General features: G+C 38.2%; 52 protein-coding genes and 2 pseudogenes (1 of these 54 running past the window's edge). 28 read left to right on the forward strand and 26 right to left on the reverse strand.

What is annotated here, in order from left to right; genetic code table 11:
- A pseudogene (locus EJF25_RS26665) lies at positions 1 to 470 on the forward strand (Crp/Fnr family transcriptional regulator); the annotation flags it as partial.
- Positions 471 to 1,382: 912 nt separating this feature from the next.
- Positions 1,383 to 2,666: an alpha-amylase family protein gene (locus tag EJF25_RS19470; RefSeq protein WP_125042339.1), complete on the forward strand. Its 1,284-nt coding sequence runs from the start codon at positions 1,383 to 1,385 to the stop codon at positions 2,664 to 2,666.
- A 150-nt stretch (positions 2,667 to 2,816) separates the two neighbouring features.
- On the opposite strand, the gene EJF25_RS24960 is transcribed toward EJF25_RS19470, so the two are convergent.
- The 9 genes from EJF25_RS24960 to EJF25_RS19505 all read right to left on the reverse strand — a co-directional run bounded on the left by EJF25_RS24960 (position 2,817) and on the right by EJF25_RS19505 (position 11,311).
- Positions 2,817 to 2,969, reverse strand: coding sequence for a hypothetical protein (locus EJF25_RS24960; RefSeq protein WP_160119430.1), 153 nt, complete (start codon positions 2,967 to 2,969; stop codon positions 2,817 to 2,819).
- 10 nt (positions 2,970 to 2,979) lie between these two features.
- Positions 2,980 to 4,191: a TIGR04150 pseudo-rSAM protein gene (locus EJF25_RS19475; protein ID WP_125042340.1), complete on the reverse strand. Its 1,212-nt coding sequence runs from the start codon at positions 4,189 to 4,191 to the stop codon at positions 2,980 to 2,982.
- Positions 4,192 to 4,196: 5 nt separating this feature from the next.
- Positions 4,197 to 4,805 carry a hypothetical protein gene (locus EJF25_RS25880; RefSeq protein ID WP_235016872.1) on the reverse strand — a complete coding sequence of 203 codons (609 nt, stop codon included), beginning with the start codon at positions 4,803 to 4,805 and terminating at the stop codon, positions 4,197 to 4,199.
- A gap of 43 nt (positions 4,806 to 4,848) precedes the next feature.
- A complete protein-coding gene (locus tag EJF25_RS25885; RefSeq protein ID WP_235016873.1) occupies positions 4,849 to 5,373 on the reverse strand; it encodes a radical SAM protein in 525 nt (174 codons plus the stop codon).
- A gap of 49 nt (positions 5,374 to 5,422) precedes the next feature.
- On the reverse strand, positions 5,423 to 6,691 hold the full coding sequence (locus tag EJF25_RS19485) for a DUF4934 domain-containing protein (RefSeq protein WP_235016875.1): 1,269 nt from the start codon (positions 6,689 to 6,691) through the stop codon (positions 5,423 to 5,425).
- A gap of 247 nt (positions 6,692 to 6,938) precedes the next feature.
- Positions 6,939 to 8,141, reverse strand: coding sequence for a DUF4934 domain-containing protein (locus tag EJF25_RS19490; protein WP_125042342.1), 1,203 nt, complete (start codon positions 8,139 to 8,141; stop codon positions 6,939 to 6,941).
- 114 nt (positions 8,142 to 8,255) lie between these two features.
- Positions 8,256 to 8,501 carry a TIGR04149 family rSAM-modified RiPP gene (locus EJF25_RS19495; protein ID WP_125042343.1) on the reverse strand — a complete coding sequence of 82 codons (246 nt, stop codon included), beginning with the start codon at positions 8,499 to 8,501 and terminating at the stop codon, positions 8,256 to 8,258.
- Positions 8,502 to 8,581: 80 nt separating this feature from the next.
- Positions 8,582 to 10,654: a glycosyltransferase gene (locus tag EJF25_RS19500; RefSeq protein ID WP_125042344.1), complete on the reverse strand. Its 2,073-nt coding sequence runs from the start codon at positions 10,652 to 10,654 to the stop codon at positions 8,582 to 8,584.
- Positions 10,655 to 10,678: 24 nt separating this feature from the next.
- Positions 10,679 to 11,311 carry a lanthionine synthetase LanC family protein gene (locus tag EJF25_RS19505; RefSeq protein WP_125042345.1) on the reverse strand — a complete coding sequence of 211 codons (633 nt, stop codon included), beginning with the start codon at positions 11,309 to 11,311 and terminating at the stop codon, positions 10,679 to 10,681.
- Positions 11,312 to 11,653: 342 nt separating this feature from the next.
- Here EJF25_RS19505 and EJF25_RS19510 point away from each other — a divergent pair.
- From EJF25_RS19510 to EJF25_RS19530, 5 genes and pseudogenes are all read left to right on the forward strand, one after another.
- A pseudogene (locus EJF25_RS19510) lies at positions 11,654 to 12,286 on the forward strand (cysteine peptidase family C39 domain-containing protein); the annotation flags it as partial.
- Between the two features lies 1 nt (position 12,287).
- Positions 12,288 to 12,569, forward strand: coding sequence for a beta-barrel domain-containing protein (locus tag EJF25_RS19515; protein ID WP_125042346.1), 282 nt, complete (start codon positions 12,288 to 12,290; stop codon positions 12,567 to 12,569).
- Between the two features lie 497 nt (positions 12,570 to 13,066).
- Positions 13,067 to 13,666 carry an HU family DNA-binding protein gene (locus EJF25_RS19520; protein ID WP_125042347.1) on the forward strand — a complete coding sequence of 200 codons (600 nt, stop codon included), beginning with the start codon at positions 13,067 to 13,069 and terminating at the stop codon, positions 13,664 to 13,666.
- A gap of 158 nt (positions 13,667 to 13,824) precedes the next feature.
- The gene (locus tag EJF25_RS19525) at positions 13,825 to 14,298 is read left to right on the forward strand and encodes an HU family DNA-binding protein (protein WP_125042348.1); all 474 of its coding nucleotides are present in this window, start codon (positions 13,825 to 13,827) and stop codon (positions 14,296 to 14,298) included.
- A gap of 128 nt (positions 14,299 to 14,426) precedes the next feature.
- Positions 14,427 to 14,678, forward strand: a complete 252-nt coding sequence (locus EJF25_RS19530; RefSeq protein ID WP_125042349.1) for a DUF4248 domain-containing protein — start codon at positions 14,427 to 14,429, stop codon at positions 14,676 to 14,678.
- Between the two features lie 35 nt (positions 14,679 to 14,713).
- Here the strand turns inward: EJF25_RS19530 and EJF25_RS19535 are convergent, their stop codons facing one another.
- Positions 14,714 to 16,066 carry an MATE family efflux transporter gene (locus EJF25_RS19535; RefSeq protein ID WP_125042350.1) on the reverse strand — a complete coding sequence of 451 codons (1,353 nt, stop codon included), beginning with the start codon at positions 16,064 to 16,066 and terminating at the stop codon, positions 14,714 to 14,716.
- 105 nt (positions 16,067 to 16,171) lie between these two features.
- Here EJF25_RS19535 and lysS point away from each other — a divergent pair, with 105 nt between their 5' ends.
- From lysS to EJF25_RS19550, 3 genes are all read left to right on the forward strand, one after another.
- Entirely contained in the window at positions 16,172 to 17,902 is a 1,731-nt protein-coding gene (gene lysS, locus EJF25_RS19540) for a lysine--tRNA ligase (RefSeq protein WP_077153242.1), read from the forward strand.
- 90 nt (positions 17,903 to 17,992) lie between these two features.
- A complete protein-coding gene (locus EJF25_RS19545) occupies positions 17,993 to 18,988 on the forward strand; it encodes an NAD(P)H-dependent glycerol-3-phosphate dehydrogenase (protein ID WP_025074476.1) in 996 nt (331 codons plus the stop codon).
- Between the two features lie 38 nt (positions 18,989 to 19,026).
- A complete protein-coding gene (locus EJF25_RS19550; protein WP_125042351.1) occupies positions 19,027 to 20,364 on the forward strand; it encodes a glucose-6-phosphate isomerase in 1,338 nt (445 codons plus the stop codon).
- A 104-nt stretch (positions 20,365 to 20,468) separates the two neighbouring features.
- On the opposite strand, the gene EJF25_RS19555 is transcribed toward EJF25_RS19550, so the two are convergent.
- Positions 20,469 to 20,972, reverse strand: coding sequence for a DUF5035 domain-containing protein (locus EJF25_RS19555; RefSeq protein ID WP_125042352.1), 504 nt, complete (start codon positions 20,970 to 20,972; stop codon positions 20,469 to 20,471).
- 196 nt (positions 20,973 to 21,168) lie between these two features.
- On the opposite strand from EJF25_RS19555, the gene EJF25_RS19560 reads away from it, so the two are divergent.
- The 3 genes from EJF25_RS19560 (at position 21,169) to EJF25_RS19570 (ending at position 23,466) form a co-directional block, all read left to right on the forward strand.
- Complete coding sequence (locus EJF25_RS19560) at positions 21,169 to 21,969, forward strand: hypothetical protein (protein ID WP_125042353.1); 801 nt, start codon at positions 21,169 to 21,171, stop codon at positions 21,967 to 21,969.
- Positions 21,970 to 22,000: 31 nt separating this feature from the next.
- Entirely contained in the window at positions 22,001 to 22,675 is a 675-nt protein-coding gene (locus EJF25_RS19565; RefSeq protein ID WP_125042354.1) for an inorganic diphosphatase, read from the forward strand.
- Between the two features lie 413 nt (positions 22,676 to 23,088).
- Positions 23,089 to 23,466, forward strand: coding sequence for a hypothetical protein (locus tag EJF25_RS19570; protein WP_235016874.1), 378 nt, complete (start codon positions 23,089 to 23,091; stop codon positions 23,464 to 23,466).
- 270 nt (positions 23,467 to 23,736) lie between these two features.
- Here EJF25_RS19570 and EJF25_RS19575 read toward each other — a convergent pair whose 3' ends face one another.
- The 4 genes from EJF25_RS19575 to mtaB are packed head-to-tail and all read right to left on the reverse strand — an operon-like array spanning position 23,737 to position 27,507.
- Positions 23,737 to 24,258: a methylglyoxal synthase gene (locus EJF25_RS19575; RefSeq protein ID WP_125042356.1), complete on the reverse strand. Its 522-nt coding sequence runs from the start codon at positions 24,256 to 24,258 to the stop codon at positions 23,737 to 23,739.
- Positions 24,259 to 24,262: 4 nt separating this feature from the next.
- Complete coding sequence (locus EJF25_RS19580) at positions 24,263 to 25,291, reverse strand: glycosyltransferase family 2 protein (RefSeq protein WP_125042357.1); 1,029 nt, start codon at positions 25,289 to 25,291, stop codon at positions 24,263 to 24,265.
- 1 nt (position 25,292) lies between these two features.
- Entirely contained in the window at positions 25,293 to 26,186 is an 894-nt protein-coding gene (locus tag EJF25_RS19585; protein WP_125042358.1) for a lysophospholipid acyltransferase family protein, read from the reverse strand.
- A 4-nt stretch (positions 26,187 to 26,190) separates the two neighbouring features.
- Positions 26,191 to 27,507: a tRNA (N(6)-L-threonylcarbamoyladenosine(37)-C(2))-methylthiotransferase MtaB gene (gene mtaB / locus EJF25_RS19590; RefSeq protein ID WP_125042359.1), complete on the reverse strand. Its 1,317-nt coding sequence runs from the start codon at positions 27,505 to 27,507 to the stop codon at positions 26,191 to 26,193.
- 109 nt (positions 27,508 to 27,616) lie between these two features.
- Here mtaB and EJF25_RS19595 point away from each other — a divergent pair, with 109 nt between their 5' ends.
- Entirely contained in the window at positions 27,617 to 29,290 is a 1,674-nt protein-coding gene (locus EJF25_RS19595; RefSeq protein WP_125042360.1) for a long-chain fatty acid--CoA ligase, read from the forward strand.
- Positions 29,291 to 29,448: 158 nt separating this feature from the next.
- Positions 29,449 to 29,670, forward strand: coding sequence for a hypothetical protein (locus tag EJF25_RS19605; protein ID WP_125042361.1), 222 nt, complete (start codon positions 29,449 to 29,451; stop codon positions 29,668 to 29,670).
- 446 nt (positions 29,671 to 30,116) lie between these two features.
- Here EJF25_RS19605 and rplI read toward each other — a convergent pair whose 3' ends face one another.
- From rplI to rpsF, 3 genes are read right to left on the reverse strand one after another with little or no spacing between them, the layout of a single operon-like run.
- Positions 30,117 to 30,560 carry a 50S ribosomal protein L9 gene (gene rplI, locus EJF25_RS19610; protein ID WP_125042362.1) on the reverse strand — a complete coding sequence of 148 codons (444 nt, stop codon included), beginning with the start codon at positions 30,558 to 30,560 and terminating at the stop codon, positions 30,117 to 30,119.
- A 14-nt stretch (positions 30,561 to 30,574) separates the two neighbouring features.
- On the reverse strand, positions 30,575 to 30,847 hold the full coding sequence (rpsR, locus tag EJF25_RS19615; RefSeq protein WP_004307964.1) for a 30S ribosomal protein S18: 273 nt from the start codon (positions 30,845 to 30,847) through the stop codon (positions 30,575 to 30,577).
- Between the two features lie 2 nt (positions 30,848 to 30,849).
- Positions 30,850 to 31,194, reverse strand: coding sequence for a 30S ribosomal protein S6 (gene rpsF, locus EJF25_RS19620; protein WP_125042363.1), 345 nt, complete (start codon positions 31,192 to 31,194; stop codon positions 30,850 to 30,852).
- A gap of 160 nt (positions 31,195 to 31,354) precedes the next feature.
- Between rpsF and EJF25_RS19625 the strand changes: the two genes are divergently transcribed.
- Together EJF25_RS19625 and EJF25_RS25165 are read left to right on the forward strand one after the other, a co-directional pair.
- The gene (locus tag EJF25_RS19625; RefSeq protein ID WP_025074466.1) at positions 31,355 to 31,801 is read left to right on the forward strand and encodes a MarR family winged helix-turn-helix transcriptional regulator; all 447 of its coding nucleotides are present in this window, start codon (positions 31,355 to 31,357) and stop codon (positions 31,799 to 31,801) included.
- 183 nt (positions 31,802 to 31,984) lie between these two features.
- Complete coding sequence (locus tag EJF25_RS25165; RefSeq protein ID WP_187367538.1) at positions 31,985 to 32,161, forward strand: hypothetical protein; 177 nt, start codon at positions 31,985 to 31,987, stop codon at positions 32,159 to 32,161.
- A gap of 75 nt (positions 32,162 to 32,236) precedes the next feature.
- Here EJF25_RS25165 and rprY read toward each other — a convergent pair whose 3' ends face one another.
- From rprY to EJF25_RS19645, 4 genes are all read right to left on the reverse strand, one after another.
- Positions 32,237 to 32,938, reverse strand: coding sequence for a response regulator transcription factor RprY (gene rprY / locus EJF25_RS19630; RefSeq protein WP_005678712.1), 702 nt, complete (start codon positions 32,936 to 32,938; stop codon positions 32,237 to 32,239).
- A gap of 1 nt (position 32,939) precedes the next feature.
- Positions 32,940 to 34,496 carry a sensor histidine kinase gene (locus tag EJF25_RS19635; protein WP_125042364.1) on the reverse strand — a complete coding sequence of 519 codons (1,557 nt, stop codon included), beginning with the start codon at positions 34,494 to 34,496 and terminating at the stop codon, positions 32,940 to 32,942.
- 264 nt (positions 34,497 to 34,760) lie between these two features.
- Positions 34,761 to 36,917 (reverse strand): elongation factor G2, encoded by a 2,157-nt coding sequence (gene fusA2 / locus EJF25_RS19640; RefSeq protein WP_125042365.1) that lies wholly within the window; start codon positions 36,915 to 36,917, stop codon positions 34,761 to 34,763.
- Between the two features lie 231 nt (positions 36,918 to 37,148).
- On the reverse strand, positions 37,149 to 38,456 hold the full coding sequence (locus EJF25_RS19645; RefSeq protein WP_125042366.1) for a Gfo/Idh/MocA family protein: 1,308 nt from the start codon (positions 38,454 to 38,456) through the stop codon (positions 37,149 to 37,151).
- Between the two features lie 418 nt (positions 38,457 to 38,874).
- Between EJF25_RS19645 and hemW the strand changes: the two genes are divergently transcribed.
- The 7 genes from hemW (at position 38,875) to EJF25_RS19680 (ending at position 46,279) form a co-directional block, all read left to right on the forward strand.
- Positions 38,875 to 40,008 carry a radical SAM family heme chaperone HemW gene (hemW, locus tag EJF25_RS19650; RefSeq protein WP_125042405.1) on the forward strand — a complete coding sequence of 378 codons (1,134 nt, stop codon included), beginning with the start codon at positions 38,875 to 38,877 and terminating at the stop codon, positions 40,006 to 40,008.
- Positions 40,009 to 40,029: 21 nt separating this feature from the next.
- Complete coding sequence (locus tag EJF25_RS19655; protein ID WP_125042367.1) at positions 40,030 to 40,584, forward strand: RNA polymerase sigma-70 factor; 555 nt, start codon at positions 40,030 to 40,032, stop codon at positions 40,582 to 40,584.
- 214 nt (positions 40,585 to 40,798) lie between these two features.
- On the forward strand, positions 40,799 to 41,680 hold the full coding sequence (locus tag EJF25_RS19660) for a FecR family protein (RefSeq protein WP_125042368.1): 882 nt from the start codon (positions 40,799 to 40,801) through the stop codon (positions 41,678 to 41,680).
- Entirely contained in the window at positions 41,677 to 44,349 is a 2,673-nt protein-coding gene (locus EJF25_RS19665) for a TonB-dependent receptor (protein WP_125042369.1), read from the forward strand. The genes EJF25_RS19660 and EJF25_RS19665 overlap by 4 nt, the downstream gene beginning before the upstream one ends.
- Positions 44,350 to 44,354: 5 nt before the next feature.
- A complete protein-coding gene (locus tag EJF25_RS19670) occupies positions 44,355 to 45,356 on the forward strand; it encodes a DUF4249 domain-containing protein (RefSeq protein ID WP_125042370.1) in 1,002 nt (333 codons plus the stop codon).
- A 30-nt stretch (positions 45,357 to 45,386) separates the two neighbouring features.
- On the forward strand, positions 45,387 to 45,674 hold the full coding sequence (locus EJF25_RS19675) for a LysO family transporter (protein ID WP_125042371.1): 288 nt from the start codon (positions 45,387 to 45,389) through the stop codon (positions 45,672 to 45,674).
- Positions 45,671 to 46,279 (forward strand): LysO family transporter, encoded by a 609-nt coding sequence (locus EJF25_RS19680; protein WP_125042372.1) that lies wholly within the window; start codon positions 45,671 to 45,673, stop codon positions 46,277 to 46,279. The genes EJF25_RS19675 and EJF25_RS19680 overlap by 4 nt, the downstream gene beginning before the upstream one ends.
- A 4-nt stretch (positions 46,280 to 46,283) precedes the next feature.
- Here EJF25_RS19680 and EJF25_RS19685 read toward each other — a convergent pair whose 3' ends face one another.
- Together EJF25_RS19685 and EJF25_RS19690 are read right to left on the reverse strand one after the other, a co-directional pair.
- Positions 46,284 to 48,578 carry an alpha-L-rhamnosidase-related protein gene (locus EJF25_RS19685; RefSeq protein ID WP_200832945.1) on the reverse strand — a complete coding sequence of 765 codons (2,295 nt, stop codon included), beginning with the start codon at positions 48,576 to 48,578 and terminating at the stop codon, positions 46,284 to 46,286.
- A 38-nt stretch (positions 48,579 to 48,616) separates the two neighbouring features.
- A complete protein-coding gene (locus tag EJF25_RS19690) occupies positions 48,617 to 49,681 on the reverse strand; it encodes a DUF2027 domain-containing protein (RefSeq protein WP_125042373.1) in 1,065 nt (354 codons plus the stop codon).
- A gap of 184 nt (positions 49,682 to 49,865) precedes the next feature.
- Here EJF25_RS19690 and EJF25_RS19695 point away from each other — a divergent pair, with 184 nt between their 5' ends.
- Positions 49,866 to 50,558, forward strand: coding sequence for an HAD family hydrolase (locus EJF25_RS19695; protein ID WP_125042374.1), 693 nt, complete (start codon positions 49,866 to 49,868; stop codon positions 50,556 to 50,558).
- A gap of 87 nt (positions 50,559 to 50,645) precedes the next feature.
- On the opposite strand, the gene EJF25_RS19700 is transcribed toward EJF25_RS19695, so the two are convergent.
- Complete coding sequence (locus tag EJF25_RS19700; RefSeq protein WP_125042375.1) at positions 50,646 to 51,419, reverse strand: response regulator transcription factor; 774 nt, start codon at positions 51,417 to 51,419, stop codon at positions 50,646 to 50,648.
- Positions 51,420 to 51,506: 87 nt separating this feature from the next.
- Between EJF25_RS19700 and EJF25_RS19705 the strand changes: the two genes are divergently transcribed.
- Together EJF25_RS19705 and EJF25_RS19710 are read left to right on the forward strand one after the other, a co-directional pair.
- Positions 51,507 to 52,172, forward strand: a complete 666-nt coding sequence (locus tag EJF25_RS19705) for a DUF1349 domain-containing protein (protein WP_125042376.1) — start codon at positions 51,507 to 51,509, stop codon at positions 52,170 to 52,172.
- A 941-nt stretch (positions 52,173 to 53,113) separates the two neighbouring features.
- Complete coding sequence (locus EJF25_RS19710) at positions 53,114 to 56,239, forward strand: GH92 family glycosyl hydrolase (protein WP_125042377.1); 3,126 nt, start codon at positions 53,114 to 53,116, stop codon at positions 56,237 to 56,239.
- Between the two features lie 113 nt (positions 56,240 to 56,352).
- On the opposite strand, the gene EJF25_RS19715 is transcribed toward EJF25_RS19710, so the two are convergent.
- Positions 56,353 to 57,081 carry a GntR family transcriptional regulator gene (locus EJF25_RS19715; RefSeq protein WP_077153217.1) on the reverse strand — a complete coding sequence of 243 codons (729 nt, stop codon included), beginning with the start codon at positions 57,079 to 57,081 and terminating at the stop codon, positions 56,353 to 56,355.
- Positions 57,082 to 57,221: 140 nt separating this feature from the next.
- Here EJF25_RS19715 and EJF25_RS19720 point away from each other — a divergent pair, with 140 nt between their 5' ends.
- A protein-coding gene (locus EJF25_RS19720; RefSeq protein WP_125042378.1) for a class I mannose-6-phosphate isomerase crosses the window boundary here: on the forward strand, positions 57,222 to 57,671 show its 5' portion. 1,281 nt of this gene lie beyond the right edge of the window; the window shows 450 of its 1,731 coding nt (coding positions 1-450); the start codon lies at positions 57,222 to 57,224; its stop codon lies beyond the right edge, outside the window.

Genomic DNA, 57,671 nt, shown 5'->3' on the forward strand with positions numbered 1-57,671 from the left:
AAATTGATTGTACGGGAAGGTACGAAGAATAGTAATCTTTATTTAATAAAGAAAGGATCTGGCGAGGATATTATCATAACGACGGAGTAGACACAACAATATGGTTTGCCCTCTGAAGGAGAAGCACTTTCTCCGTTTGGGGATACGTAGATAATGCCTATTCATTAATCAAATATTGAAGCTATGTGTGACAGTACAAGCTTATTGCGTTTTTGCGCTCATCGCTGAATAATTTGTTTTCTTCTCTTCCATCGAGCTGGCAAACTTGGGACCTTAATTTGATTGAACCCAATTTCTCTGGACAAGAAAAACTGGCTGATCAGTGCAGGAGAGTCCACGAGCAAAAGAACGTTATATCTCACACTGATAAAGAAACTCCGGAATTATTGCAATATGTACCTTTAAAATATAGTTGCATCTTACTATGGATAACTCCTCAATCACTAAGCAGGATACGGGCATCTTTGTAAACAGCTTTTTCCCACTATAGGCACACCTAAATTAGATCTAAATAATCACTTCTTAAATTGAATACGACTATGAGTAAATTTCCCATTCCCTTCACCAATTTCAGATTATTTAAAATCAGTCTGACTACTGTTAATATTTTCCATCTTACATTCAAGGAGCAAATAAGAAAATCAAAAGTAATCCTGGGAATCTCTTCACCAGTCCCCTCCACTCATACTATAGATTATAGTTACAAAGGACAAAATATACTGAAAGGCCCTACGTAAAAGCAAAAGTAAACACAACAAGATCAGAAGCTGTGATTTTCAAAACCATAGAAATCCAGTAAGAGAAAATTAGGCGATAAGGTGGAAAAGGAAGAAATCCACAATCATCTACAGCTGACGGTCCTTTATCCAATATCAAGATAGAACAATTACTATTTCTACCCAGACATGAATATTTTCTTACGGAAGCCAGGCCTCCGCTCTGCACACGAAAGATAGCAATAATTATATAGCTCCTCCCGTATATACCTCGGAGAAAAACTCTTTTTTACCACAGGACTCCACCAATAGAGTATTGTCGTGGCCATATGACAATGACGCTTTCGTAAGTTACTTATCCACTCCATTAAAAGAGGAAGGTATTCTCCTTTGAAGCAACCGCGATATTCAATGGAATCAGCAGAAATGGATTAGTGATCGGTATTCGTAGAACATGATACTTGGAAAACAGGTATCCGTTATCAAAGGAGAAAATAACCGATACATTACATCATCTTGAATGTTTTGGAGGGGTGACTCATGAACTAAACCCGTGATATTAGCGATCGACCGGACCGTCCTTCTAAAGAACATGGAAGTGTTCGGGGAACAAGACTGAAATCACCCAAAATATTTGTAGGCTATTTCAATGACTGGCGAAAAGGAATGGAAGAATTCGGAGAAATGAATGCAACAATTACTCCTCCCCGTCAATGGAATTCGGGAACTCCTTTCGGATGGAACAGTTGGGCCGCCATGGCTACAAAGGTAAATTACCAGGGAGCTGTTGATGTTGCCGATTTCATCAAACAAGAGTTACAACCCAATAGTTTTGAGAATGACAATACCGTTTATATCGGACTGGATTCTTTCTGGGATAATTTCAATGAAGAACAATTAATAGCTTTTGCCCGACATTGCAAAGAGAATGGTCAGAAAGCCGGGATCTATTGGTGTCCTTTTTCCGACTGGTTTGGTAATGCGGATGGTTTCGTAGAAGGAACCGACCAACAATGGAAATACAAAGACATCTACCTGTATGCAAATGGAAAGCCTCGTAAAATAGAATCATTGGCAGTAGATCCTACCCATCCGGGAACGAAGTTACGGATGAAGCATTACATAGAGAAATTTAAAAGATGGGGATATACCTATATAAAACTAGATTTTATCAATAATGGAACTTTAGAAGCCGATTCATTCTATAATCCCGATGTTACTACGGGTACGCAAGCATACAATGAAGGGATGAAATACTTATCTGAATTATGTGGAAATGATATGTTCATGGCTCTATCCATTGCTCCAGTTTTCCCCGCTCAATACGGAAATTCCCGTAGAATCAGTTGCGACACTTGGGGAGCGATGAGCGAGCAAGGTTGGGGAACTACAAACTACATGCTCAATAGCCTGTCTTTCGGCTGGTGGCTTGATCGTGTATACACGTTTAACGATGCAGATCATATTCTATTATACAAACCGGAAGAAGCCGAGAATTATAAAGAAGGAGCCAATCGTGCAAGAATTACTTCTGCCGTCATCACCGGAATATACATGTTAGGAGATAATTTCAGTTCCAAAGGCTTAATACCAGGAAATGAAGAAGCCCGAAGAAAAGCAGAATCCTTGGTCACTAACAAAGAGATTAACGAGATTGTCCGATTGGGAAAATCCTTTTATCCAGTAGAAGGATATATGGCACAAAGTCCGGAAAAAGCTGAAAGCATGTATATGATGCAAACCGACAATTATACTTATATCGCCATTTTCAATTTCGACATAACCACTGCAAAGGAAGGTTGTTTGGACATGAGAAGAATCGGATACTCCCCAAATAAACACATTGAAGGAAAAGAATTATGGACCTCTGCTCCTGTTATTTCTAATCATAAAGGTCTTCAGTATTCTGTTCCGCCACAGGATGTGAGAGTTTATCAAATCAAAAAATAAAATACTTTTTTTGAGAGCTCATTTTAATTAGTAGTAATTCTGGGCATGCCTGAAGGCTGTCCGGAATTACTACCATAAGATCATTGTAACTGTCCCAACTGTCCTTCACCCTGACCTTAAGCAAGAGTTCGCTACGGTTCAATCCACCTGTTATTCAGCAATAGCTACCTGCTTGTTTAAAATATTATATTCAGGACGAGCAGTAATATCAGAGAGTGTAGCTTTTGTTCCTTTTTTTATCTCCGGAAATTCAAATGACAGCATAATGACTGAAAAGAGCACCCGATTGTCTTCCATACTCATACAACAAATATTATTTTTTAATCTTTGTACAAAGATTCGGTTTACCAATCACCCGTTCATAATTAGAAGGCGATGGACACAACCACTGATAGACACACTCTTGGCAGGGTTCTTCATTGCGAATATGTAACCATGCGTTCCCTTCTGTCAATTCCCGATACACTAGATCATGAGGGGAATCGTCAATCATACCTATCGATTTATCGTTCAGATTAGCATACACCTTACCATCCGGTTCTATATACAGCTTACCAAAGTCAGCAATATTGAGTGTCTGACGTATAAAGATGTCCCGCTTTGACAAAGCGATTTCTGCCAATTCCTCCACATCCATATATAGATTCTCCTCAAAAAATGAGCGATTGTCGCCTTTGAATGCGGGAATTAACTCTGCATGCTCCAGACCATAAGTCTCCACGATCTCTGTTGCATTTTCGTATGTCTGTATGGAAGTGACAATCAAGGTAAACTGTAAGCCAGTACTCCATTCACTCGCATCAAGCAGCGTTTTTAAGGCTACATAATCCTTCACCAGTATTCGGATTGCCTGCCTATCTGCCCATTCTTTCACTTGTGGTAAGGCATACAACACATCTTCAACAGTGACATAAAGCATTACCGGACAGATCGTCTGTAACGCCTCCACCTCTTCTGACAACTGAGGAATAGAGAACAGATTGCCCACCAACGAGATTTCCGAAAGATACGGCGACTGCCGGGCATTCTGAGCAAATTGCACGATCCGCATCCAGTCTGCAACAGTTTCAGTTGTCGACGGATATACTAATTGCCTATGCAGCCATTCGTCTCCGAACGGACTCCCATTCAGATAAAACACCATGTTGTGTAAGTTCTTTATCACACTCCCATCAGTGCCTTGCCGATGTAACCACTCATAATACTGCACTCCGTCTTGCAATTTCAGTACAGGTTTCAGTGACACAGGGCGATTGTTAACACCATCATTCTCCACCAGTTTACCGCATTCCTTGTCTACCACTTGTCGAATCCACTCGTTCACCTCCGGTTGTCGCAACGTCTCTTCCGTTAACTCCACCCGATACAGGTTGTCGATATCATTTACCCACTCCGCCAATAACCGCAATGCTCCCACATTCTTAAAAGAGACTTGTGCGTGACTGACTGCATGATACAGCAGTCCTTCCTCTCCTTTCAACCACATAAAGGTATTCGGAGACAAAACCAACCAATATTTCTTCATTGTATTTATCCTCTTACAGATACTTCTTTTAATATTCTTCTATAAAGTTCCGGATGCTGATCTAAATAGGCTAAGCTACGTGCATCCGCTTGCTCTATCTGTCTATCCGAACAATAACTGCGACATTGGCTTGTCGCCTCGTGTATGTCATCTATCTGGTAAACACATTGAACACAAGCCTTACGGTGACCACAACTTTTACACTGACGCATATACCGAGACACATAATCGTTATGCTGTTGTGCAGCCTTTTCTAAATCCAGTTCCACATCACTATCGGTTACCTGCCCTAAAGCAAATTCATGATTAATACGTTCACACTGCAAAATCTTACCTTTCACCGTTACAAACATTTTTTTGGAGAAAGGTGTACAAGTTCCAGATGTGATTTCGCCTGACTGATTAATTGGAAAAAGTAATTCATTATATGAAATGAACACATTATCTGACCTTTGATAAATATAATCCAGTAATTGTCTCGTTTCCGGATTCCGAATAAATAGTTCATTTTTAAAAGCTTCACAGTTGGATGCCTCTTGAATACTTTCTGCATAATTCCGATAAGTCTGAAAGAAGTTTTCTAATTTATCTTTACGAATCCCTGATCCATTCAAGGGAGAAATGATAGGTTCCTTTCCAAATGTACCTTTTATGAAACTATAAATTAAACATCACATATTCCTTAAAATACTCAGGATATCTCTCTCGCAAAAGACAGACATTAGAATACACACGATCAAATGAATTATATCCAGCTGCATCTACCCGATACCCTTGTCCCTCTTTATTTCCGTCTAAGCTAATCAAAAGATTGAATTTTTTCTCTACTAAAAAATCCATATATTTATCTAACAATATTGCATTAGTCGTCATATTATAACGAAATACTTTACCCACAGGTTTTAAACTTTCAATATACGCAATCACCTCCTGAATAAAAGAAACATTGAGCAAAGGCTCTCCGCCATAAAAACCGACTATAATAGGCTGAGCTATATTTTCACATTGGTTTTTACTCCACAATGAATAAAGATAATCTATAATCAATTTAGCCCTTTGAAAAGGAAACTTCAGATTCTCACGTTCATCATACCCTTCATACAAATCTGCATAACCACAATATTTGCAACGAAGATTACACATATCTGTTACCTCAAAAACCAACTGAAATAAATTATTCAAGTTGTACCTGATATTATCTGCTGAAACTCTCATATATATAAATTTAAAATTATTGTTTAAACTTAGCAATCATCATCACCGAGTTCGCTTCTTCATCCAAATTTTCTGCAATCTTTTTCAGCTCCCCTTTCAAAGTACCTTGTTCAAGAAGCCATTTCAAATAACCGGCAGTAAAAAGACTCACAAACATATTATCCGGTATCTCTGAAACATCATATGAATCAATTTTTAATTTTGATGTTTTATCAGATATATATAGCGTTGCCTCACATATTTCTTGTGTTTCCCTGTCACAAAATAAGAAATGATTAGGATGCTCGACCAAGGTTTTGCGAGCATAATCCACCTCCTTCTTTTGAACTTCCAACAACAGATAACGGTCACTGTAAAATATAACCGAATGTAAATCCACCAGATTTTCCTCCATATCTCTATTCTTGAAAACCGTCACCGGAGTTAGTACATCATTCACAAAATGATATACCGTATCCAACGAAGGGTCCGCAATAATAAAACCATCTTTTGTCTTTAACATAGGATTCATATAAAGTGAGGTTAACATACTCTCACCTGTTTTCTCATCACGAAACTTTACATCATCAGAAATACGCTTTTTTATCGTAATAGGAACCGGACTCATAGCTCCAGTCTGTTTATCAATAAAATAATAGGGATTTTCTTCAACGACATCGCTTTTCCCATCAAAATTCCCATGCCATGACCATTTACTATATCCAATCAAATTCTTATCATCATAAACATACAAATGCCTAAGCCACACCTGTTTTGACAATTTTATTCTTCGTTTAAAATTTCCAGAAAAATCATATACCAATATGCGAGAAAAAAAGAATCTATCATAAACATACAACTCCTGTTGAGTATAATCAACAATGAATAAACTTAATCTATTATATTCTTCTCCACTTTGACCGCAACAACGCTTAAAACCGCCCAAGTAACTTCCTTTTTTATTGAAGAAAAAGAGTTTTGATTGGAAATAATCACCCGTAATTATTGTATCAGTGGACAGACTCATTTCAAAGCTAGGATGAATCACTGAACTGTCATTGGTTTCCAACGGAATATAAGTAATTTCCGCTATATCATTCAATACAATATCTTTCTTAGGATATTCCTTCTTGACATCTATCTCTATCAACCCATTGGATAATGCATGAGTAGAAGAACCAGTGCATGAGAATAATAGCATCAAAAAAATAATTCCTAATATACTTATATTTATTGATCTATACATATTTTTTTTCGTCATCTCAGCTTGGCTGAAATTTTGCAACAAAATTTTACTTAACTTCATAAACAATAAAATTTAAATTAATAATTTAGATTAATCGCACAGCTTATCCGTTCGATATTATTATAAAAGAAAATACAATAATGCTTCTAAAACAGCCAGCGACTCAACCTCATGCACATTGTCGATAATATATTCCTTCCTTAAAATATTCAAGGTACCTCTACTGTAAAAGACATATATTAAGATACACATGATCAACGAACTATGTCCATCACTGCTGAAAACTTTCATATATATAAATTTAAAATTATTGTTTAAACTTAGCAATCATCATCACCGAGTTCGCTTCTTCATCCAAATTTTCTGCAATCTTTTTCAGCTCCCCTTTCAAAGTACCTTGTTCAAGAAGCCATTTCAAATAACCGGCAGTAAAAAGACTCACAAACATATTATCCGGTATCTCTGAAACATCATATGAATCAATTTTTAATTTTGATGTTTTATCAGATATATATAGCGTTGCCTCACATATTTCTTGTGTTTCCCTGTCACAAAATAAGAAATGATTAGGATGCTCGACCAAGGTTTTGCGAGCATAATCCACCTCCTTCTTTTGAACTTCCAACAACAGATAACGGTCACTGTAAAATATAACCGAATGTAAATCCACCAGATTTTCCTCCATATCTCTATTCTTGAAAACCGTCACCGGAGTTAGTACATCATTCACAAAATGATATACCGTATCCAACGAAGGGTCCGCAATAATAAAACCATCTTTTGTCTTTAACATAGGATTCATATAAAGTGAGGTTAACATACTCTCACCTGTTTTCTCATCACGAAACTTTACATCATCAGAAATACGCTTTTTTATCGTAATAGGAACCGGACTCATAACTCCAGTCTGTTTATCAATAAAATAATAGGGATTTTCTTCGACGACATCGCTTTTCCCATCAAATTTTCCATGCCATGACCATTTACTGTACCCTATCAAGTTCTTATCATCATAAACATATAAATGTCTAAGCCACACTTGTTTTGGCAATTTTATTCTCCGTTTAAAATTTCCTGAGAAATCATATAATATGTAAGAAAGAAAGAAATCATCATAAACATACAACTCCTGTTGAGTATAATCAACAGTGAATAGATTTAGACTATGATATTCTGTTCCACTTTGCCCACAGCAACGTTTAAAACCTCCTAAATAATCTCCTTTCTTATTGAAGAAAAAGAGTTTTGATTGGAAATAATCACCCGTAATTATTGTATCAGTGGACAGACTTATTTCAAAGCTAGGATGAATCACTGAACTGTCATTGGTTTCCAACGGAATATAAGTAATTTCCGCTATATCATTCAATACAATATCTTTCTTAGGATATTCCTTTTTGACATCTATCTCTATCAACTCATTGGATAATGAATGAGTAGAAGGGCCAGTGCATGAGAGTAATAACAAGAGAATAATTCCTAATATACTTACGTTTATTGATCTATACATATTTACTTGCTTTTAGACTATGGGGGTATGAATCTACATACCCCCATAGACGAAATTAAATCCTCCCTAAACATTTAACTACAAACATGCTACATTAGGGATAATTACCAACAATTAATAAGAGTAACCTGTAGCCTTGTTACTTCGTCCTATCACACCTACTTCATCAAAATCCAGTCCAATCATATTGGTCCCTGTATAATCATAATAATTACTGCCTGAGACAACATAACCTGTGCACGCACAAGTACCTGCACAAGGACAAAGCTTGTCACTTCCTCCTCCACGAATCTGGCTCTGTTCTTTCTTCGTCATCTCAGCTTGGCTGAGATTTTGCAACGAAATCTTGTTTAATTTCATAAATAATAAAATTTAAATTAATAATTAGAATTAACCGTACAACTCATCTGCACGGTATTATAAAAGAAAATATAATAACCTTATAAAGCATTGACACTGTGATAAACCGTTCCTATACGTTCTTGAAAATCCTCCAACGAGTAACAGTTGAGCATTCGTTCTCTACCAACTTCCAAGTTACCGAGGGAATATTTTCCGGACAACAATGCCTCTAAAGCAGCCTGTAACGACTCTACCTTATGCATATTATCGAAACGAAACATTGCTCCGAATGCTCCGTCTGCCACAATCTCTCGCAACCCGGTAGTCTGATGCACCAATACCGGGAGTTTATTCATCATCATCTCTATCGCTACATAACCAAACTCCTCATGAATAGAAGGTACAATACCAAACTCGGCAATAGCATAAAGTTCAAACAGTTGTTTTTTAGGAATGAAGCCGGTAAATGTCACCTGCGACCAGAAAGGATTAGCTTTCTCCAAACAGCCCATGATGTTTCCGCTACCTGCCACAATGAGTCTGAACTGTGGGAACAAGTTGCAGATCTTTCCGAAAGCCTCCACAAGCTCCGTCACCCCTTTCACAGGTGCGAGCCGACCGGCAGAAATAATCAACCGTTCCTGCTTGCCAAAGCCATATTTTGTACGCAATGCATCCCGTTCCTCGTGGCTACGCTCAACATAAGTATCCTGTAAGCCGTTGGGGATAAAGGCTATTTGTGTTTCCGGAATTCCATATAGTTCCCGCAGCATTTTGTAAGAATGACGGGCGATGGCAATGATCTTATCACAACAATCGGTCATGAATTTTTTCTCTGCCTCAAATTGGCTAACAATTAGTTTTTGACACTGTGTCTTCGGCTCCGCCAAGATCTGATCCATCTTTTGCCGGTCGCCCAACAGACTGAAACTCCACTCCGTATAGTGTAAGGTAAACAATATTTTAGCCTGAATTTTTTCTCGAAACAGCATTGCCAGTTCATAATGATTAGTGAAATTGAAATGGCAATACACCGCCCGTTCAGTTGGAATGCGCGAAGCTATATAATAGAATACGTTTCGAAGATACTGCTTTTCTTTACTCTTTGTCCATCCGGTTTGAAATTCATAAGGAGTAGGTATGTCATAAGTGGCAATACCATTTTCGTATCTCCACTTTACATTCTGTTGCTGATGAGCATAGAGAATAACCACATGGACATCCCACATATCACGATCAAAACAGTTTGCAAGTTGATTAACATATGTTCCCACTCCATATTGGTTTGCCGTACTTTCACCTGAGATGATCCACAAACAATGACGGGTGGAGACAGCTAATGCCTGCTCATAGACTCGCTGTGACCGCCTTTGTAAATCGTCAACAAGCGAATGGTAAGCTCGTTTCACCTCTTCTTCTACCAACTGCTCGTCGATAAACAACCCCAATTGCCCGGCAATAAGGTATAGTGATGCCGCCCGTTCGCGAAAACGCTCCGTCACATGCATCATCGAAGCATCGTGCAAACGATAGAAATAAAAATCGCCCGGATAGTATGCCACTTGTTCGGCAGCATAAAAAGCATAGGGAGTGAAAAATTCATCGTCGTGAGTAGTTCCTTCAAAATGTAATCCATGTTCTTCGATCAGCGAACAACGATACAAACTGCTGTAAGTCATCGGAATATATTCTCCGTTCTCTATCAGCCGACAGAAACACTCTTTGCCGCTGTATACCTCAGTCTGAGTGGGAAATGTATGCGAACGGTCGCCCATCCGGTAAGAGGTGCCATCTTCATTGCAATAACGTATACTACCAATTACCATATCCGCATGACAAGTTTCCGCTCGATGGTAAAGTTGTTCAAATGCATCAGGTGCCACTGTATCGTCACTGTCTAAGATCCCGACATAAACGCCCTTTGCCGCTTCTAGCAAAGCGTTTCGAGTAGGTGAAACACCCTGGTGAGGTAAATGTAATAATCGGATACGAGCATCAATTGCCGCATGACGTTCGATATGTTGCAACGTGGCATCAGTAGAACCATCATCTGCCACAATAATCTCGACCTCTTTCAATGTCTGCTGCCGAACAGAGATCAAACATTCATCGATGTAGGCTTCCGCATTATAAGCGGGTATCAAGATACTGACTTTTATTGTTTTATTCATGGTGTTCTTCAGGTTAATAATTTATCACATATTTTGATGTGTTTCAAGTAAAAGTATGCCATGTTTCCAACTGTAGACTTCGGTTGTGGCGGCTGCCTGCTGCCACCAGTCAACCACTCGTTTCCACACCGTCTCCGGTATATAATCTTCCGATTGCCAATCGACACCTGTTCTTTGGCACGCATTCTTCAGATCTTCCAAATAATCGGTATCGAAAGGTAGTTTATCCGACTCCCTTCCCGGAGAATCGAGACGAGCTCGTACGTAAGACACGATTCCTTCCAATCCGTGTTCAAACGAAGTATCTGTCGTACGTCTCAAGTCGCGCTCCATTATTTTGGCGTCTATCTCTTCCAGAATTTCGTCAGTGTCTCCCTCTATAAATCCCTGTCGCCCCATATACTCCACTGCCCATCCGATACCACAAAGACCATCGGCAAAATCGACAGCTAGATCAAAAGGCAGATGCATACAAATATCCTCCAGTAATTCTCCAGCAAAATCTTCATAGAAACGATTATGAAGAAAACGTGAACAATGAAAGAAAAAGAGGGAAAGTCCCATTCTTCCATTCAACAGGCTTTGATTGGTACCAAAACTTCCATATAATATTTGGTTGTCTATGATTCCTTTCAATTTTTCAGGCAATGTTTTCATTAATATTGATATTATTGTTACTTATTGCAATATTAAAGTAAATTATTCAGAAATAAAAATTATTTTTAAAATTAACTAATTTTAATAATCCATCATTTGCTAAAACTGGTTTATTATAAATTCAATATAAAATTATATTATTTATAGATTGCTTCATATATAAAGTTCACATCAATGATATGTTTCATCTGAAAGAATCTCTACAATCAAACTCATGCAAAAACAAAGAATAATTTGTCAAAAATGATAGAATTTATTTTTTATTCAAAGAACACGTCCAGTATTTCAAATAAACACTTATTTTTGTTCCCAATTAAATAATCAACAATTCTAATATTCAATATGAAGCACATCAATATTTTTTCAAATTATTTACAATTTAACACCATAAACTGTGGTCCTACCTGCTTGCGGATGATAGCTAAATACTACGGAAAGACATTTTCGATTGAAACTTTACGTGCCCGTTCGTTCATTACACGCGAAGGGGTATCGATGCTATGTATCGGCGATGCTGCCGAATCAATCGGATTCCGTACATCCGGTGTACGAATCTCTTTAAAGCAACTTTTGGAGGATGTCCCGTTACCCTGCATACTGCATTGGAACCAAAACCACTTTGTGGTCTGTTACAAGATACGAAAAAAAAGGAAGGATATCGATTTTACATTGCCGACCCCGCTTCGCAATTGGTAACCTACTCTCAAAAGGAATTCGAGAAATGTTGGTTTTCGACAAAAGAGGGAGGAGAAGAAAAAAGAACGACTCTCGCCCTTATGCCTACACCGGAGTTTGAAACACACTTTCCTTACACAGTCACTAGTAGATATGGGCATCCGCGACGGTAACCTGAACTTTATCACTCTAATCTTAATTGCCCAATTGGTGGTATCAGTCTCACAGCTATCGGTCGGATTTATCCGGAACTGGATTGTACTACACATGAATACTCGCATTAATATTTCGCTCGTTACCTATGGATGGCATTGGAAAAGTAAAAATCGGACAACGTGCCATCATCCGATTACCTGCTTTTCCCGAACAGGAATTTGGTTTCATAGAAGGGAAAGTTATCTCCATATCACCTGTTCCAGACTCGAAAGGAAGGTATATCCTTAAAATATCAATGCCACGAGGATTGATTACCAATTACGGAAAAGAGTTGCCATTGATCAAAACAATATCGGGCACTGCTTCCATTGTTACAAAGGAAAAAACGTTATTGAGGAAAATGCTGAATTTTAAGAATACTGAATAATTCGGCCTTTATTAAGCAATAGGCAATAACTCTTTCATCAACTGAATTGGCAATTATTATCATCTTGAATATAAAGGTTAATAAATTGGCACACCATGATGTACGACTGGGATGAGAATTTAACTAGGATTTCCAAAATAATACCACTTTCTGTACATAGGGTTCGCTGAATTAATCAACGGTTCAAAACCTCACAATAGACAAGTACAGCAAGATTCAGATGCGCTTTGACCACTCTTATGATAAATAGTGCATATGTCAAGATCTACCTTGCGGATCTTGTTACAATTATGAGAAGATTCTCATAAATTGTTACAATCATTAAAGCACTCCTTCACTAGGTAAATTATCTACTTTTGTTGCAGAAGTTGTTTCGTTCCATAGTTATGGAACGAAACAGCAACAGATGTGGAACTAAAGGAAAACAACTGTGGAACGAAAAGGAGACAGCTGTGGAACGAACCACCATTAACTAAAAAAACAATAAACTATAGCATATGAGTGCAATATATGACCTTTTTGATACTCCCAATCCTAACAAAGACGAGAAACAACCGCTACATGCCCGTATTGTCTCCAAAGGAACTGTAGACAAAGAAGAGTTTTTGGACCGCGTCCATAAATTTACAGGTATCAGCCGCAGTTTACTAACCGGTGCAATGGAAGCCTTTTCCAACGAGGCACGTGACTTACTAGCTGAAGGATGGACAGTAGAGATCGGTAACTTCGGTTTCCTTTCTACCTCATTGCAATGTCCTCCCATCAACGATAAAAAAGAAGTCCGTTCCACTTCCATCAAAATGAAAAACATTCATCTTCGTGCGAGTCGTTCATTCAAAAAAGAAGTAAGTGACAAAATGAGATTGCAACGAGGAGAATCTCCTATACGCCCAAAGAAAAACAGTATCTCACGTGAAACCTGTCTAACACGCCTTAATCTATATTTGGCAACTCATTTATTCATCAGCCGGACAGACTACTGCCTTATGACGGGAAGAAATAAAAAAGTCGCCATCATAGAACTGAATTCATTCATTACAGAAGGAATTATCCGACGAGAAGGAGTAGAAAAATTAAGTGTATATATAAAGGTATAAATTATCTCACTATGAATCAACGCTTTAGAAAATCATAAATTTGTTATCGTTCAATGAACGTCATTAAAGCACCTCTCCTGTAACCGACTGTTATATCTTTGCATCGTGATCACAAAGAGATATGTTAATTAAAAGTATTCATCTAAAAAAACAAGATTATGTCATTAAAATACGTTATTAAAAAAAGAACATTCGGTTTTGATAAAACTAAAACCGAAAAGTATGTAGCTCAAAATGTGATCACCAATACGGTGGATTTTAAAACCCTGTGCGATGAAATCACAAAAATAGGATTAGTCCCCAGTGGGGCAGTCAAATTCGTGCTCGATGCGCTCATTGATACCTTGAACATGAATCTGAATAAAGGAATATCCGTTCAGCTGGGCGATTTCGGTTGTTTCCGTCCTGGAATGAATTGCGATAGTCAGGATACCGCAAAAGAGGTGGATAGCGATACCATTCGCAGGGTAAGAATCGTTTTCACTCCGGGATATAAATTCAAAGATATGTTGAATAAAGTCAGTATTCAAAAGTTGGTAACTTCTAATGACGGAACTTTGATCCCTGAAGAACCTGATCCAATGCCTAATCCGGGGGATGACAACGGAGAATCTCCTGACCCGACTCTGTAATCAATCTGCTATGGAAAAACAGTATCTATCTTCGGATGGATACTGTTTCCAAAGTATATCGTCAAACACTTGACAACACCTTAAAAATGTTGTATCTTTATTGTCTATTAACTTAAACAAAAATCAATATGAATTCAGCAATTTATGAATATGAGGAAGAAGAAAAACCGTTTATTATCAAAACTTATAAGAAAAAAGAATTAGCCTGTCTTTACAATCCGAACATTACTCCCCGTTGCGCAATCAGAATGTTTACCAAGTGGATCAAAATGAACAATGAATTATACACCCAACTCATAGCAACCGGTTACAATACTCGTACACGTACCTTTAACCCTCTGCAAGTCAAAATCATAACTAATATTCTGGACATTCCTTAGGAATGCCCGGAATATTTATCACAATATTATTAGATTTATTCTGTCGCTTTCTTGAATTGACGAAATTGCCACCAAAGCATTGTAGCAGCAATCAAACTCGCTATCAAATCGGAAATAGGCATACTCATCCAAACACCTTCCTGCCCATAGAAATGTGGTAGAATCAATAAACAAGGAATCAGAATAAGAACCTGACGAGAAATAGAGAGGAAAATAGCCTTACTTGCCATACCTATACTCTGAAAGAAATTGGAAGTAACCATCTGAAAGCCGACAATAGGAAAGAACATCACCACAATACGTAATCCTTTGGAAGAAATCCGAACCAGTTCTTCATCCGTCGTAAATATTGAAACCGCCAGATCGGGGATTAGCATACCCATCAGGAAACCAATAGTCGTGACAGCCGTTGCTGCATATATGGTAATTTTCAACACTTGAGTCACACGAGTGTATCGTTGGGCACCAAAATTATATCCTGCGATTGGTTGCATTCCCTGATTCAATCCCATTACAATCATAACAAACAGAAAAACAAGACGATTAACTATCCCAAAAGCTCCGATAGCCAAGTCTCCTCCATATTGTTTCAGTCCTTTATTGATAAGAATAACGATAAAACAGGCAGCCAGATTCATTAAAAAAGGAGCCATACCTATCGCCAAAGAATCAAATACAATTTTCTTTTTCAACCGAAAGATCCCCCGATGAAAATGCAATAGCTCTTCTTTATTACTGAATAACTTAAACTGCCAGATTAATGCAATCACCTGCGCTGCAATAGTTGCAATAGCTGCCCCTTGTATTCCCCAACCGAAACCATAAATAAAAATAGGATCGAGAATGGTATTAATGACTACTGTAGCAATCGTCGCATACATTGCCTGCTGCGGATGGCCGGCAGAACGCAATACAGCATTTAATCCCAGATAAAGATGTGTGACTACGTTACCAAGTAATATCACCACCATATAATCGCGTGCATATCCAACAGTAGCCTCGCTTCCACCAAAGAAATAAAGAATCGGATCTAGGAAGATAAGAGCCAGTATGGTAAATGCCAATCCTATAATAATATTCAAAACTAACACATTTCCTAACACCCGTTGGGCAGTGTCATAATCTTTCTGCCCCAGTTTCACCGAAACCAATGTGGCTGCTCCTACCCCTACCAATGAACCGAAAGCTGCGGCAAGATTCATTAGCGGAAAGGTTAAAGCCAATCCGGAAATAGCCATTGCTCCCACACCATGCCCAATGAAAATACTATCTACCATGTTATAAAGAGAAGACGCCGTCATAGCGATAATTGCCGGAATGGCATACTGCATTAAAAGCTTTCCAATCTTTTCTGTACCCAGCGCAGTGGGTGTCTTTTGTCCTGTCATACCTATTACTTTGAAGTTGCAAAGATACAAAAAAGAGACAGATTACAGGATATATAAGAAAAGTTTCGTATTTTTGCCTCCAAAATTGAGTTAATACGTAACGAAATGAATATATTAGAACTAAGTGAACAGGAAATCATTCGACGTAATAGTTTGAATGAACTTCGTGCAATGGGAGTTGAGCCCTACCCTGCTGCAGAGTATGTAACCAATGCTTTCTCTACAGACATAAAATCTGAATTCAAAGACGAAGAAGAACCGCGCCAGGTTTCTGTAGCGGGTCGTATTATGAGCCGTCGTGTGATGGGTAAAGCTTCGTTCATCGAATTACAGGATTCTAAAGGACGTATCCAGGTGTATATCACACGTGACGATATCTGTCCGGGAGAAGATAAGGAAATGTACAACTCGGTGTTCAAACGCCTGCTCGACTTAGGTGACTTTATCGGTATCGAAGGTTTTGTGTTCCGCACACAAATGGGTGAGATCAGTATCCATGCAAAGAAACTGACAGTTCTTGCCAAGTCCATCAAACCGCTACCGATTGTAAAATACAAAGACGGAGTTGCTTACGACTCTTTCGAGGATCCGGAACTCCGCTACCGCCAACGTTATGTTGATCTGATCGTTAATGATGGCATTAAAGAAACATTCGAAAAACGTGCTACTGTAGTGAAAACGATACGTAAAGCGTTAGATGAAGCAGGCTATACGGAAGTAGAAACTCCTATTCTACAATCTATTGCCGGTGGAGCAAGTGCACGTCCGTTTATCACTCACCATAATTCATTAGATGTAGACCTTTATCTGCGTATTGCAACTGAACTTTACCTGAAACGCCTCATCGTAGGGGGCTTTGAAGGTGTATATGAAATAGGAAAGAATTTCCGTAACGAAGGTATGGACAAGAACCATAATCCGGAATTTACTTGTATGGAACTTTACGTACAGTATAAGGACTATAACTGGATGATGGATTTCACAGAAAAACTGTTGGAACGTATTTGTATTGCTGTGAACGGAAGTACGGAAAGCGTTATCGATGGAAAGACAATCAATTTTAAAGCTCCATATCGCCGCCTTCCTATCTTGGATGCAATTAAAGAAAAAACCGGATATGACCTGAATGGCAAAAACGAAGAAGAGATCCGTCAGATCTGTAAGGAACTTAAGATGGAAGAGATTGACGAGACCATGGGTAAGGGTAAACTGATTGATGAAATCTTTGGTGAATTCTGTGAAGGAACTTATATCCAACCTACTTTCATTACCGATTATCCTGTTGAAATGTCTCCATTGACTAAGATGCACCGTTCTAAACCGGGACTGACCGAACGTTTCGAACTTATGGTGAATGGTAAAGAACTTGCAAATGCTTATTCTGAGTTAAATGATCCGCTCGATCAGGAAGAACGCTTCAAAGAGCAGATGCGTCTGGCAGACAAGGGAGATGACGAAGCTATGATTATTGACCAGGATTTCTTACGTGCTTTGCAATATGGTATGCCTCCGACATCAGGTATCGGTATAGGTATTGACCGTTTGGTTATGTTAATGACCGGACAGACTACTATTCAGGAAGTATTGTTCTTCCCGCAAATGCGTCCGGAGAAAGTAGTAAAGAAAGATTCTGCCGCTAAATATATGGAACTGGGTATCGCAGAAGACTGGGTTCAGGTTATCCAGAAAGCCGGTTACAATACAGTAGAAGACATGAAAGATGTTAATCCACAAAAGCTACATCAAGACATTTGCGGTATCAATAAAAAGTACAAACTAGAATTGACCAATCCAACCGTGAATGAAGTAACCGAATGGATTAATAAACTTAAATAAATTGAGTATGAAGAATTGAGAATGAAGAATCGCTCCGGTTTTTCATTCACAATTCTTCATTCTTCATTCTTAAATTCTTAATTCATAGAAATGAAACTACCCGGTAAGATAGCGATAATGGGCGGAGGAAGCTGGGCTACAGCAATCGCAAAGATGTGTCTGGCTCAGGAAGATTCTATTAATTGGTATATGCGACGAGATGACCGCATTGCTGATTTTAAGAGATTGGGACACAATCCGGCCTATCTGACAGGTGTGAAGTTTGACATGAAGCGTATCAATTTCAGTTCTAATATCAATGATATTGTAAAGGAATCGGATACGCTGATTTTCGTCACCCCCTCTCCTTATCTGAAAGCGCATCTGAAAAAGTTGAAGACGAAGATCAAGGACAAATTCATTATCACCGCTATCAAAGGAATCGTACCCGATGACAACGTAATCGTATCGGAATACTTCACTAAGGAATATGGTGTACCACCAGAAAATATTGCTGTATTGGCAGGACCATGCCATGCGGAAGAGGTAGCACTTGAACGCCTTTCTTATCTAACTATTGCTTGCCCGGATAAAGACAAGGCCCGTATTTTCGGTCGCCGTCTGGGAAGCAGTTTCATCAAGACTTCTGTAAGCGACGACGTAGCAGGAATAGAATACAGTTCGGTTTTGAAAAACGTATATGCGATTGCTGCCGGTATTTGTAGCGGTTTGAAATACGGAGATAACTTTCAGGCAGTATTAATATCAAATGCCATTCAGGAAATGAATCGTTTCCTAAATACCGTTCATCCATTGAACAGAAATGTAGACGACTCTGTTTATCTGGGAGATTTGCTGGTAACGGGGTATTCTAACTTTAGCCGCAACCGGACGTTCGGTTCTATGATCGGCAAAGGATATTCCGTAAAAAGTGCGCAAATTGAAATGGAAATGATTGCAGAAGGTTACTACGGTACAAAGTGTATCAAGGAGATCAACAAACATCATCATGTCAATATGCCGATTCTGGACGCTGTTTATAATATTTTGTATGAACGAATCTCACCAATGATCGAGATAAAATTGCTAACGGATTCTTTTAGATGACAATAATAAGTAGTAGTCACTACTAAATAAATATAACTATGATTAGCTTGAATATTGAAAAAACTTTTGGATTTATCTCCAAAGAAAAGGTTTTCGCCTACGAAGCTGAGGTAAAAGCCGCACAAGAAATGTTGGAAAAAGGAACAGGAAAAGGAAATGACTTTTTAGGATGGCTGCATCTTCCTTCTTCTATCAGCAAAGAACATCTGGCTGACTTGAAAGCTACAGCACAAGTATTGAAAGATAATTGTGAAGTAGTAATTGTTGCCGGTATTGGCGGTAGTTATTTGGGTGCACGTGCCGTAATCGAAGCATTGTCTAACAGCTTCACTTGGTTACAGGAAAAGAAAACGGCTCCTATCATGATTTATGCCGGACACAACATCAGCGAAGATTATCTGTTTGAACTTACTGAATATCTGAAAGATAAGAAATTCGGTGTTATCAATATCTCTAAATCAGGTACTACTACCGAAACTGCACTCGCTTTCCGTCTGCTGAAAAAACAATGCGAAGACCAACGCGGTAAAGAGACTGCCAAGAAAGTTATCGTAGCTATCACCGATGCTAAGAAAGGTGCTGCACGTGTTACTGCCGACAAAGAAGGTTATAAGACTTTCATTATCCCCGACAACGTGGGCGGACGCTTCTCTGTATTGACTCCGGTTGGTTTGTTGCCAATCGCAGTTGCCGGATTCGACATTGAAAAATTGGTTGCCGGTGCTGCTGAAATGGAAAAAGCTTGTGGTTCTGACGTTCCGTTTGCTAAGAATCCTGCTGCAATTTATGCTGCAACTCGTAACGAACTGTACAAGAGCGGTAAGAAGATTGAAATCTTAGTAAACTTCTGCCCGAAGCTTCACTATGTAAGCGAATGGTGGAAACAGTTGTACGGAGAATCTGAAGGTAAAGATAACAAAGGTATTTTCCCTGCATCTGTAGATTTCTCTACGGACCTTCACTCTATGGGACAATGGATTCAGGAAGGTGAACGTACGATTTTCGAAACTGTAATCTCCGTAGAAAAGGTAGATCATAAATTGGAAGTACCTTTTGATGAAGCAAATCTGGACGGTCTGAATTTCCTTGCCGGAAAACGGGTAGACGAAGTAAACAAGATGGCAGAACTGGGAACTCAGTTGGCTCACGTAGATGGTGGTGTACCTAATATGCGCATCGTTCTTCCTGAATTGAGTGAATACAATATTGGTGAATTGCTGTACTTCTTCGAAAAGGCTTGCGGTATCAGCGGTTATCTATTGGAAGTAAATCCATTCAACCAACCGGGTGTTGAAGCATACAAAAAGAATATGTTTGCATTACTCAACAAACCAGGATACGAGGAAGAATCAAAAGCGATTCAGGCAAAACTGTAATCTAACAGTAAACCTATAAACACAATGAACGGTGAACATCATGCAGTCCGCATAGTTGTTCACCGTTCATCATTTATAATTTATCAGACGTTTTTAAAAACTGATTATTCGTCTTTTTTATCTTCTTTTATTTTCAGACCAATTATTTCCTGAGCACCCTCACACTCCGCTTTTGACGACAGATAAAAAGTTATTTGTACATCTCCGTTAGATTCGACCTTCTCAACAGTGGCCTGTACCAGTACATTTGTTTTGGTTACTCCGTCTTTAAAACGTAACTGCCCCTTTTCTGCATCGGTCAGATTTCCCTCTGTAGAAACTTCTGTTTTTTTATAATGAAGTTCCGTCTTTACTTCAGCATCATTCTGAAGTTTAAAACTTTTAAGTTCAGCTCCGTTGCCATCCAATGACAGGAATGCTTCGATTTTATCACCTACTTTTAAAGCAGGAATTTCATCCATTCGGTTTGCATAGTCTTCTTTCGTTGTTTCTTCTGCCTTCGGATCTACATTTATATACAGCTTTTGAATTTCGATAACAGGACTTTCTCCACTATCAGAGCAAGCGTAAAAAAACAATGGCAACAGAAATAATGCTTTCTTCTTCATGCTATTGAAAGGTTTTTATTAGGCTACAAAAATACATATAATCTTCAAAACGGCAAATAATCACATAAATTATCCTCCAAGCCCCTTACTCGCAGTACTCTTATTGCTCTCTTCTACCCGATCTTTCATTTTTTATGTCTATCTTTGCTACACTTATCTTTGCTTCAAAAAATGCTTAACTCTAATTAATAGAACTATGCGGAATTTACTAAAGAGATCCAATAGAGTAATGTTATTCTTCAGTTTATCACTGCTGATTATGATAACGACCAGTTGCCAAGATGTCAAATTAAAAGTGGCAATTGAAAGTGCAAACAAACAATGTCCTATGGAAATGGGTGAGTTTGGTAAAACTACTAGTATTGTATATGATGGTCAAAACGTAGTATACACTTTCAATGTAGACGAAGTATACACCAATATCAAAACATTGAAAGAGCATCCGGAAAACCTGAAATCATCTATGACTATCATGTTCCAAAATCCGACAAAAGATGTAAAAGCATTGCTGGATCTTGTTATTAAATGTAATGCCGGACTAAAAATGATATATATAGGCAAAGACTCAGGTGATAAGGTGGAATGTGAACTTACAACAGAAGAGTTGAAAGAAATTCTTAATACTGATATCAGTTCATCACAAAGCGACTTGACAAAACTGGAAACACAAATAGAAATGGCGAACTTACAGTTTCCGTTAAAAGCGAGTGAAGAGATTACAATTGAAAAAATGCTGCTTAGTAATGAATCGGTTATCTATTTATGTCGTGTTGATGAAGATGTGTATGATATCAATTTAATAGAAGAAAACTATGACGCAGTGAAGCAAGGTATCATAGAAGAGTTATCAAGCCAATCTCAACCTACGCAACTATTCATAAAGTATTGTACCAATTGCAATAGAAATATAGTTTATAGATATATCGGCAACCACGATACTCAATATGATGTGGTTGTCACTGTACCCGAACTGAAAGAAATATTGAAAAACAAATAAATATTACCAGATTTTCATCTAATCAGAAATTATGAAAAAAAAGATAAAAGCCGTCCTATTCGATATGGATGGCGTACTTTTTAATTCCATGCCTTACCACTCCGAAGCTTGGCATCAGGTAATGAAATCACATGGTCTCAATCTCAGTCGCGAAGAGGCATATATGCATGAAGGACGAACAGGTGCCGCTACGGTAAACATTGTATTTCAGCGCGAACTGGGAAGAGAAGCTTCCCAAGAGGAGATAGAAAAAATATATAAAGAAAAGAGTATTCTGTTCAATACTCACCCAGAAGCAGAACGTATGCCTGGCGCATGGGAATTGCTGAAAAAAATCAAAAGTGAAGGGCTAATCACAATGGTAGTAACAGGCTCCGGCCAGCTTTCATTACTTGAGAGATTGGAACATAACTTTCCGGGAATGTTTCATAAAGAGTTAATGGTGACAGCATTTGATGTAAAATACGGGAAGCCTGATCCAGAGCCCTATTTGATGGCTCTAAAGAAGGGAGGTATAAAAGCCAGCGAAGCTGTTGTTGTAGAAAATGCACCTTTGGGAGTGGAAGCCGGACACAAAGCTGGAATCTTCACTATCGCAGTAAATACCGGTCCTCTGGATGGACAAATCTTGCTGGATTCGGGAGCTGATTTATTATTACCATCTATGCAAGCTCTTTGCGATACCTGGGATAATCTGGATTTATAAATAACGCAGAAACTTTTAGAGTAGACTATTCAACCTTGACCAACAAATAAGTCTTCCCGATAGATACTATCCAATGTAAACTATATGTAATGGTCGTTTATTTAACATTGAGTTTAAATAAATGATTTCAATAGTAAAGATTTGATTAGACACTAGAAATAATAAAGGTAAGAAACATACAAACATTGGTTTCATTTCTATTTACTAATAGGGATTTCCCTATTAGTAAATAGAAAAATCCATTTGCATGAGGAGTTTTCCCGTCCTACATTTGTAGTAACAAAAGCCATTAAACTATACCTATTATGAAAAGGTTTCAGATCATTCTATCTTTACTACTATTTATAGTAGTATTCAGTAGTTGTCGTACGAGCCAAATTAGTTATAAAAGGCTCAATGAAATACAACACGGAATGTCCTCAAAAGAAGTTATAGCGATTTTGGGTGAACCAGAATTTCGAAATCTTGATGATAAAGGTGAATCTCTGGAGTTTTACTCTTCCAAACCTTGGGTTGCTTCCAAAGTCGTAAAAGTATGGTTTATTGATGACAAGGTAGTTAAAATGGATAGCCATTATTATTTATATGATGATGACTGTTCTAATAAAACTAAGAATACAGAAACGAAAGAAGAGAATACACGTTCTGGAATACGAATGACCACAGATGGACAACAACTTATACAGCAAGGGTCATTTATACAGATACCAAACGGTACAACTGAAATAGTAGTAAGCGATCATAGTGGATTGATTATCACTGCATCTGGTAAACATATACGAACGTATTAATACGATACTCTCATTGACAACACATTAACAATCATATATAGAAAGACGAAAAGGGGATGTACCCCGAACTACCCTTTCAACGAGATCACCCTCGCCACAAATAGGTGTAGCAAGGGTGATCCTTAATTTATGAGGTTTTCGACACACCTCTCAACAATGTTTATGCCATCTATAACGTTTTATGTATGATATATTCAAACCACTTTATGAGGAATATTTCTCATAAAAGACTTAGAGAGAATATAAAATGATGTTACCCTAAAACAAGATTTATTTCTTCTTCCTTCTTTTATTTACAGATTCTACAGCCTCCGTTACCACAGGTTTACCCTGGAATCGTTTCGTATAACCGGAATAATCCGGATGGCTACGCTCATAAGTAGGATCCATAAACAACGGACTGGAAATAATATGATCTGCCGTTGAACGGTTACAACAGAAAATGATATTTTCTACACCTGCCAAACGAGTCAATGCTTTCACATCCGTATCATGCGGTTGCAACGTCATCGGATCTGTGAAAAAGAAAAGATAATCAATTTGTCCTTCAACAATACGTGAACCCATCTGCTGGTCACCTCCCAAAGGACCTGACTTCAAAATAGTAAAATCCCACTCTACATCCGGATGTTTCTCTTTCAACGCTTCCAAAATTAAAGTACCCGTAGTACCTGTACAATAGAATTTATGTCCCATCAATAATTCTGAATTCCACAAGACCCATTCTATGAGATCTTTCTTCATAGCATCATGTGCGACCAGCCCGATGCCTCTTCTAACTTTTGGTTCCATTATGTTATCCTTTTAAATCCGACAATTGAGAGAAACACTTACATCCTCTCACATAAAACTGCCACAAGATACTACTTTTTATTTGTTCAGGTATCGGATTCAAGAAAGTTTTTTTCAGATTCTCTTCACGAGATGAAGAAAAGGAAGAACGGTTACGTTTATATTCTTTTCGTGCCTGCATCACTGCACGTGCATTATCCAGTTGGCCTTTCAGCAAAAAAGTAAGTGCTGCCACATAGTCGAGCCATGCACGAATACACATTACTTTATTCAATTCCTCTTCCGGAAGATTCTTATAAAGCATGACAAGATTATTACGAAAATTGAGAAAAGTTTTACGAGGATTATCTTTTTTTAGTGTAGCCCCCCCTACATGATAAACTACACTTTGAGGAATACACACAATCTCCCGGCCACGAGAACGTAGACGCCAACACAAATCAATTTCTTCCATGTGAGCAAAAAAGCGTCCGTCCAGCCCACCTGCTTCCAGATAATCAGCACGACGGATAAACAATGCTGCACCCGTAGCCCAGAAAACAGGGATCACCGTATCATACTGACCTTTATCTTTCTCAACTACATCCATGATCCGTCCACGACAGAAAGGATAACCATATTTATCAATAAATCCACCTGCCGCTCCGGCATACTCAAAATATTCTTTTTGTCGTTGGCTGCGTATTTTCGGTTGGCAAGCTGCAACCTCCGGATGATTATCCAAATAATCAATCATTGGCTCGAGCCAACGCTCGGTCACTTCAACATCAGAATTTAGAAGAACTACATATTCTGCCTCCACTTGCTGCAAAGCCCAATTATAACCATCGGCAAAACCATGATTTTGTTCCAGTAAGATCATTTTAACAGATGGGAATTCTTTATGAAGCATATCCACCGAAGCATCGGTAGAACCATTATCAGCCACACATACTTCAATCTCCTCTCCTTCTGAATACCGAACGACGGACGGAAGAAAAGTGCGAAGCATATCGCATCCATTCCAATTCAAAATGACAACTGATACTTTCATCTTAGCTCCTTTCACATTCTGCCTTTGAAGCCTTCCAACGTTTATGAGACCATAACCAATAAGCTGGCTCCCGATAAAGTGTCCGTTCCAGGCAATGGGCAAACATTTCTGTGATTTCTCCTTCAGCTGTTTCTTTTGGATTTTCTGTCATTAACTTAAACTCCGCCTCACAAAATCCTCTACGTGTTTTTGTTAGTTCACAATAAAAAACAGGAAAATTCATCATTTTAGCAATACGTTCTGCCCCATTCAGAAAAGCAGTTTCCTGTCCTAAAAAAGTTGTCCAATACTTTTCACTTCCGCTAGGCCATTGGTCGGTAATCAACCCCACCACCATTTTCTTTCCTTCACGCTTCAAGTTGATAATCTCGCGTGCAGTAGAATGCTTCGGAATGTTGTACCCTCCAAAACGAGAACGTATCCGTTTAAACAATTCATTCAGATATTTATCTCTCAGAGGCTTATATACTTGCATCGGCACATCTCCCGGTTTCATAATCGCTCCCATACCGATCAACCATTCATAATTAGCATAATGCGGAATCATCACAATGATCCCTCCATACTTTTCTGTCAATTCAAGGTATTGCTCCGTATTCTTATAAGTCATTCTCCGGTAAAGATCCTCTGCTGACATATGCAGCATTTTCAAGTCCTCAAGCATATAATCCGAAAGATATCTATAAAACTTACGTTCAATCTGTAACCGTTCTGCATCACTTTTATCCGGAAAAGACTTTTTCAGATTTTCTCTAACAACTTTCCGACGATATCTTCCGACATAATACATCAACCAATAGTTCAAATCCGAAAGCATATATAATACTTTGAACGGAAGAGCCGAAAACAACCACATTACGGCATATACCAACCAATAGATAAGCCTAGATTTCATAATCCTATAGAATTGTACCTTTAAGTGCTGTCTTATCTTCATTAAAATCACCCAGACGAACAGAAAGAACTTGATTGTCCAAAGAATTATCTGTTTCTACTTCTACACGAATATAATTCTCCGTAAATCCATGCATTGGATTACCCACCTTCGATTTTTCCATCAACACAGACATTGTCTGCCCAATATGTCTGGCATAAAAAGCTCGCGTCTTTTCATCCGAAAGATTCAATAAGCGCTGACTACGCTGATGTTTCTCTTCCGGCGAAACAATATGTTCAATCTTCAAAGCCTGTGTCCCCGGACGTTCGGAATAACTGAACACATGCAACTGCGTCACATCCAAACCTGCTATAAATCTGTAAGTCTGTTCAAAATACGTTTCTGTTTCACCGCGAGTGCCCACAATCACATCGACACCAATAAAAGCGTCCGGCATAATTTCTTTAATTTTCTTCACTTTTGAAGCAAAAAGGGCTGTATCATAACGACGACGCATCAACTTCAGTACTTCATCGCAACCAGATTGTAACGGAATATGAAAATGAGGCATAAATCTACGAGACTGAGACACAAATTCAATAATCTCGTCCGTCAGTAAATTAGGTTCAATAGAAGAAATACGATAACGTTCGATACCTTCCACATGGTCTAATGCTCTTACCAGATCGAAAAAAGTCTCTCCAGTAGTTTTACCAAAATCTCCGATATTAACCCCGGTCAATACGATCTCCTTTCCACCTTCGGCAGCCGCCTGCTTTGCCTGCTCCACCATCGAAGCAATAGTCCCATTACGGCTACGTCCACGTGCAAAAGGTATGGTACAATATGAACAATAATAATCACATCCATCCTGTACTTTCAGGAAAAAGCGGGTACGATCCCCTCTCGAACAAGACGGTGCAAACGAACGAATATCTTTAGTTATGGTAGTTATTGTTTCTCCTTGTTCATGTTTATGCAGGTCACCCAGATACTGTAACAAATCATTTTTCTGTTCAGCACCCAACACCACATCTACTCCTTTTATCTTTGCTACATCACCAGGTTTCAACTGTGCATAACACCCTGTTACTACCACAAAAGCACCGGGATGCTGTTTCACTAACCGATGAATAGCCTGACGGCATTTCTTATCTGCCATCTCTGTTACCGAACAAGTATTGACGACACAAATATCTGCTTTTTCCCCTTTACGCGCAGTCCGGACTCCTGCTTCCCGCAGGATTTTACCGATAGTTGAAGTCTCTGAAAAATTCAATTTACAGCCTAATGTATAATATACAGCTGTCTTATTTTGAAATACAGTGGTATCTATCATAATCTGTTTTAACGCATATTTCGTGCAAAGTTACACATTATTATTAGTAAAACACTTGAGGATACAAAAGTTTATTCCTATTTTTGCACAATTCACTAAAAAACGTGCAATGATTAAAGAGAATTTCATTAAACTATACGAGAATAGTTTTCGTGAGAACTGGGATTTGCCTTGTTACACCGATTACGGAGAAAATACTCAATATACCTATGGTGAAGTAGCAGAAAAGATTGCCCACCTGCATTTATTATTTAAACATTGTAGTCTCCGCAGAGGAGATAAGATCTCCATAATTGGAAAGAATAACGCTCACTGGTGCATAGCCTATATGGCTACAATCACTTATGGCGCAATTGTAGTTCCTATTCTACAAGATTTTACTCCGAATGATGTTCATCATATCGTCAATCATTCCGAATCTATTTTCTTGTTTACTAGTGACAGTATTTGGGAAAACCTAGAAGAAGAAAAGCTAAACGGACTTCGCGGAGTCTTCTCCCTTACAGATTATCGCTGTCTTTATCAACGCGATGGAGAAACAATACAGAAATTCATGAAGAATCTCGACAGAGAGATGCACACCACTTACCCGAAAGGTTTTACTCGCGATAATGTGCAATATACCACCTTGTCTAATGACAAAGTAATGCTCCTGAACTATACTTCCGGAACAACAGGCTTCAGCAAAGGAGTTATGTTGACCGGAAACAACCTTGCCGGTAACGTTACTTTCGGTATTCGAACAGAACTACTGAAGAAAGGAGATAAAGTCCTCTCCTTCCTTCCATTAGCCCATGCCTATGGCTGTGCTTTCGACTTCCTCACTGCAACAGCTGTCGGTACCCATGTCACCCTGCTCGGAAAAACACCTTCGCCTAAGATTATCATGAAAGCTTTCGAAGAAGTAAAACCGAATCTTATCATTACCGTCCCGTTAGTAATCGAGAAAATATATAAGAATATCATCCAGCCCCTCATTAACAAAAAAGGGATGAAATGGGCATTGAATATCCCTTTACTTGACACCCAAATCTATAATCAAATACGCAAAAGACTGATTGATGCTTTGGGAGGACGTTTCAAGGAAATCATCATTGGTGGTGCAGCCATGAACGAGGAAGTGGAAGAGTTCTTCTATAAAATTAAATTTCCATTTACTATCGGATATGGCATGACAGAATGTGGGCCGCTTATCAGTTATGCCCCTTGGAATGAATTTGTGCCAGGTTCTTCCGGAAAAATACTGGATATTATGGAAGCACGTATATATAAGGAGAACCCGGATACTGAAATTGGAGAAATTCAAGTTAGAGGAGAAAATGTAATGGTGGGTTATTACAAAAATCAGGAAGCTACTGATGAAGTCTTTACTGAAGATGGATGGTTACGTACAGGCGACCTTGGAACAATGGATACCTGCGGAAACATTTTCATTCGTGGTCGTCTTAAAAGTATGATTTTAAGTTCAAACGGTCAGAATATCTTCCCGGAGGAGCTGGAAGCAAAACTTAATAACCTGCCGTTCATTCTTGAAAGTCTTGTCATCGAACGAAATAAAAAATTAGTTGCGCTAGTCTATGCAGATTATGAAGCTTTAGATTCACTTGGACTCAATAACCCAGATAACCTAAAAACAATAATGGATGAGAATCTCAAGAATCTTAATAACAGCGTAGCAGCTTACGAAAAGATCAGCCAGATTCAACTCTATCCCACTGAGTTTGAAAAGACTCCAAAGCGTAGTATCAAAAGATATCTTTATAATAGTATAGCAGTAAATTAATATGTTGTAAAACATAGGATTAAGCAAGAAAAGTGCCCATCTTCAAAAAAAAATATAAAAAAAGTTGGGTTTTCGAGAACAACATATTGAAAAAGTGCATACCTTTGCATCGTTTTAATAAAGCAATTGATTGTATTACGTTTTTAAAAGCAAAGAAAATGAAAAAATTAGTTTTGATGGCAGTAGCTATCGTAGCAGTATCATTCGCATCATGTGGTAACAAAGCAGCTGATGCTCAGAAAGCTCAACAAGATTCTATCCGTATCGCTGATTCTATCGCAGCAGTACAAGCAGCAGAAATCGAAGCAGCTGCAGCAGCAGAAGCAGACACAACTGCAACTGATACCTTGACCGTAACTGAAACTGTAGTAGCTGAATAATAAAGAAACAGCCTAGAGAGAATTGAAAGTCTGACATACGAAAGTATGCACAGACTTTTTTTTTATCCTCTTTTTGCCATAACCATACAAAATCTTATAGGATAAAAGATTAATTTAAAATAAACGCATTATATATTTTTCAATTAAAAACTCTACTTCACTCAGATTATTATCACATACACAAAATTCCCATAAAAATAAAAACTACTCAATCAGTTCCAGACTACAAGCAGAGAATCTTTAGGATTCTCTTAGGAAACAAGCATTGTCCCAATCGACTTCCATAAAAACAAGCATTCTTTCGCTACTTCACACCAAAAACAGATAATGTTTCTCAACCTGTCCTCAATTTATATAGATATAAGCGACAAGCTATTACAGATTATAAAAACAAAAAAGCGGTTTACCCTAACAGGATAAACCGCTTCAACTATATTGCGATAAAATTATTCAGCTACTACTTCGAAAGGAACTTCTACAGAAACTTCCTTATGCAATTTCACGATAGCTTTATAATTACCAATTTCTTTCACAGTGTCTTTTACAACGATGATCTTTCTGTCTACTTCGTGACCCAATTTTGCCAAAGCTTCAGCAATCTGAATGTTACCAACAGAACCGAAGATTGTACCAGTTGAGCTAACCTTAGTTGCAATAGTCAAAGAAACGCCTTCCAACTTAGCAGCCATAGCCTCAGCATCTTTCTTGATTTTCTCAAGTTTGTGAGCACGTTGTTTCAGTTCTTCAGCCAACATTTTCTTTGCAGAAGGAGAAGCGATGACAGCTTTTCCTGTCGGGATTAAGTAATTGCGACCGTAACCAGACTTAACGTTTACGATATCATTCTTATAACCCAAGTTTACTACGTCTTCTTTTAATATAATTTCCATACTTTTCCTCCTTCTTATTTCATCATGTCAGTTACATATGGCAACAATGCCAAGTGACGAGCTCTCTTCACAGCCTGCGCAATACGACGTTGGAACTTCAAAGAAGTACCAGTGATACGACGCGGAAGGATTTTTCCCTGCTCATTCAAGAATTTCTTCAAGAATTCAGGATCTTTGTAATCGATGTACTTAATACCGCTCTTTTTGAAACGGCAGTATTTTTTCTTTTTAACGTCTACTGAGGGCGGAGTTAAATATCTGATTTCTGATTGAACTTGTTGTGCCATGATTAATCCTCCTTTTTGTTTGATTTAACACTTCTTCTCTTAGCAGCATATTCTGCAGCATATTTATCCATTCTAAAAGTCAAGAAACGGATTACACGTTCATCACGACGGAAATTTACTTCCAACTTGTCAATTACAGTAGGATCTGCATTGAACTCAATCAGTTGATAGAAACCTGTAGACTTCTTTTGAATTGGATAAGCCAATTTCTTTAGTCCCCAGTTCTCTTCATTGATAATCTCAGCACCTTCTTCTTGAAGAATACCTTTGAATTTTTCTACCGCTTCCTTCATCTGAACATCAGATAAAACGGGAGTTAAAATGAAAACGGTTTCGTATTGATTCATACTCGTTTAATTAAATAAATAAATTATTTGATTTTAAAATGCGGGTGCAAAGTTAGACATTTTATTTTGAACTACAAACATTTAATCTTTTTTTATATCCGAATATAGGAATTATCCAATAAGTAGTTTACCTTTGCAAGGTTGTTTAAACAATAATTTCATGATAGAGCAATTCAACTTTGATATCCGACTTATATTTGCCATACTTAATGGTAAGGTTTCCGCTGCTATTAACCGGAAACTATATCGTAATTTCCGTCAGAATGGGCTGGAAATCAGTCCTGAACAATGGACGGTACTGATCTTCCTATGGGAAAAAGATGGTGTTACCCAACAAGAGTTGTGTAATGCAACTTTTAAAGACAAACCCAGTATGACCCGCTTGATAGACAATATGGAACGGCAACATTTAGTAGTACGCATCTCGGACAAAAAAGATCGTCGCACTAACCTTATTCACTTAACTAAAGATGGAAAAGAGTTAGAAGAGAAAGCACGAATTATTGTTGGACAAACTCTGAAAGAAGCTCTCCAAGGCATTACTCTTGAGGAGTTAAGTATTGGGCAAGAAGTACTAAAAAAGGTTTTCTATAATACGAAAGATTAAGCTGAAAGCGAATTATATAATTCCTAAAATCCACTAAATCTGTCTCAATAATGGATTTTTCACCTAATTTATTTCGCCCGTTGAAGAATTATGCTTTAATTTGTAACTATTATATAATCTAGCATTAAATAATAATCTATTTGATAATAAACAACTAAATAATAAACTGTTAAATACACACACATGAAAGACTTATTAAAGAATCTGGGATTGATTTTAATCTTGATCGGAGTAGTCATCTTACTGGCTTGTTCAATTACAGGAAATGTAAACAACAACGCCGTTTTGGGCACATCGGCAGTATTCGTTGTGTTAGGACTTATCTCTTATATTGTTATCAATAAGAGGATCACTGATTAAATTCGTAAAAATCAATAAAAAATCCCGAGAACGAATGTTTCCGGGATTTTTTATTGCCAATTATCAAGGGATTCATTATGATTCAACTTCCGGAGTAATTAGCTTATAGCCTTTTCCGTGAATATTGATAATCTCGATTGAATCATCTTCTTTCAAGTGTTTACGTAATTTCGTAATATACACATCCATACTGCGGGCATTGAAATAATTATCATCAATCCAGATAGTCTTCAATGCAAAATCACGTTGCAGAATCTCGTTAGCATGAGCACAAAGCAATCCCAGAAGTTCAGATTCCTTAGTAGTCAGCTTTGTCTGTTTACCTTCTGTAGCCAAAATCTGTTTCTGGGTATCGAAAGTAAACTTACCGATTTTATAGATATTACTTTCTTTATTCTTCTTTCCGCGAACACGTCTCAGGATCGCTTCAATTCTGAATGTCAGCTCTTCCATACTGAATGGTTTGGTTATATAATCATCCGCCCCAATCTTAAACCCTTCCAAGATATCTTCTTTCAGTGTTTTCGCAGTCAGGAAGATAATAGGAATTTCAGCATTGGCAGCACGAACATCCTGCGCCAAAGTGAAACCATCTTTCTTAGGCATCATTACGTCAAACACACACAAGTCATATTTATTCTTCAGGAAAGCCTTGTAACCAGCTTCTCCATCAGGATACAACTCAGCAGAGTAACCTTTTGCCTGTAAATATTCTCTTAAAAGCATGCCAAGATTTTCATCATCTTCGCATAATAAAATACGCAGTTTCTCGTCCATATCAATTATTTTTTAATAAAGGTAATGCAATAATAAATTTAGTTCCAATATTCACGTCGCTTTCTGCCCGTATGGTCCCCTTATGATCCATTATTATCTTTTTCACATAAGCCAACCCCAGACCAAAGCCTTTTACATCGTGCAGATTACCTGTATGCACGCGATAGAACTTTTCAAATATCTTTTTCAGGTTCTCTTTCTTGATACCAATACCATTATCCTGTATCGAAATCATCAGTTTACCCGGTTCATTCCATGTCTTCACATTCAACTCCAAATCCTCTTCCGGCTTCTTATATTTCACCGCATTATCCATCAGATTGAAAATTACATTTGTAATATGCATTTCATCTGCAAATATAACAGGATCGGTAGCCTCAAGGTTCGATGTAATCTTACCATTATATCGTTCCACTTTCAGAGCAAAGGTATTAATCACTCCCGTTATCAATTCGTTCGCATCAATCTCCTTCATTTTCAAGGTTGCTTTTTGTCTATCAAACATCGACATCTGCAACACTTTTTCTACCTGAAAACGCAAGCGTTTCGTTTCATCATTAATAACTCCAGAAATATGCTGGAACATCTGTGGAGATTTACCTACAGCAGGATCTTTCAACATCTGTGCCGCCAATGAAATGGTCGATATCGGAGTTTTAAACTCATGCGTCATATTGTTGATAAAATCATTTTTCATCTCTGTCAGTTTCTTTTGACGAAATACAATATAAATAGTAAAGATGAAAGTCACCAACAATACTAAAGTAAATATCAACGACGGAATCATAAAATTGATAGAACCAAAGATATAATCCTTTCTACCCGGAAAATGTACTTTTAATATACTCATCTTTGCAGGTGGATCATTCGTGAACAATACCTGCTGATAGGATTCATCACTCCCTTTTGGATCATAATCCGCACAACGATATACTTCCCGTCCATCTCTGTCAATAACAGAAAAATGATAAGGTAACTCGATAGCATTATTGAAAAAGCTCAATTTCAGATAATCATCCAAATCCCTAAACCGAACTCTATCCCCTATTGCCCTGTCACTTGCCTGATAAATCATCTGCAACGCCACCTCATCGATCAATCCTCGCTGATATACAAATCGATTTTGTATAGCTTCTGCTAACGACCTCGAAGTTTCCGGAATTGTTTTCGTTCCCCGATAAGGAGAGATCAGCGCTTTCGGTAACTCTGACGGTTTGTTAGTTATTATATTTATTCTAAAACCCGAAATCTCCTTCCCATCCTGAGATTTCATCGTAAAACCATGCACTTGCTGACGCGGAATATCTTGCTGCATAGAAGAGCTATTAGCAGTCAGCGCTTTTCTTTCCGTTTCAGACACATCTTCAATTAGCCATCGCTGCGTCTCTGCAAACTCCACATCCTTAGAAACCTGACTCAAACTGTTACGTACAGCAGAATCAAATTGTCCTTTCCGGGTTTTGACCATTTCCTCTATATAACTTACTTGCAAATACAGTAAGCTTAGGAATGAAAGTCCCATTACTATACCTAATATCCAAATTGTCGACTTTTTCATAGCAACAAAATTAACACTCCCTAATTAACACTCCTAACTCATTAACTTGATTTAACCGGAAGTTCTCGTAAATTAACCGAAAGGAGCTATTTAAGTAGTATTCTGATGACTACAACAAAAAAAGCACTACTTTGGTTTGCAAATTTAATAAAAAATTAAATCTTTTCCTCGAGAATTTCCATCTTTATTAATCATAGTTAAACAAAACCGCCGCCTTTTACTTAAAAAAGACGGCGATTTTAACATTATTACGAAAATTGCTAGCTATTCTTCAGCTTGTTTAGCTTCAAAATCCTTAATTAACTTATCTTGGACATCTGTCGGGACAAGTTCATAACTGGAGAATTTCATTATAAATGAAGCACGTCCACCAGTGAGTGAACTAAGAGCCGTAGAATAAGATGACATTTCTTTCAGCGGAACTTTAGCTATTAGTTTTTCAAATCCTTTCTCACTACTCATACCCATAATCATAGCACGACGTCCTTGAAGGTCTCCCATTACATCCCCCATCTTATCTGACGGAACAAATACTTCTACGTCATAAATAGGTTCCAGAATCTTCGGTCCAGCATTCTTAAAGGCTTCACTAAATGCATTACGTCCTGCCAGCATAAAAGAAATTTCATTCGAATCCACCGGATGCATCTTACCATCATATACAATAACACGTACATCGCGAGCATACGAACCAGTCAATGGGCCTTGTTCCATACGAGACATGATACCTTTTAAAATAGCAGGCATAAAACGTGCATCAATTGATCCACCTACGATACTATTGATAAATACCAATTTGCCACCCCATTCCAATGGAATTTCTTCTTTGCCTTTTACATTAATTTTAAATTCCTGCCCATTGAATCTATAAATTTCCGGTATGGGCATACCTTCTTTATATGGTTCGACAATCAGATGCACTTCACCAAACTGACCGGCACCACCGGATTGTTTCTTGTGACGATAATCGGCACGAGAAGCCTTCGTAATAGTTTCGCGGTAAGGGATCTTTGGTTCTTCATATTTAATCTGAAGTTTCTCATTATTCTCCAAACGCCATTTCAATGTACGTAGATGGAACTCTCCCTGACCATGAACTAACGTTTGTTTCAATTCTTTCGATTGTTCAATGACCCATGTAGGATCTTCCTCACGCATACGATTCAGGATAGTCATCATCTTTTCCACATCAGCCTCATTTACCGGTTTGATGGCACGTGAATATTTCGAATTTGGATACTTAATAAAGTTAAACTTATAATCGCAATCCTTACCATCTAATGTATTGCCCGTCTTCACATCTTTCAGTTTCACAGCAGCACCAATATCACCAGCTTGGAGTTCTTCCACTTTAACACGGTTACCACCCGCAACCACATAAATTTGTGCGATACGTTCTTTTGAACCGCGGTCAGCATTCAATAAGTCATCACCTTCATGCACTTTTCCGCTCATTACCTTAAAGTAAGAAACTTCACCAATATGCGGTTCCACACTTGTTTTAAAGAAATAAAGAGATTCAGGTCCGTTAGAATCCGGGGCTACTTCCTTACCATCTGTATTTTGCACTTTCGGCATTTCTGAAACAAAAGGAACCACATTACCCAAGAATTCCATTAAACGGCGGACACCCATATCTTTGCCTCCGCACACACAGAATACCGGAAACATTCCTCTTGCAATCAACCCTTTACGAATACCTTCACGCATTTCATCCTCTGACAAAGAATCTTGTTCGAAGAATTTCTCCATCAAACCTTCATCATTTTCAGCAGCTGCTTCAACCAATGCTTTGTGCATTTCCATCGCTTTATCCATTTCTTCAGCCGGAATATCTTCGATGATTGGAGCACCACCTTCAGGTTTCCATGAATATTTCTTCATCAACAAGACATCAATCAATGCATTAAAATTAGGTCCTGTAGAAATAGGATATTGAATAGGAACGACTTTCGGCCCATAAGCCTCCTTGAGTTGTTCCAGAACATTATCATAATCGCATTTCTCATTATCAAGCTGATTAACGAGGAAAATGACGGGTTTATTCAGTTTTTCAGTATATCGGAAGTGATTTTGTGTACCGACTTCGACCCCGTATTGGCCATTGATAAGAAGAATTGCTGTGTCGGTCACATTTAGTGCAGTTACAGTACTGCCTACAAAGTCGTCCGAGCCCGGACAGTCTATAATATTAAGCTTTTTATTGTTCCATTCTACATGGAGAACAGTAGAGAAAACAGAGTAACCATACTCTTGTTCAACAGGGAAATAATCACTAACAGTGTTTTTTGCTGCAATAGATCCGCGACGTTTTATAACACCACTCTCGAAAAGCATTGCTTCCACGAGAGTGGTTTTCCCAGAGCCAGAACTTCCCAATAAGGCTATGTTCTTAATTTCATTAGTCTGATATACCTTCATAATATATAAGATTTAAATAATTACTAAGTATGTTTCTTACATACCATTAATTTAGTGAGCCGCAAATTAGGGATTTATTAGGGGAAAAGCAAGATTTATGTCAGTGTTACTAAACAATGTTATGTAACATACTATCATCATTTTCCTTCCATATCATCAAGACAGCCCTTATTATCAACAAGCTACACACGCACTATTCAATCTTATTTATGATATATCAGTCACTATCACCTATAATTTAGGAAATCTCCATGGTTTACGATAATCCGGCTTAATGAGCTTATTTGCTTCATTATTATTAAAAGACTTCTTTACATCATCATACACAAGAGCCGATTTAACCCTTGCGGATATATTTCCTAAATGAGCATATTTTGCACATAGGCTACCATTTTCAATAGTACAAGCTGTATTCATTTCACGTTTCTTCATACAATCTAAGAAGTTGGTAACATGATCCTTGTGGTCTTGATAATTTGGCATACTTTTAACTGCCTCTATTCTGTTTTGGAATGGGTACACTTCCCAGCTTTCGCGATTAGCAACCAACGTACCGTTTGTTCCGACAAATTCAACTCCATAGTTTCTGCCATAAGGTCCCATCTCTACAGTAACATTACTCCATTGAATAGTGAAATCATCATATTCGTAAATGACGGACATCGTATCAAATGTTTCAGCATAGTTGTTCGGGAAAGCAAAATTTCCACCGGAACTTAATACTCGTTTAGGCATACCTTTCACATTCATGCCCCATAAAGCCATATCTATCAGATGTACTCCCCAGTCTGTCAACAGTCCGCCACCATAATCCCAGAACATTCTCCAGGAACCATGAAATCTCTTTTCATTAAAAGTCCGTTGAGGTGCCGGTCCGAGCCATGTATCAAAATCTACTCCCGCAGGAACCGAAGAATCAGGAACTGGATCGAGAATTGCTGCGTAACCAAAATTAGCCCAAACATTTACTTTAGCTATTTTGCCCAGTTTTCCACTGTCAATATAACTTTTCATTTCGTGCCAATGATTTCCACTACGTTGTTGTTGTCCCACTTGCACCACTCGATTGTATTTTTTGGCAGCGGCAACCATCACATCACATTCGGCAATTGAATTCGCAAGTGGTTTTTCTACATATACATCTTTCCCGGCAGAGCAAGCATCCACCAATTGCAAACAGTGCCAGTGGTCAGGTGTACCAATAATAACCGCATCTATATCTTTTCTATCCAACAGTTTACGATAATCACCATAAAGTTCGGGCTTTTTGTTAGTTCTCTTCTCTAATTCCGAAGCTCTATTTTCCAGAATACCTTTATCTATATCGCATAAAGCAATACAATTAATCTCGGGATGAATCAGAAAATCATTCAGATCGGACCAACCCATACCTCTACAGCCAATCAATGCAACATTTACTTGGTCGTTAGCAGCAACAGTCCGGGCAAACAAACTGTTATCAGTTAAGATAGAAGGAATAACCAGCCCGGTAGCTGTCATCACTCCCATCTTTTTTAGAAATTCACGTCGTGTAGTCATAATATTATTATCTAAAGTTTCACTTTAATAAATAAAAGAGTTTGAAAATAACAGGCTCTTAATAATTGCTTGCAAACTACCAATTGTCAAACAAATGACTGAGCCCCAAAATGATAGCAATAGTTCTTAATCATAAACGCAAAATTAGATAATTTACCGAACCCTCACAAGTGTATCTAGTATTTTTTTGATTATATAACCTGTTTCCAAGACATTAACAAGTACAATAGAAACGCTTCATTCTGCATCATTTTGAATCAACCTGATCGTATTTCTGTCATTTTTCAAAGCATATCCAGTAACAAAAGAGTTAAGACGGATTTCAATGTTCCAGATCTTTCCTCCAATGGAAGTTTGTTGTTTGCAAGTATCGGAATATTTATCTAAATTTGCCACCCACATCAACCAACTGATTTATATGGCAGGCATCTATCTCCACATTCCTTTCTGCAAAACTCGGTGTATTTACTGTGATTTTTACTCAACTACGCATAGTGAGCTCAGAACGAGCTATGTAAAGGCACTCTGTCATGAACTGGAAATGCGAAAAGAATACCTGAAAGGAGATCCAATAGAAACGATCTACTTCGGTGGAGGAACACCATCACAACTGGGAAAAGATGATTTTCGGCTGATATTCAATACTATCCGTACACATTACGACATTGACAACTGCAAAGAAATTACTTTGGAAGCCAATCCCGACGACCTATCCAACGATTATCTTCAAATGCTTGCTTCTCTTCCTTTCAACCGTATTAGCATGGGGATACAAACCTTCAATGAATCAACTCTCAAACTACTTAAACGACGACATAGTGCTTCTCAAGCCATAGAAGCAGTGAAGAGAAGTCGTGAAGCAGGATTTAAGAATATAAGCATTGACCTAATTTACGGTCTGCCCGGCGAAACTGCCGGACGATGGGAAGATGACTTACAACAAGCCATTGACCTACAACCGGAGCATATTTCTGCCTATCACCTGACATATGAAGAAGGTACACCCATATATACTATGTTGCAGCAACATCAAGTGCAGGAAGTAGACGAAGAAAGTAGTGTAAACTTCTTCTCTATTTTGATGGACCGGTTGAAAGCTGCGGGATACGAGCATTATGAGATATCCAACTTCTGCCAGCCAGGGAAATATTCCCGCCATAATACTTCTTATTGGAAAGGTATCCCCTATTTAGGTTGCGGTCCGTCAGCACATTCTTTCAATGGGAACACACGTGAATGGAACGTAGCCTCCATCAATGATTATATAGAAGGGATAGAAAAAGAGGAACGACGTTTTGAAACCGAAGTTCGTGATAAAGTCACTGCTTACAATGAACTGGTCATTACTTCCATCCGCACCATGTGGGGCATACCATTAGGCAAGCTCGAACAAGAATACGGTCCGGAGTTCTTGAATTACTGCCGGAAGATGGCTGTTCCTTATGTAAAAAGTGGAAAGTTATCTGAACGAGACAACACTCTACGCCTCACGCGAAAGGGTATTTTCATATCCGACAGCATTATGAGAGACTTGCTTTTTGTCGAAGAGTAAACACTATAAAAAGAACCGCCGATGACCGAATCAGAAGTCAGAAAGTTATTACGGCAAATAAAGGAGCAGGACTCACAAAATGCTTTCCGCGATTTTTATAACATAACATACGATCGGCTCTTTCGTATAGCCTACTACTATGTAAAAAAAGAAGAATGGTCGCAGGAAATTGTACTCGATGTATTTCTGAAACTTTGGAAACAACGCAGTACCTTACTCGAGGTGAGAAATATCGAAGATTATTGTTTTATCCTAGTCAAAAATGCCTCTCTCAATTATCTCGAAAAAGAATCCAAACATACAGCTATTGAATCTGATGCTCTTCCCGAACCGCAAGAGCAAAATTGTTCTCCGGAAGAATCATTAATTAGCGAGGAGCTTTTTGCTCTGTATGTAAAAGCTCTCGACAGACTCCCTGAACGTTGCCGGGAAATATTTATTCGTATTCGTGAAGAAAAACAAAGTTATGCACAGGTAGCGGATGAGCTAGGGATTAGTACCAAAACAGTAGACGCTCAGCTTCAGAAAGCAGTTAGTCGGCTTAAAGAGATAATCAGTCATGCTGATATTAATTAACACTTATTTATAAATAAAGAATAGGGAATATCTTTCGTCTTCCGGTCTTCATCAATAAACAAACCTATTAATCACTAAAAATGAATGAAATGATGAAAAAGTTGAATGATGTGGATACCGGACCAATGGTTCCCTTACTACCCTTACAGATTCTATTCTTTAGGAATAATATTATGAAAGATATCCCCGAAAAGTACCCAATATCGAGAGAATAATGAAATATACCGATACAGAAATAGACAAAATACTAAACCGGCTCGTAGCCTCTACCCGTTCACCACGTGGAAAGTTCTCGGCATCTGCCAGTTACCCGAAGTTGGAAAGACGATTGAAGCCACGTATCCGACATATTCCGATTCAATCCTTTAGGGTAGCTGCAGCTGTAGTTCTACTCTGTCTATCGGTATGTGCAGTTCATTGGTACGCTACGTCCACATCCATACAAACTGTTTCGACATTAGCTAAAACTCGCTATGTAAGCTTACCGGATGGAACATCGGTCACTCTTAACCATTTTTCTTCTCTTACTTATCCCAAAGACTTTAACAACGCCAATCGGGAAGTAACCCTTACAGGAGAAGCCTATTTTGAAGTGACAAAAGATAAAAAACATCCCTTCATCGTGCAAGCCGGCCCTGTTAATGTACAAGTCTTGGGAACGCATTTCAATATTGATGCGTATCCCAACAACCCGGATATAAGAACGACATTATTAGAAGGATCAGTAGCAGTAAGCAATACCAATAACACAATTCAATTAGTACTGGAACCTAACCAAATGGCTATATATAATAAGGTAGAAAATAGCCTCATCCGCAAAGAGATTAAAAACTCCGGAGACGAAATATCTTGGCGACAAGGAGAGCTAATATTCAACGATACATCTTTAAAAGAAATTGTACGGGAACTATCTAACTCATTCAATGTCGATATACAAATTCAGGATACAGCATTGCAAAACTATTGTATCACAGCTCATTTCCCGAAGAACGAAAAGCTGGAAACAATTCTGACTGTATTGCATCAAGCCGGACATTTCGATTACTCAAAAACGAACGACCAAATTATTATCACCACTAAACAAGACTTAAAATGAAAATAATACACTCAGATAATCTACATATCAGAACCTTTCTTCTGGCATGTCTGCTCACTTATGCCATCAACAATATGGCACAAAATCCAGACTCGCAACTGACATTTACTTTACGCAACGCCAGTTTGAAAGAATTTGTTAAGCTAATAGAAAACTCCACCGGATATTCCTTCGTCTACGGAGAAGAAGTAAAGATCAGGAAAAAAATCAGTTTAAACGTCCAGAAAGATTCGCTTTATAACGTGCTTGACAAAGTATTCTCACATGAAAATATCACTTATCAGTTTTCCGGGCGCTACATCTTACTAAAGAAAAAGAAAGAATCCCAAACTGAATCCCGAAAATTTACAATTAGCGGATATGTCACTGATGCTATCTCCTCGGAAACGCTGATAGGGACCAATATCTTGGAAAGCAATCTGAAACAAGGTACGAGTACCAATCCATACGGTTACTACAGCATCACTTTGCCTGAAGGGCAAACTTCGATACGTTTTTCCTATTTGGGATATACTACCGAACTACGTACGTTCTTTCTTCAACAGGATACCTTACTGAATATACGGATGAAAGACGCCAACCTATTGAAAGAGGTAGTCATCGTATCGGATAAAGCAGAAAGTGGTAATTTAGCAACACAGATGGGAGCTATTGAAATCCCGATTACCCAAATAAAAAAGACTCCCAGCATATTGGGAGAAGCCGATGTGATGAAAGCTATCCAAATGATGCCCGGAGTACAAGCTGGAGTAGATGGTTCGGCCGGATTATATATACGTGGCGGAGGTCCTGATCAAAATCTGATTCTATTAGACGGAGTCCCGATATATAACGTAGATCATATGTTTGGCTTCTTCTCTGTATTTACTCCTGAAGCCGTCAAAAAGGTGACTCTCTTCAAAAGTTCTTTCCCAGCCCGTTTCGGTGGACGATTGTCTTCGGTAGTCGATGTACGTACCAACGACGGAGATATGGAAAAATATCATGGTACATTCAGTATCGGATTGCTGACCAGCAAGGTAAATCTGGAAGGTCCCATTGTGAAAGGAAAAACTTCCTTCAATATTTCCGCCCGACGCTCCTATCTGGATTTAATAGCCAAACCTTTTATGCCCGACGACGAGAAGTACAGTTATTATTTCTATGACATCAATGCCAAGATTAATCATAAATTCTCCGACCGTAGCCGCTTATTTCTAAGTGTCTATAATGGGAAAGACCACTTTTCCGCCAACTTTGACGATACGACAGATTTCAAAGACGGTAACAATATGAATTGGGGAAATACCATTGTCTCAGCAAGATGGAATTATATTTTCAACAATCGACTGTTTAGCAATACAACTGTGGCCTTCAACAATTATAATATGGATATCAACACTTACACCCATAATCAATATCCTAACAATCAAAACATTCTTCTCATCAACCGATATTCTGCCAATTATAGTTCCGGGATCTCCGACTGGAACTATCAAATAGACTTTGACTACAATCCCACTCCGACACATCATATCAAGTTCGGTACGGGCTATCTCTATCACCGCTTCCGCCCGGAAGTTATGACTTCTAAAATAACGGACCAAGAAAACGAAACTATACAACGGGACACCGTATATAATAGCATATCCAACAGTCAGATTGAAGGACATGAAATATCCGCTTACGCAGAAGATAATTTCCAAATCTGTTCTCGTTTAAGAATTAACTACGGCTTACATTTATCACTGTTTCATGTGCAGAAACAAAACTATTTCTCACTGCAACCACGACTTTCAGCACGTTATCAACTCAATAAATCTGTAGCTTTCAAAGCCGCTTATACCCAAATGAGTCAATATGTACATTTGTTATCTTCTACTCCTATTTCAATGCCTACCGATCTATGGGTTCCCGTCACGCAAAACATTAAACCTATGCGTTCAAATCAATATTCGTTGGGAGGATATTACACAGGAATTCAAGGATGGGAATTCTCTGTAGAAGGATATTATAAAGATATGCGCAATGTGCTCGAATATAAAGATGGCATTAGTTTTCTAGGTTCTTCCTCCGGGTGGGAAAATAAGGTGGAGATGGGAAAAGGACGTTCGACCGGTATCGAATTTATGGTTCAAAAAACAGCAGGAAAAACGACAGGATGGTTAGCGTATACTCTCTCCAAAAGTGACCGGAAGTTTGCCAAGGGAGGAATAAACAATGGGGAACGCTTTCCATATAAGTATGACCGACGCCACAACATGAACCTGACCATCAATCATCAATTCAGTGAGCGAATTGATATCGGAGCTTCCTGGGTATTTTATACAGGAGGTACAACTACGATTCCCGAAGAAAAAACATCTGTGATATATCCGGGCAACAGTTCACATAATAGTGCATTTGGTGATTATTTCCCAAAAGGTCTTCCCAATATAGGAGAAGCATCCTACATCGAAAATCGCAATAACTACCGGTTACCCTCCAGCCACAGATTGAATATAGGTATCAACTTCAACAAAAAGACTAAACATGGTATACGTACCTGGAATATTAGTTTATACAATGTGTATAATGAAATGAATCCCACCTTCGTTTACCGTAGCAAAAACAATGCCCAACATGCAATCATTAAAAAATATACAATCTTACCATTAATTCCTTCTTTCACTTACACTTATAAATTTTAATCAAGATGAAAACATACATATACTACTTACTCATAGTAACATCAATACTCACTATAGTCTCTTGTGAAAACGAGCTCCCTTTCGATTTCAATAATAATCCTCCGAAGTTAGTCATGAATGCACTGATAGACACGACTAATCCGGAAAACATACTTTATCTCAACTTTACAGGCAAAGAGTATGCCACTAATGTCCAAAACGCCACAGTAGAAGTGCGTATCAACGGACAACTGGCAGAAAGTTTACGCCCTCTCCCTATTGAACCGGAAGAAAATGAACAATGCCGCTTCAAGATAACAAGTAAATTTAATCCCGGAGATGTAGTACGTATTGACGCTTTAACTGATGATGGTAAATATCATGCCTGGTCAGAAGTCATTGTTCCGCAACCTCTCAAAGAAATTGAAAAGATTGATACTCTTAGTGTAGAGATATCCAAAAGTGGTTTCACCTACGATCGTCTCCAATATAAAATAACTTTCAATGATCGTCCCAACGAGGATAATTACTATCGTATCCTTGTAGACCTTCAGATATCCATACCGGACTATAACTTTGATACTGACGAAACTGTAATGAAAATCAAACATAGTTATGGATTCGAGGCACATGATGATATTGTATTAACAGACGGACATCCTTCTACAGGCGACGATGATGATAACGGTATATTTGATAACATAGAAAATAAATATGGTGTATTCGACGATTCACGTTTCAAAAATAGCTCTTACACAATGACTGTCTACAATAACATTAGAGCACCCAGATATTTACAATTACCCGTAAATATTGAAGTAGATGTCGTAATACATCTGCTAAGCATTACAGAAACAGAATATTACTACCTCAAAGCACTCAACTTACTGGAATCCGACTCTTACGACGAGACCATAAACGAACCCATCAGACTTCCAAGTAATGTCAATGGAGGCTTAGGAGTAATCGGAATAAGTACTGAAACAAGCAAAACGATTCACTTCCCTGATTATTGGGCACGATATTAATATTATCTTTGCAGCCAAAAGCAAGGAATTATGTTCATTATTATAGGAATCATGCTGACAGGTATGCTCGTCGGCTACCTGTTACGTAGCAAACGGCTGACATGGATACACAAGATTATCACCTTTCTGATATGGCTGTTGCTCTTCCTACTCGGAATAGACGTAGGAGGCAACGAAGCCATCATGAAAGGATTACATACATTGGGGCTTGAAGCACTTATCATAACTTTGGCAGCAGTCATCGGTAGTACTTTGTTGGCATGGGGACTTTGGTACCTATTATATATAAGGAACAGAGATAAGGAGGAAAAAGCATGAAAGGCAGTTTGGTCATTGTATCCTTTTTCATCGTAGGTACTCTTTGTGGTGTCTATCACCTCATTCCGTTCAATTTCTCCGATAGTAATCTCAGTTATTATGCTCTTTGCGGACTGATGTTTTGTGTAGGTATCAGTATTGGTAACGATCCGAAAACATTGAAAAGTTTCCGGTCATTGAATCCTCGCCTTGTTTTTCTGCCCATTATGACTATACTGGGAACTTTAGCCGGCTGTGCCGTTACAGGAGTTTTCATGAGTCAGCGTACTCCTTTAGATTGTATGGCTGTAGGAGCCGGATTTGGATACTATTCACTTTCCAGTATCTTTATTACCGAATACAAAGGAGCGGAGTTAGGAACCATCGCACTCCTTTCTAATATTATGCGTGAAATAATAGCCTTGTTAGGTGCACCTTTACTAGTGAGATACTTCGGTAAATTAGCTCCAATTTCTGTAGGCGGAGCCACCACCATGGATACAACACTTCCCATTATCACCCGCTATTCGGGACAGGAATTTGTCATCATTTCCATCTTTCACGGTTTCATTGTAGACTTTAGTGTACCCTTTCTTGTTACATTCCTTTGCTCTGTATCATTTTGAATAATCAATTTATTAAGAAAGAATAGGTGCCCGAACCAATCTTTCCGACAGACAGATATGGTTCTCCCTTCACACGAGTAGCCTTTACCGGAGTTCCGTTCATCATAACTTTATATTTACCAGAAGGAAGCGGCAAATAAACCTCGGCATCCATATTAGCCGGAATAGAAACTTTTAGAGAATATTCTTCACTCTTATTTTTCGCAGCTATCTGAATATTTCCACGAATGGTTGGAACAGTTGCCTCCGCCCACTCCAATGAGCCCAACTGAGGTTTAATACGAACTGTCCCAAAACCAGGTGTTAATGGTTCTACCCCCATTAGATGACGTGGAATGATATTGGCCGGAGCAGCTCCCCAAGCATGATTCCAATCCTGATTCGTCTTATATTTATTATCCCAGGCTTCCAAGGAGATAGTAGAACCGACACGAATCATATTATACCAACTTCGGTCATCTGTTTTTGTCAGCATTTGTAATGCATATTCCGCATCATTTGCTTTGTATAAAGCATCCATTAGGAATTGTGAACCGTAAACGCTGCACGCCATTCCCCTTGTGCGGATGAAATCAATTACTCCCTGTTCTTTTCCTTCCGGCACCAGACCGAAAGCTAGCGGAAACATATTGCCATGTAATGAAGCATGGTCTGTATCTGCCGAGAGCCCATCCGTAAAGTATCCTTTACTCGTATTAAAGAATGAACGGATAAATAACTTCTTGAAATTCTTTGCTTCCGAAATATACAAATCTGCGTCTTCCGACTTCTCCAGAACATCTGCTATCTGCCCCATCAATTTTAGAGCTTTATAATGATAGGCATTCGTTACCGCATTATAATCTGTGAAAACAAATCCGTCCGACTCTCCCATTACATCCCATAACTTACTGTCCGGCTTGGTATGAGGCCAATCCACAATGTCTCTAATCTGCCCATTCATACGAATGGAAGAAATAAACTCCGGAGTTTGTAATCCGGTACTTGTACTTATCAGCCCATTCTTTTCACGAAGTAACAACAGGAGTCGAGGTTTCAATTGTTCATAACTGACTTTCAGCGAACGGCTGTCTCCTGTATACAGATAATCCTGCCAAGCAATCAACACAGCCTGAAGAATCCATTCAGTAGGCCAAGTGGGATGCAGTAACAGATATTCGTGTGAACGACGAGCCATCGAATACTCCCGATCCACACCATAATGGCAAAGCTGATTAATCAACGCATCTGCTTCATAAGGGATTCGTTCACGATCTCCATCCACATAGATTCCGGCAAATGAGGTTGCACGAATAGAATATTTACATAGTTTCCATACCTGATTCAAAATATCATCAGAAGAACGGAAAGAAGAAGCCGTTTCGTCAAACGGATAGTGTACTACTTCACGAACGATAGAAACAGGTGATTGAGATTCATTGTATCCCTCAATCTCACAATACCGGAATGGTAATACTTCACCAACATATTCAGGAATCAACACTGCCGCCTTTCCAGTATTTCGACCATCCTTTTCTATTTTAATCCGATAAGTATGGGTTCCTTTCAGTAGTGCTAGCTGGCAACGTCGATAGCGGATGGTCGATTGTCCCGGATTACGCAGTACACGACCGTTTTCCAAACATTCTCCCAAATGTATAGTTACCGAATCAGACTCGTTCACTGACGTAAATGTTAAAATCAATTGGGCGAAAGCATCGGTTCCAAAATCAACCAGACATGCATTAGTTGAGAGATTTTTCACAGTAATCGGAGATTCCATTGTTTTTACCTGTGGATAGTAGGCTGTCGCATATTCAGATAAGCTGTCAGCAGTACGGAAAGCTTTTATTTCCGACCATTCGCTCTCTCCTTCTGTATCTGTCACAGTTTTCACCCGCCAGAAATAAGTCTTATCAGGTTTCAGAGCTTCGCCCCCATATAAAACTGCAACCGACTGTCCGTTCTTTACTTCATCACTATCCCACACATTCCCCTTCCCAGAAGTTACATCCGACAAATTATCAGCAACAATCAGTCGATAAGCAATTTGATGTGTATTCTGTGTTTCTCCCGGAACGATCCATGAAAAAGCAGGATACATTGAACGAATAGCAGCATATTGAAGGGATTCAATAGCAGCATCAAGTTTCCAAACCGGAAGGCTGGAAACATATCCATTGTTCCAGGTCCGGTCGGAGTGTTCTATCAAGTCGGTCATCAAGCCGGACGGTTTGTTATCAGCCATAGCCGATAATGATATAGAAAATACTCCCAAAGCTACTAGAGCCAACCGCTTCAGTAATCTATTTCTTTTCATGTAATCCACAGTATTATTAATAAGACGAAAACTTGTGTTTATTTAATAGTCACCATTGTAGCACCAAATCCATATTCCTGAAAAGAAGCATCCTGATAACGACAACTACTATATTTCCGCTTCAGTTCATCAAGCACTGCTTTCCGAAGTACTCCATCTCCTTTACCATGTATAAAGACTATCTTTTGCTCGCGCTTATTCTTATATGCCTCCATCACCTCACGAAATTTATCCAGTTGATAATTCAATATTTCGCTGTTACTCATTCCTGTGATATCATCTAGCAAAGAATCGATATGAAGATCTATATCAATTATTCCACTTTTTCCACCATGTCCCCGGTTTGGCTTTACGAGGGGTTGTGACTTAGGTTTATCAATAGATTTTTTTTGCAATAAAACCGTTTGAAGTTCTTCCGCCGATACAAATACTTGCTTAGCTGGCATATCGTCTTTCACTATATCGTAAATTAACGCAGGTTCTTCAAAGAAATCGGAAGTGCCAAATGTATGTAACTTATAAAATTTCACAGTATCAATTCTCAATTCCACATTCACAGCAGGTTTGATTGCGGCAGGTTTGCCATCTTTAAAAGCAATAAACTGAACTGCTACATGTTCCATTTCATTCAGTATATCTTTAGTAAATTCTTCCAGCAACAATTTTGTATTCGGTTCAATCAATCCATGCGAACGAGTTTTCCAGGCTGTCCCTTCCGCACTCATATACGTATAATACAAATAATAATTGCTATCATTTACCAGATAAGTCTCAAAGGGGGTAGTCATCATTGCCTTCGCATCTTCGGGCACATAAGCAAGAAATACATTTAATGTATCTCCGCCACGTACTTCTGGTTGCCTTTGTACCATAGGCATTTCTGGTTTCATAGGTTTCGCAGGTTCTTCATGTTTCGGGACCGACGTACTTGGCTTGCGCTTCATGTTATAATCATCTGTTTCAATCACTACACACTCACGTATCGGCATTGGAATATCAAATCCGTCTGCATCTTCTACCAAAACGAAATCTTTACCCTGGAATCCTGTCACAACTCCACCACCTACTTCACTAAGAAAGCGTACTCTATCTCCTATTTTCATCGTTATATATCTCCTATTAAAGTTCAAACTAATAATGAATAACAAAGATAGAGCATTTCTATGAGAATCTACCGAAATCGATTCCAAAAACAAGAAATCCATTTTTATTTATTATTTTTCTCTAACTTTGCCCCATTAGTACAAACGTTTCCATTTGAGTAACTACCAAACAATAACAGAAACAATGAAAAATTCTATCAAAGTGATTGCTTTCGATGCAGACGATACGTTATGGAGTAACGAACCCTTTTTCCAGGAAGTAGAAAAACAATATACAACTTTATTGAATCCTTATGGTACTTCACCGGAAATATCATCAGCCTTATTCCAAACTGAGATGAAGAATCTAAAGTACTTGGGATATGGTGCGAAAGCATTTACGATTTCAATGATTGAAACGGCACTACTTGTTAGCAAACAAAGAATTCCAGCTTGTGACATTGAGAAAATTATTAATTTGGGCAAGTCATTATTAGAAATGCCAATTGAATTATTGCCGGAGGTCAAGAAAACACTTGAAGCTTTGAAAAAAAAAGGCAAATATAAGTTGGTAGTCGCAACAAAAGGAGATTTATTGGATCAGGAAAATAAGTTGGAACGTTCAGGATTATCTTCTTACTTTGACCATATTGAAGTAATGTCTGATAAAACAGAAAAAGAATATCTTCGATTATTAAAGATTCTGCAAATGGATCCTTCTGAATTTGCCATGATTGGCAACTCTCTTAAATCAGATATTCAGCCGGTATTATCTTTGGGAGGATACGGAGTTCATATTCCCTTCGAAGTGATGTGGAAACATGAAATCGTTGATACTTTTACACATGAACATCTGAAACAAGTGAAACGTTTCGATGAACTGTTATCCTTGTTTTGATAAACAAGCATTGATATGAGAAGTTGAAATCGTACATATAATACTGACTGAAAAGTGATTAAAAGCAACAGATTAAGGTCAAACGTATTATAATAATTTCATTAATTCCGCAGCCCTACAAGCTTCTATCGAGTTACCAACAGAAAGTTTCTCCAGAATATTCTGCCGGTGCCGGTTTACAGTATTAACACTAATACAAAGGGAATTTGCTATTTCCTTGCTCGACAAACCTTTCCTGATACAACGGAGTATCTCTTTTTCACGTTCGGATAATATATTCCGGTGTTCATCCGAAAGGAATAACGTTTCCACTTCACCACGTTCCATGTGAGTGATAGTTGCATAGATTCCAGACTCGGGCCGTTGGTCAGCAGCCAGAGAGTAAAGACAAAAAATCAACCAAACATTTCCCGCAGGAGTATTCTCCATGATTTGCACCAAATTATCCACAAACTGATATTCTCCCTTTTCATTCATCATCCGCAGTCTGCATCTTCCCCGATATTTCAACCGTTCTTCGGGGGATATCGAAAAGGTCTTCTGGAAGAATTTATACTCCAACAAACGTTTTTCGACCAAATCCTCCGGATGAATCCGCCGATAAATATAATCTTCGTCCATCGAGTCAATCATTTGCAAAGATGCCTCCTCGAAAGTCAATCCCAGAAAATGTGCCCATGGATGAACAGCCACATAACTATTCCGATTGGAAAGATCTGAAATTACAGCACATCCACCATTAATCGCTGTCAGTGAATGGATAAACAATTGATGTTGCTCCAACTTTTTATTATCCAACGTCTCATGAACGATCGAATGTGTGGCATATACCTCGTCTATTTCTTTTTGTAGTACATCCATCTCCTAAAATGGTTAATATTCAGTATTGTCACATCTAAATATATGACTTATCTTTGCCCCACAAAGATAAACAAATAAGAAACGTACATGAAACATTTAAAACTCAAATTACTGTCAATTGCTTTATTGACAGCCACAACTTCGACTATGGCACAAAGTTTGGATAAAATGAATTGGCTGAATGAGCCTCAACAATGGGAAATTAAAGATGGTAAAACATTGGTAATGGATGTTCCTGCAAAAACAGACTTCTGGAGAATTTCACATTATGGATTCACTGTTGATGACGGTCCTTTTTATTATGCTACCTATGGAGGAGAATTCGAAGCAAAAGTAAAAATCACCGGGAATTATGTGACTACCTTCGATCAAATGGGATTAATGCTACGCATCGATCATGAGAACTGGATTAAAGCAGGCGTAGAATACGTAAACGGCAAACAGAATGTCAGCGCTGTAGTAACACATCACACCAGTGACTGGAGTGTAGTACAATTACCGGACGCTCCACGTTCTATTTGGATCAAAGCAGTCCGGAAGTTAGACGCAGTAGAAATCTTCTTTTCACGTGATGACAAAGAATATATTATGATGCGTACCTGCTGGTTACAGGATAACTGTCCCGTAATGGTTGGTTTAATGGGTGCTTGCCCCGACGGAAAAGGATTTACTGCCACATTCGAAGAGTTCAAAGTAACTCAATTACCTGACCAACGGAGATTGGAATGGGCAAAAAGACAGCAGAATAAATAGAAACTGATAGATCTTTTTAAAAAGGAATTCCGGAATAATATCTGGAATTCCTATTATAGACAAAAAGTCCTTCACCTCTTCACAACCCTTTATTCATGGTCATTAGAGGGTGAAGGCTTCCCTTCACATCTGCATTCACCTATTCACCGACCCCAATTCTGAAATTCCTCGATCCAACTATTCTTTATCATATTTCATAATAACCTTATCTCTCGTCCAATTCATTAATAGATAAATTCTTCTCTATTAATCATAAACTTACTTTATCCCTATAGAGAAGTTTTTCTTGCTTAAAACAAATTTATAATTGGAAGCTTTGATTATACAATTGCAAGTTTCAATTATATAAATGCAACTTGCAATTATAAAAACAAAACTTGCATTTATAGTTTAGTAAAGATCAAAAGAAAGTTTACTATTAGAGGAAAGAATGTTTATCTCTAATAGAAAGCAACTTTTCTATTAATACTTATATAAACAGATACTAATAAAATTCATTGAACAAAGAATATATTTACTGTTCACAAAACAACATGAACCAATACATCATTAAGTGAAGGTTATCATGCATTCTCTTCCTTTCATTAATAAAGTATTGTGAAAGGTGAAGGACATACAAGTCTATTTTAGTATTTGGACTTATAATACCATACATAGTATTTATATATAAATAGATCATCACAATTAATTTATAATATGATAGTATTTGTCTAAAGGAACGAAGTGAAAAATCTCTTCTCTCTACACAGGTAAAGAATCGCTGCTTTACTACGCCTCACATGACAGATAGTATAAGCATTGACACTTATTGAATAATAGAAGCTAGATAAGCATACCACCAATCAACCGGCAAATAAGTAAATGTTTAAAATTATATTATAATATACCTGTTTTTTTTATATCTTAGCGCCCATGTCTGAACAAACTTAAAATGTATCTATATGAAACGACTACTTTTTTCATTATTGCTAACGATATTTCCTACATTGTATATAATAGCAGATAAAATAATATGGCAGATAGGAGAAAAAGATGGTTCTTCATCCGAATTAGCATTAGGTCCTTCCGACTATTCAAAGTTTCTGGCTAATGACTTCGGATACGAAGATCGCTATTTTTTAATAGGGACTTCAAATGTAGAAAAGGAATTCTCGTATGTACTACCCGGACCTGCGGATCAATGGGGAGGAACAGGAGGCACATCAGGTTGGCGAACACATGATACAACCATTCTTTTTAATCTTGAAAATACTGCTAAGTCTAAAGACTGGAATTTAGCCATAGATTTATTGGGAGCAAGTCCATTAGGGGCAGTTGTAAAAGTCACAGTCAATTCTATAAGCAAAAGGTTTGTAGTTGAAAGTGGTCCCAAAGAAGTATTAGAAGGGGACGTACAAAATGCCAAGAAAACAACTTTAAACTTTCCGATTGAAGATAAATTATTAAAAAAGGGAGGGAACTCCATTGTTATTTCTGTCTTAGAGGGCGGTTGGATTGTATTTGACCAAATACGGCTAATGGGCCCCAATCAAGCAACATTAGGTAAAACAAATACAAAAGCATTTCTCCGCGATGTCTACACAGCTAATTATGAGATAGAAAATAATGGAAATAGATTTCAACCTTTGTTAGTTGATGTCGAGCACTTGACCGGAAGCCCCAGACTTAAAGTAGAAGTTGATAACGTAGAGATATTTTCCTCCGTCATGGACACTGCCCGTTATCAATTTGAAGCTCCTATGCCGGCAGTACATAATTCTAAAAAAAGTACTTATAAAATATGGGCGGACAATGAATTATTACAGTCCGGTACCGTTATACGCACTCCTCAAGCATTACATTCCTACGCTGATTATGTAGATACTAAAATAGGAACAGGTCATTCACGTTGGATGATCGCTCCCGGTCCCTGGATGCCTTTCAGTATGGTAAAATTAAGTCCGGATAATCAGAATGCGGGATGGCAAGCCGGTTATCAACCAACTTTTGAAACGATAGGATGTTTCAGTCACATACATGAATGGACGATGGGAGGATTGGGCATGATGCCTACTAATGGCGAATTGCAAATTAGAGTGGGCGATGAATTAAGACCGGACGAAGGCTACCGTTCACGTATTGATAAAAGAACAGAAGAAGCCCCTCTTGGATATTATAAAGTCTATCTGACTGATACGAAGATATGGGTAGAAAGTACGGCAACTACCAGAGCTTCTTTTCAGAAATATACTTTTCCTAAAGAACAAGACGGACGTGTAATGATAGATCTTCAGATTCCTACGGAATATGATTATCAATTAGTAGACATCAAAATAAATAAGGTCAGTGATTATCGAATCGAAGGGTACAGCCATCAATTGTCTCCCCGCCCTCATGTATGGAGCAATGATGCGGATCAGGATTATAAAGTAAACTTTGTGATAGAGTTTGACACCCCCATCAAGAAGGTCGGCGGCTGGATGGAAGACAAAGTGCTCGATTCTTCGGTCATTGAAGGGAAAGATTTAAAATATGCAGGATTATACGTTGAGTTTGATACCCAAAAACATCCGGTTGTTCAAGCCCGTACCGGTATCTCTTTAGTAAGCATAGCCAATGCCTCGGAAAATTTAAAGGAAGAAATATCCAATGAATTCAATTGGAACTTTGATGCAATTGTACAAAATCAGAAACAGGCATGGAACAATATCCTGGGTCGAGTACAGATTACAACCAATGATCGTTTGGAAAAGGTACGGTTTTATACAAATGTATATCGAGCTTTTTGCAGAAATATCTGGAGTGACGTGAACGGAGAGTGGATGTCGGCAGACAAAAAAGTACAGAAATTAAAGAACCCGGAACACCGCGCTTTAGGATGCGATGCCTTTTGGAATACTTTTTGGAATTTAAATCAAGTCTGGAATTTACTGACACCCGAATGGTCTTCCAGATGGGTGAACTCTCAATTAGCTCTGTATGACACAAATGGCTGGTTAGCTAAGGGACCGGCAGGTATGAAATATATTCCTGTCATGGTAGCAGAGCATGAGATTCCTTTAATTGTTTCTACCTATCAGATGGGGATCAGGGATTATGATGTAAATAAAGCCTTTGAAGCAGTCAAGAAGATGCAGACAACCCCTGCCACTCATGTTGCAGGTGGTTTCGCGGGAAACAGAGATCTGATCCCTTATCTTCAATATCATTATGTTCCGGTTGAAAAAGGACGTTTTTCTAATACCTTAGAGTATTCGTATGATGACTGGACAGTCGGGCAGTTGGCTAAATCGTTAGGTAAATATAAAGAATATCAAACTTTTAATGAACGAGGAACCTGGTGGAAAAATGCGATTAATCCGGCAAGCGGATATGCACATATGAGAGATACACTTGGAAACTATACGGCCGATTTCGATCCGTTTAAATCGGGGCGAAATGAACAATATGTGGAAGGGAATGCATGGCAACTTAGCTTCTTTGTACCTCAAGATATACCGACTCTAGTCAAGTTGATCGGGCAAGACAAGTTCGTGGAACGATTGAATTGGGGCTTTTCAGCCAGCGAACCATGGAGATACAATGCTCCAAATGACCAATATTGGGATTATCCAGTGGTACAAGGCAACCAACAATCGATGCATTTTGCTTTTTTATTCAATTGGGCAGAAAAACCTTGGCTAACTCAAAAGTGGAGCCGTTCTGTGATCGACCGATATTATGGTTATGGAATCGCCAATGCCTATTTGGGTGATGAAGATCAAGGGCAAATGAGCGCGTGGTTTGTAATGGCCGCTATCGGTTTATTTCAGACAGATGGCGGTTGCAGAGTAGATCCTATTTATGAAATAGCAAGTCCCTTATTTGAAAAGACCGTTATTCACTTGAAAGAACTCTATGGTCGTGGAGAACAATTCACAATTATAGCAAAGAATACTTCAAGAAAGAACAAATATGTTCAGAGTGCGATACTAAACGGACAACCTCTGGAGAGTTTCCATTTTCCTGCATCTGAGTTGCTGAAAGGAGGAGAATTAATCTTAGAAATGGGCGACACACCTAATAAATCATGGGGAGTTACCCAATGAAAAGTAGAATTCAAATCTAAGAAATGTCGGGACTGACCAAAAAGTTTAGCAGATAACTATTGAAACTTTTTGATCAGCCCCGCAACTATCATTTAAATCATATTCATCACTATCTATCTTTCCGCTTCGATTGTATAAGTGAAACTATCCGCCCGATAATAGCCGATGTTATATTCGATAGGAACGTTGTTCACATCATACACAAATCTTTTCCTTATCAATATAGGATCGCTAGACTCAATTTCTAATTTTTCTGCAATAAACTCTCCGGCAAGCCTTGCAGAGATTTCCTCCTTACTGGTTTTTACTACTATTTGATATTGATTCTCCAGCATTTCGTACAAAGGACGAGTATAATCTTCTTCCCCTGTCAAAGGAATAGCAGGATTGAAATAAGAGATAAAATATACAAATGGATATTCTTTTCTTCCTCTTACCCGCTCCATCACTACGCAGCGTGCGTCAGAATTATCATCTAAATGAAAGAAAGTACTAATCTCTTCAGTAGGTCTTTTTAAACTGACATGTAATTCAAAGTTACGAATTTCAATTCCTAACATCTTCATCTCTTGAGAGAAACTAAGCCAATTTTTCACTCCACCTACAATACCTTTTTTGACTACCTTAGTACCAAATCCTTTCTTTCGTACTAAAAGCCCTTCGAACACAAGCTTATTGATAGCTTGCCGCAATGTATTTCTTGAAATATGCAATTGTTTAGACAAATCAACTTCATTGGGAAGTAACTTCCCATTCTTATATTCTTCAGACTCTATAAATCCTCTCAAGATTTCTTCAGCCTGAATATGAAGAGGTTTATCACTATTATGATCTAACTTCATTACTTTAAAGCAGTTTATTTCTCAGCAAATATAAGACTTATCAAAAAAAGTTCCAAGTATTGTAGAGAATAAAAATAAAACATATATATTTGCACAATATTAAATATGTATGAACATATAAAACCAAAACAGAAGTAAACATGAGAAAACCTAATTATGATAAATATCCTTCTACAAAGATAACAGGAATGCTTGTGCAAGGGTGGGATACTATCATTCCCATTTTAAAAGAAAAAATGAACGGGAAAAAGGTCCTGGCAGTTGATATGTATACGGGAGTATATGAAGAAGAAGTGATGGAAGCTTTTATGAAAGTTTTCTCCGAAAAGGTAATCAACATGCGAGATTTAATGAAACCGGAGCAAGAAATTCTCGCAATGACCGAACGCTTCATGACAGAAGATGTACTGTTTGGGTACGTGACTAATCTGAAATTACAAGATTATTTTGATGCAGACAAATTAGCAAAAGCCCGGCAAGAAGTCAATGAATCCGAAGAAAGCATTCTAATCTTTGGGACGGGAGCTTCTTTAGTTGCTCCTCAAGATGCATTAATTATTTATGCAGATATGGCACGTTGGGAAATACAA

Origin of the sequence: Bacteroides faecalis, from assembly GCF_003865075.1 — a bacterium.
Classification (GTDB): Bacteria; Bacteroidota; Bacteroidia; order Bacteroidales; family Bacteroidaceae; genus Bacteroides; species Bacteroides faecalis.

What these genes read in the sequence shown, in the direction of transcription:
- EJF25_RS19470 (WP_125042339.1), top strand. Translation starts at nt 1,383, where the DNA reads ATGGAAGAATTCGGAGAAATGAATGCAACAATTACTCCTCCCCGTCAA.
- EJF25_RS24960 (WP_160119430.1), bottom strand. Translation starts at nt 2,969, where the DNA reads ATGAGTATGGAAGACAATCGGGTGCTCTTTTCAGTCATTATGCTGTCA.
- EJF25_RS19475 (WP_125042340.1), bottom strand. Translation starts at nt 4,191, where the DNA reads ATGAAGAAATATTGGTTGGTTTTGTCTCCGAATACCTTTATGTGGTTG.
- EJF25_RS19485 (WP_235016875.1), bottom strand. Translation starts at nt 6,691, where the DNA reads ATGAAGTTAAGTAAAATTTTGTTGCAAAATTTCAGCCAAGCTGAGATG.
- EJF25_RS19490 (WP_125042342.1), bottom strand. Translation starts at nt 8,141, where the DNA reads ATGTATAGATCAATAAACGTAAGTATATTAGGAATTATTCTCTTGTTA.
- EJF25_RS19495 (WP_125042343.1), bottom strand. Translation starts at nt 8,501, where the DNA reads ATGAAATTAAACAAGATTTCGTTGCAAAATCTCAGCCAAGCTGAGATG.
- EJF25_RS19500 (WP_125042344.1), bottom strand. Translation starts at nt 10,654, where the DNA reads ATGAATAAAACAATAAAAGTCAGTATCTTGATACCCGCTTATAATGCG.
- EJF25_RS19505 (WP_125042345.1), bottom strand. Translation starts at nt 11,311, where the DNA reads ATGAAAACATTGCCTGAAAAATTGAAAGGAATCATAGACAACCAAATA.
- EJF25_RS19515 (WP_125042346.1), top strand. Translation starts at nt 12,288, where the DNA reads ATGGATGGCATTGGAAAAGTAAAAATCGGACAACGTGCCATCATCCGA.
- EJF25_RS19520 (WP_125042347.1), top strand. Translation starts at nt 13,067, where the DNA reads ATGAGTGCAATATATGACCTTTTTGATACTCCCAATCCTAACAAAGAC.
- EJF25_RS19525 (WP_125042348.1), top strand. Translation starts at nt 13,825, where the DNA reads ATGTCATTAAAATACGTTATTAAAAAAAGAACATTCGGTTTTGATAAA.
- EJF25_RS19530 (WP_125042349.1), top strand. Translation starts at nt 14,427, where the DNA reads ATGAATTCAGCAATTTATGAATATGAGGAAGAAGAAAAACCGTTTATT.
- EJF25_RS19535 (WP_125042350.1), bottom strand. Translation starts at nt 16,066, where the DNA reads ATGACAGGACAAAAGACACCCACTGCGCTGGGTACAGAAAAGATTGGA.
- lysS (WP_077153242.1), top strand. Translation starts at nt 16,172, where the DNA reads ATGAATATATTAGAACTAAGTGAACAGGAAATCATTCGACGTAATAGT.
- EJF25_RS19545 (WP_025074476.1), top strand. Translation starts at nt 17,993, where the DNA reads ATGAAACTACCCGGTAAGATAGCGATAATGGGCGGAGGAAGCTGGGCT.
- EJF25_RS19550 (WP_125042351.1), top strand. Translation starts at nt 19,027, where the DNA reads ATGATTAGCTTGAATATTGAAAAAACTTTTGGATTTATCTCCAAAGAA.
- EJF25_RS19555 (WP_125042352.1), bottom strand. Translation starts at nt 20,972, where the DNA reads ATGAAGAAGAAAGCATTATTTCTGTTGCCATTGTTTTTTTACGCTTGC.
- EJF25_RS19560 (WP_125042353.1), top strand. Translation starts at nt 21,169, where the DNA reads ATGCGGAATTTACTAAAGAGATCCAATAGAGTAATGTTATTCTTCAGT.
- EJF25_RS19565 (WP_125042354.1), top strand. Translation starts at nt 22,001, where the DNA reads ATGAAAAAAAAGATAAAAGCCGTCCTATTCGATATGGATGGCGTACTT.
- EJF25_RS19570 (WP_235016874.1), top strand. Translation starts at nt 23,089, where the DNA reads ATGTCCTCAAAAGAAGTTATAGCGATTTTGGGTGAACCAGAATTTCGA.
- EJF25_RS19575 (WP_125042356.1), bottom strand. Translation starts at nt 24,258, where the DNA reads ATGGAACCAAAAGTTAGAAGAGGCATCGGGCTGGTCGCACATGATGCT.
- EJF25_RS19580 (WP_125042357.1), bottom strand. Translation starts at nt 25,291, where the DNA reads ATGAAAGTATCAGTTGTCATTTTGAATTGGAATGGATGCGATATGCTT.
- EJF25_RS19585 (WP_125042358.1), bottom strand. Translation starts at nt 26,186, where the DNA reads ATGAAATCTAGGCTTATCTATTGGTTGGTATATGCCGTAATGTGGTTG.
- mtaB (WP_125042359.1), bottom strand. Translation starts at nt 27,507, where the DNA reads ATGATAGATACCACTGTATTTCAAAATAAGACAGCTGTATATTATACA.
- EJF25_RS19595 (WP_125042360.1), top strand. Translation starts at nt 27,617, where the DNA reads ATGATTAAAGAGAATTTCATTAAACTATACGAGAATAGTTTTCGTGAG.
- EJF25_RS19605 (WP_125042361.1), top strand. Translation starts at nt 29,449, where the DNA reads ATGAAAAAATTAGTTTTGATGGCAGTAGCTATCGTAGCAGTATCATTC.
- rplI (WP_125042362.1), bottom strand. Translation starts at nt 30,560, where the DNA reads ATGGAAATTATATTAAAAGAAGACGTAGTAAACTTGGGTTATAAGAAT.
- rpsR (WP_004307964.1), bottom strand. Translation starts at nt 30,847, where the DNA reads ATGGCACAACAAGTTCAATCAGAAATCAGATATTTAACTCCGCCCTCA.
- rpsF (WP_125042363.1), bottom strand. Translation starts at nt 31,194, where the DNA reads ATGAATCAATACGAAACCGTTTTCATTTTAACTCCCGTTTTATCTGAT.
- EJF25_RS19625 (WP_025074466.1), top strand. Translation starts at nt 31,355, where the DNA reads ATGATAGAGCAATTCAACTTTGATATCCGACTTATATTTGCCATACTT.
- EJF25_RS25165 (WP_187367538.1), top strand. Translation starts at nt 31,985, where the DNA reads ATGAAAGACTTATTAAAGAATCTGGGATTGATTTTAATCTTGATCGGA.
- rprY (WP_005678712.1), bottom strand. Translation starts at nt 32,938, where the DNA reads ATGGACGAGAAACTGCGTATTTTATTATGCGAAGATGATGAAAATCTT.
- EJF25_RS19635 (WP_125042364.1), bottom strand. Translation starts at nt 34,496, where the DNA reads ATGAAAAAGTCGACAATTTGGATATTAGGTATAGTAATGGGACTTTCA.
- fusA2 (WP_125042365.1), bottom strand. Translation starts at nt 36,917, where the DNA reads ATGAAGGTATATCAGACTAATGAAATTAAGAACATAGCCTTATTGGGA.
- EJF25_RS19645 (WP_125042366.1), bottom strand. Translation starts at nt 38,456, where the DNA reads ATGACTACACGACGTGAATTTCTAAAAAAGATGGGAGTGATGACAGCT.
- hemW (WP_125042405.1), top strand. Translation starts at nt 38,875, where the DNA reads ATGGCAGGCATCTATCTCCACATTCCTTTCTGCAAAACTCGGTGTATT.
- EJF25_RS19655 (WP_125042367.1), top strand. Translation starts at nt 40,030, where the DNA reads ATGACCGAATCAGAAGTCAGAAAGTTATTACGGCAAATAAAGGAGCAG.
- EJF25_RS19660 (WP_125042368.1), top strand. Translation starts at nt 40,799, where the DNA reads ATGAAATATACCGATACAGAAATAGACAAAATACTAAACCGGCTCGTA.
- EJF25_RS19665 (WP_125042369.1), top strand. Translation starts at nt 41,677, where the DNA reads ATGAAAATAATACACTCAGATAATCTACATATCAGAACCTTTCTTCTG.
- EJF25_RS19670 (WP_125042370.1), top strand. Translation starts at nt 44,355, where the DNA reads ATGAAAACATACATATACTACTTACTCATAGTAACATCAATACTCACT.
- EJF25_RS19675 (WP_125042371.1), top strand. Translation starts at nt 45,387, where the DNA reads ATGTTCATTATTATAGGAATCATGCTGACAGGTATGCTCGTCGGCTAC.
- EJF25_RS19680 (WP_125042372.1), top strand. Translation starts at nt 45,671, where the DNA reads ATGAAAGGCAGTTTGGTCATTGTATCCTTTTTCATCGTAGGTACTCTT.
- EJF25_RS19685 (WP_200832945.1), bottom strand. Translation starts at nt 48,578, where the DNA reads ATGAAAAGAAATAGATTACTGAAGCGGTTGGCTCTAGTAGCTTTGGGA.
- EJF25_RS19690 (WP_125042373.1), bottom strand. Translation starts at nt 49,681, where the DNA reads ATGAAAATAGGAGATAGAGTACGCTTTCTTAGTGAAGTAGGTGGTGGA.
- EJF25_RS19695 (WP_125042374.1), top strand. Translation starts at nt 49,866, where the DNA reads ATGAAAAATTCTATCAAAGTGATTGCTTTCGATGCAGACGATACGTTA.
- EJF25_RS19700 (WP_125042375.1), bottom strand. Translation starts at nt 51,419, where the DNA reads ATGGATGTACTACAAAAAGAAATAGACGAGGTATATGCCACACATTCG.
- EJF25_RS19705 (WP_125042376.1), top strand. Translation starts at nt 51,507, where the DNA reads ATGAAACATTTAAAACTCAAATTACTGTCAATTGCTTTATTGACAGCC.
- EJF25_RS19710 (WP_125042377.1), top strand. Translation starts at nt 53,114, where the DNA reads ATGAAACGACTACTTTTTTCATTATTGCTAACGATATTTCCTACATTG.
- EJF25_RS19715 (WP_077153217.1), bottom strand. Translation starts at nt 57,081, where the DNA reads ATGAAGTTAGATCATAATAGTGATAAACCTCTTCATATTCAGGCTGAA.